Origin of the sequence: Pseudomonas sp. TWR2-1-1 (assembly GCF_049897045.1) — a bacterium.
Taxonomy (GTDB): Bacteria; Pseudomonadota; Gammaproteobacteria; order Pseudomonadales; family Pseudomonadaceae; genus Aquipseudomonas; species Aquipseudomonas versuta.
The window spans coordinates 968,948-1,026,618 of record NZ_JAFCVM010000001.1 but is presented as its reverse complement, the minus strand read 5'-3'; the positions used below and the strand labels follow the sequence as shown (position 1 = coordinate 1,026,618).

At 58.6% G+C, this 57,671-nt stretch carries 50 protein-coding genes and 1 tRNA gene; 18 read left to right on the top strand and 33 right to left on the bottom strand.

The annotated features are described in order from the left end of the window. Positions 1-23 precede the first annotated feature (23 nt). Entirely contained in the window at positions 24-1,292 is a 1,269-nt protein-coding gene (locus ACP7BO_RS04920) for an OprD family porin (RefSeq protein ID WP_426208878.1), read from the bottom strand. A gap of 357 nt (positions 1,293-1,649) precedes the next feature. Here ACP7BO_RS04920 and ACP7BO_RS04915 point away from each other — a divergent pair, with 357 nt between their 5' ends. Next, the gene (locus ACP7BO_RS04915) at positions 1,650-2,537 is read left to right on the top strand and encodes a helix-turn-helix domain-containing protein (protein WP_426208876.1); all 888 of its coding nucleotides are present in this window, start codon (positions 1,650-1,652) and stop codon (positions 2,535-2,537) included. Between the two features lie 49 nt (positions 2,538-2,586). Here ACP7BO_RS04915 and ACP7BO_RS04910 read toward each other — a convergent pair whose 3' ends face one another. The 10 genes from ACP7BO_RS04910 to dapA form a co-directional block, all read right to left on the bottom strand. Continuing rightward, positions 2,587-3,330, bottom strand: coding sequence for an SDR family NAD(P)-dependent oxidoreductase (locus ACP7BO_RS04910; RefSeq protein WP_426208874.1), 744 nt, complete (start codon positions 3,328-3,330; stop codon positions 2,587-2,589). After that, entirely contained in the window at positions 3,327-4,691 is a 1,365-nt protein-coding gene (locus ACP7BO_RS04905; RefSeq protein WP_426208872.1) for an MFS transporter, read from the bottom strand. Before ACP7BO_RS04905 ends, ACP7BO_RS04910 begins: the two co-directional genes overlap by 4 nt. Positions 4,692-4,741: 50 nt before the next feature. Then, the gene (locus ACP7BO_RS04900; protein WP_426208870.1) at positions 4,742-5,080 is read right to left on the bottom strand and encodes an NIPSNAP family protein; all 339 of its coding nucleotides are present in this window, start codon (positions 5,078-5,080) and stop codon (positions 4,742-4,744) included. Then, positions 5,077-6,801, bottom strand: a complete 1,725-nt coding sequence (locus ACP7BO_RS04895; RefSeq protein ID WP_426208868.1) for an FAD-dependent oxidoreductase — start codon at positions 6,799-6,801, stop codon at positions 5,077-5,079. Before ACP7BO_RS04895 ends, ACP7BO_RS04900 begins: the two co-directional genes overlap by 4 nt. After that, on the bottom strand, positions 6,798-7,622 hold the full coding sequence (locus tag ACP7BO_RS04890; protein ID WP_426208866.1) for an SDR family NAD(P)-dependent oxidoreductase: 825 nt from the start codon (positions 7,620-7,622) through the stop codon (positions 6,798-6,800). The genes ACP7BO_RS04895 and ACP7BO_RS04890 overlap by 4 nt, the downstream gene beginning before the upstream one ends. A 411-nt stretch (positions 7,623-8,033) precedes the next feature. Further along, positions 8,034-8,123 (bottom strand) — tRNA-Ser (locus tag ACP7BO_RS04885). A gap of 93 nt (positions 8,124-8,216) precedes the next feature. Continuing rightward, positions 8,217-8,930 carry a phosphoribosylaminoimidazolesuccinocarboxamide synthase gene (gene purC, locus ACP7BO_RS04880; RefSeq protein ID WP_003446678.1) on the bottom strand — a complete coding sequence of 238 codons (714 nt, stop codon included), beginning with the start codon at positions 8,928-8,930 and terminating at the stop codon, positions 8,217-8,219. A 28-nt stretch (positions 8,931-8,958) separates the two neighbouring features. Beyond that, positions 8,959-9,717: an MBL fold metallo-hydrolase gene (locus ACP7BO_RS04875; RefSeq protein WP_397456098.1), complete on the bottom strand. Its 759-nt coding sequence runs from the start codon at positions 9,715-9,717 to the stop codon at positions 8,959-8,961. Positions 9,718-9,721: 4 nt separating this feature from the next. Further along, positions 9,722-10,837 carry an outer membrane protein assembly factor BamC gene (bamC, locus tag ACP7BO_RS04870; protein WP_397456097.1) on the bottom strand — a complete coding sequence of 372 codons (1,116 nt, stop codon included), beginning with the start codon at positions 10,835-10,837 and terminating at the stop codon, positions 9,722-9,724. A gap of 17 nt (positions 10,838-10,854) precedes the next feature. Next, positions 10,855-11,733 (bottom strand): 4-hydroxy-tetrahydrodipicolinate synthase, encoded by an 879-nt coding sequence (gene dapA, locus ACP7BO_RS04865; protein WP_397456096.1) that lies wholly within the window; start codon positions 11,731-11,733, stop codon positions 10,855-10,857. Between the two features lie 326 nt (positions 11,734-12,059). Here dapA and ACP7BO_RS04860 point away from each other — a divergent pair, with 326 nt between their 5' ends. Further along, a complete protein-coding gene (locus ACP7BO_RS04860; RefSeq protein WP_073509078.1) occupies positions 12,060-12,620 on the top strand; it encodes a glycine cleavage system protein R in 561 nt (186 codons plus the stop codon). A gap of 13 nt (positions 12,621-12,633) precedes the next feature. Then, positions 12,634-13,107: a peroxiredoxin gene (locus tag ACP7BO_RS04855; RefSeq protein ID WP_397456095.1), complete on the top strand. Its 474-nt coding sequence runs from the start codon at positions 12,634-12,636 to the stop codon at positions 13,105-13,107. Between the two features lie 86 nt (positions 13,108-13,193). Here the strand turns inward: ACP7BO_RS04855 and queF are convergent, their stop codons facing one another. Both queF and ACP7BO_RS04845 read right to left on the bottom strand, forming a co-directional pair. Beyond that, entirely contained in the window at positions 13,194-14,024 is an 831-nt protein-coding gene (gene queF, locus ACP7BO_RS04850; RefSeq protein WP_060691232.1) for an NADPH-dependent 7-cyano-7-deazaguanine reductase QueF, read from the bottom strand. A gap of 81 nt (positions 14,025-14,105) precedes the next feature. Further along, complete coding sequence (locus tag ACP7BO_RS04845; RefSeq protein WP_397456093.1) at positions 14,106-14,618, bottom strand: cupredoxin domain-containing protein; 513 nt, start codon at positions 14,616-14,618, stop codon at positions 14,106-14,108. A gap of 149 nt (positions 14,619-14,767) precedes the next feature. Between ACP7BO_RS04845 and ACP7BO_RS04840 the strand changes: the two genes are divergently transcribed. Next, positions 14,768-15,448 carry a heavy metal response regulator transcription factor gene (locus tag ACP7BO_RS04840; protein ID WP_397456092.1) on the top strand — a complete coding sequence of 227 codons (681 nt, stop codon included), beginning with the start codon at positions 14,768-14,770 and terminating at the stop codon, positions 15,446-15,448. Next, positions 15,445-16,803 carry a heavy metal sensor histidine kinase gene (locus tag ACP7BO_RS04835; RefSeq protein WP_426208861.1) on the top strand — a complete coding sequence of 453 codons (1,359 nt, stop codon included), beginning with the start codon at positions 15,445-15,447 and terminating at the stop codon, positions 16,801-16,803. Before ACP7BO_RS04840 ends, ACP7BO_RS04835 begins: the two co-directional genes overlap by 4 nt. Positions 16,804-17,327: 524 nt before the next feature. Here the strand turns inward: ACP7BO_RS04835 and ACP7BO_RS04830 are convergent. The 3 genes from ACP7BO_RS04830 to ACP7BO_RS04820 form a co-directional block, all read right to left on the bottom strand. Next, positions 17,328-18,572, bottom strand: coding sequence for a lipoprotein-releasing ABC transporter permease subunit (locus ACP7BO_RS04830; RefSeq protein WP_060691228.1), 1,245 nt, complete (start codon positions 18,570-18,572; stop codon positions 17,328-17,330). Between the two features lie 61 nt (positions 18,573-18,633). Further along, on the bottom strand, positions 18,634-19,317 hold the full coding sequence (gene lolD / locus ACP7BO_RS04825) for a lipoprotein-releasing ABC transporter ATP-binding protein LolD (RefSeq protein WP_426208859.1): 684 nt from the start codon (positions 19,315-19,317) through the stop codon (positions 18,634-18,636). A 7-nt stretch (positions 19,318-19,324) separates the two neighbouring features. After that, positions 19,325-20,575 (bottom strand): lipoprotein-releasing ABC transporter permease subunit, encoded by a 1,251-nt coding sequence (locus ACP7BO_RS04820; RefSeq protein ID WP_426208857.1) that lies wholly within the window; start codon positions 20,573-20,575, stop codon positions 19,325-19,327. A 94-nt stretch (positions 20,576-20,669) separates the two neighbouring features. Here ACP7BO_RS04820 and ACP7BO_RS04815 point away from each other — a divergent pair, with 94 nt between their 5' ends. Then, a complete protein-coding gene (locus ACP7BO_RS04815; RefSeq protein WP_426208855.1) occupies positions 20,670-21,254 on the top strand; it encodes a PilZ domain-containing protein in 585 nt (194 codons plus the stop codon). 31 nt (positions 21,255-21,285) lie between these two features. Next, positions 21,286-22,008 (top strand): glycerophosphodiester phosphodiesterase, encoded by a 723-nt coding sequence (locus tag ACP7BO_RS04810; RefSeq protein ID WP_060691225.1) that lies wholly within the window; start codon positions 21,286-21,288, stop codon positions 22,006-22,008. Between the two features lie 42 nt (positions 22,009-22,050). Here ACP7BO_RS04810 and sthA read toward each other — a convergent pair whose 3' ends face one another. Beyond that, positions 22,051-23,445, bottom strand: a complete 1,395-nt coding sequence (gene sthA, locus ACP7BO_RS04805) for a Si-specific NAD(P)(+) transhydrogenase (protein ID WP_060691224.1) — start codon at positions 23,443-23,445, stop codon at positions 22,051-22,053. Positions 23,446-23,750: 305 nt separating this feature from the next. Here sthA and ACP7BO_RS04800 point away from each other — a divergent pair, with 305 nt between their 5' ends. Then, positions 23,751-24,314: a chalcone isomerase family protein gene (locus tag ACP7BO_RS04800; protein ID WP_397456087.1), complete on the top strand. Its 564-nt coding sequence runs from the start codon at positions 23,751-23,753 to the stop codon at positions 24,312-24,314. Positions 24,315-24,467: 153 nt separating this feature from the next. Further along, on the top strand, positions 24,468-25,766 hold the full coding sequence (locus ACP7BO_RS04795; RefSeq protein ID WP_073509072.1) for an MFS transporter: 1,299 nt from the start codon (positions 24,468-24,470) through the stop codon (positions 25,764-25,766). 96 nt (positions 25,767-25,862) lie between these two features. On the opposite strand, the gene ACP7BO_RS04790 is transcribed toward ACP7BO_RS04795, so the two are convergent. Further along, on the bottom strand, positions 25,863-27,326 hold the full coding sequence (locus ACP7BO_RS04790) for a glyceraldehyde-3-phosphate dehydrogenase (RefSeq protein ID WP_397456086.1): 1,464 nt from the start codon (positions 27,324-27,326) through the stop codon (positions 25,863-25,865). A gap of 288 nt (positions 27,327-27,614) precedes the next feature. Between ACP7BO_RS04790 and mfd the strand changes: the two genes are divergently transcribed. Together mfd and ACP7BO_RS04780 are read left to right on the top strand one after the other, a co-directional pair. Next, positions 27,615-31,064 (top strand): transcription-repair coupling factor, encoded by a 3,450-nt coding sequence (mfd, locus tag ACP7BO_RS04785; RefSeq protein ID WP_426208851.1) that lies wholly within the window; start codon positions 27,615-27,617, stop codon positions 31,062-31,064. 11 nt (positions 31,065-31,075) lie between these two features. Next, on the top strand, positions 31,076-33,778 hold the full coding sequence (locus tag ACP7BO_RS04780) for an SNF2-related protein (RefSeq protein WP_397456084.1): 2,703 nt from the start codon (positions 31,076-31,078) through the stop codon (positions 33,776-33,778). A gap of 97 nt (positions 33,779-33,875) precedes the next feature. On the opposite strand, the gene nagZ is transcribed toward ACP7BO_RS04780, so the two are convergent. Next, entirely contained in the window at positions 33,876-34,874 is a 999-nt protein-coding gene (gene nagZ, locus ACP7BO_RS04775) for a beta-N-acetylhexosaminidase (protein ID WP_426208926.1), read from the bottom strand. Between the two features lie 160 nt (positions 34,875-35,034). Further along, entirely contained in the window at positions 35,035-35,742 is a 708-nt protein-coding gene (locus ACP7BO_RS04770; protein ID WP_060691218.1) for a TetR/AcrR family transcriptional regulator, read from the bottom strand. Between the two features lie 254 nt (positions 35,743-35,996). Between ACP7BO_RS04770 and lexA the strand changes: the two genes are divergently transcribed. Both lexA and sulA read left to right on the top strand, forming a co-directional pair. Beyond that, a complete protein-coding gene (gene lexA, locus ACP7BO_RS04765) occupies positions 35,997-36,605 on the top strand; it encodes a transcriptional repressor LexA (RefSeq protein WP_003446624.1) in 609 nt (202 codons plus the stop codon). Positions 36,606-36,615: 10 nt separating this feature from the next. Continuing rightward, positions 36,616-37,089, top strand: a complete 474-nt coding sequence (gene sulA, locus ACP7BO_RS04760; RefSeq protein ID WP_397456083.1) for an SOS-induced cell division inhibitor SulA — start codon at positions 36,616-36,618, stop codon at positions 37,087-37,089. A gap of 75 nt (positions 37,090-37,164) precedes the next feature. Here the strand turns inward: sulA and ACP7BO_RS04755 are convergent, their stop codons facing one another. The 7 genes from ACP7BO_RS04755 to ACP7BO_RS04725 form a co-directional block, all read right to left on the bottom strand. Further along, positions 37,165-37,398, bottom strand: coding sequence for a hypothetical protein (locus tag ACP7BO_RS04755; RefSeq protein WP_426208848.1), 234 nt, complete (start codon positions 37,396-37,398; stop codon positions 37,165-37,167). Between the two features lie 118 nt (positions 37,399-37,516). Beyond that, on the bottom strand, positions 37,517-38,038 hold the full coding sequence (locus tag ACP7BO_RS04750; RefSeq protein WP_426208846.1) for a DUF6586 family protein: 522 nt from the start codon (positions 38,036-38,038) through the stop codon (positions 37,517-37,519). 295 nt (positions 38,039-38,333) lie between these two features. Beyond that, complete coding sequence (gene topA / locus ACP7BO_RS04745) at positions 38,334-40,961, bottom strand: type I DNA topoisomerase (protein ID WP_426208844.1); 2,628 nt, start codon at positions 40,959-40,961, stop codon at positions 38,334-38,336. A 114-nt stretch (positions 40,962-41,075) separates the two neighbouring features. Further along, on the bottom strand, positions 41,076-41,312 hold the full coding sequence (locus ACP7BO_RS04740; RefSeq protein ID WP_397456081.1) for a DUF1653 domain-containing protein: 237 nt from the start codon (positions 41,310-41,312) through the stop codon (positions 41,076-41,078). Between the two features lie 86 nt (positions 41,313-41,398). Next, a complete protein-coding gene (fadA, locus tag ACP7BO_RS04735) occupies positions 41,399-42,574 on the bottom strand; it encodes an acetyl-CoA C-acyltransferase FadA (RefSeq protein ID WP_060691213.1) in 1,176 nt (391 codons plus the stop codon). Positions 42,575-42,601: 27 nt separating this feature from the next. Next, a complete protein-coding gene (gene fadB, locus ACP7BO_RS04730) occupies positions 42,602-44,749 on the bottom strand; it encodes a fatty acid oxidation complex subunit alpha FadB (RefSeq protein WP_060691212.1) in 2,148 nt (715 codons plus the stop codon). Positions 44,750-45,091: 342 nt separating this feature from the next. Next, positions 45,092-45,529 carry a hypothetical protein gene (locus ACP7BO_RS04725; protein WP_060691211.1) on the bottom strand — a complete coding sequence of 146 codons (438 nt, stop codon included), beginning with the start codon at positions 45,527-45,529 and terminating at the stop codon, positions 45,092-45,094. Between the two features lie 105 nt (positions 45,530-45,634). Between ACP7BO_RS04725 and ACP7BO_RS04720 the strand changes: the two genes are divergently transcribed. After that, positions 45,635-46,087, top strand: a complete 453-nt coding sequence (locus tag ACP7BO_RS04720; protein ID WP_426208841.1) for a universal stress protein — start codon at positions 45,635-45,637, stop codon at positions 46,085-46,087. A gap of 68 nt (positions 46,088-46,155) precedes the next feature. Here the strand turns inward: ACP7BO_RS04720 and ACP7BO_RS04715 are convergent, their stop codons facing one another. Then, positions 46,156-48,072 carry an ATP-binding cassette domain-containing protein gene (locus ACP7BO_RS04715; RefSeq protein ID WP_060696864.1) on the bottom strand — a complete coding sequence of 639 codons (1,917 nt, stop codon included), beginning with the start codon at positions 48,070-48,072 and terminating at the stop codon, positions 46,156-46,158. 214 nt (positions 48,073-48,286) lie between these two features. On the opposite strand from ACP7BO_RS04715, the gene ACP7BO_RS04710 reads away from it, so the two are divergent. Beyond that, positions 48,287-50,215 (top strand): transglycosylase SLT domain-containing protein, encoded by a 1,929-nt coding sequence (locus ACP7BO_RS04710; RefSeq protein WP_426208838.1) that lies wholly within the window; start codon positions 48,287-48,289, stop codon positions 50,213-50,215. A gap of 70 nt (positions 50,216-50,285) precedes the next feature. Here ACP7BO_RS04710 and ACP7BO_RS04705 read toward each other — a convergent pair whose 3' ends face one another. The 3 genes from ACP7BO_RS04705 to yegS all read right to left on the bottom strand — a co-directional run bounded on the left by ACP7BO_RS04705 (position 50,286) and on the right by yegS (position 53,104). Further along, a complete protein-coding gene (locus ACP7BO_RS04705; protein ID WP_426208836.1) occupies positions 50,286-51,092 on the bottom strand; it encodes an MOSC domain-containing protein in 807 nt (268 codons plus the stop codon). 64 nt (positions 51,093-51,156) lie between these two features. Beyond that, on the bottom strand, positions 51,157-52,092 hold the full coding sequence (locus tag ACP7BO_RS04700; protein ID WP_397456076.1) for a chemotaxis protein CheV: 936 nt from the start codon (positions 52,090-52,092) through the stop codon (positions 51,157-51,159). Positions 52,093-52,174: 82 nt separating this feature from the next. Beyond that, a complete protein-coding gene (gene yegS, locus ACP7BO_RS04695) occupies positions 52,175-53,104 on the bottom strand; it encodes a lipid kinase YegS (protein ID WP_397456075.1) in 930 nt (309 codons plus the stop codon). Positions 53,105-53,286: 182 nt separating this feature from the next. On the opposite strand from yegS, the gene ACP7BO_RS04690 reads away from it, so the two are divergent. Beyond that, positions 53,287-54,735, top strand: coding sequence for a mannose-1-phosphate guanylyltransferase/mannose-6-phosphate isomerase (locus tag ACP7BO_RS04690; RefSeq protein WP_426208833.1), 1,449 nt, complete (start codon positions 53,287-53,289; stop codon positions 54,733-54,735). A gap of 152 nt (positions 54,736-54,887) precedes the next feature. Here ACP7BO_RS04690 and glp read toward each other — a convergent pair whose 3' ends face one another. Together glp and moaB are read right to left on the bottom strand one after the other, a co-directional pair. Continuing rightward, a complete protein-coding gene (gene glp, locus ACP7BO_RS04685) occupies positions 54,888-56,114 on the bottom strand; it encodes a gephyrin-like molybdotransferase Glp (protein ID WP_426208831.1) in 1,227 nt (408 codons plus the stop codon). Next, positions 56,098-56,637 (bottom strand): molybdenum cofactor biosynthesis protein B, encoded by a 540-nt coding sequence (gene moaB, locus ACP7BO_RS04680; protein WP_397456072.1) that lies wholly within the window; start codon positions 56,635-56,637, stop codon positions 56,098-56,100. The genes glp and moaB overlap by 17 nt, the downstream gene beginning before the upstream one ends. Before the next feature lie 79 nt (positions 56,638-56,716). On the opposite strand from moaB, the gene mobA reads away from it, so the two are divergent. Next, positions 56,717-57,286: a molybdenum cofactor guanylyltransferase MobA gene (gene mobA / locus ACP7BO_RS04675; RefSeq protein ID WP_426208830.1), complete on the top strand. Its 570-nt coding sequence runs from the start codon at positions 56,717-56,719 to the stop codon at positions 57,284-57,286. A gap of 106 nt (positions 57,287-57,392) precedes the next feature. Next, positions 57,393-57,614, top strand: a complete 222-nt coding sequence (locus ACP7BO_RS04670) for a YgdI/YgdR family lipoprotein (RefSeq protein WP_003446602.1) — start codon at positions 57,393-57,395, stop codon at positions 57,612-57,614. The last annotated feature ends 57 nt before the right edge of the window (positions 57,615-57,671 follow it).

The window sequence follows — 57,671 nt, the reverse complement described above, 5'->3', positions numbered from 1 at the left end:
AAGGCTCCTCAGATGGGGGGCAATCACAACAACGAGACAGGGTAACTGATGAACAAGCGATTATCGTCAAAGTCACTGGTGGTGCTATTACGCCAACTGTGACGGGCGCTGGCGTTTTTCCAGACAACGCTCAGGTCTTTTAAAGTGCCGGATTGCACAACGTAACTGATAATCAGCTCGCGTTCGGACTCCGTACCCTTGTCGATCCCGATATTTCTAACCCTGACATTGTCACCGCGAATATAACGGTTGGTGACTGTCAGGCCGGGCACCCCCATCCGGACAAAGTCCAGGTCGTAACGAAGTTGCCAGGAACGTTCGTCTTCACGGTCGAAACTGGAGTTGAGGTTGTCATTGGCCAGACTGCCCCCGCCACTGGTCCCATCGGTGGCACCGACGCGCATCCAGGAACTGTTGCCTTCAACTTTCTGCACGCCAAGGTAAAACGTGTGCACCCCGTACCTGGCAGAAAACAACCCCGTGAATGTTTTATTATTCAGATCACCCGCACGCGCACTACCGTCTTCTGTTCCGAAGAACACCCCCACATTGCTACCCAGCACCCAATCGCCAACCGGCTGGGTATGGATCAGGTTGATGTACTGCTGCTGGTAGATATCCTTGAGTTGCGCATCCCATAAGCCAATCATCGTGCGATTCTGATTGAAGTAGTATTCGCCGCCCGCATAGTTGAAGCGATCAGATACCGCGCCCCCATAAGAGAGGTGACGGTCCATATCGACGGAGTTGCGAAGACTGGTAGCACGAATCTGGCCGGCATATAGCGTCAGGTTGGCAATTTCCTGCGAAGTCAGCGTGGCGCCCTCGTAGGTTTGTAATTTGGCGCGACCGGGGTCAGAGCGCAAAATCGGCAAGTTCATTACTGTATCGCCGACCTTGAGAACAGTCTTCGAGTACTTGATTTTGGCTACAGGATCGATACGACTGACATCGTCGGGAGATCCTGGCGGTAATAGTTGTGTACCACTGGAGCCCGGACTTCCGTCCAGCTTGATACCCAACTGGCCTAGTACATCCAGACCAAAACCGACCGGCCCTGATGTATAACCGGAGCGAGCATCCAGGGTAAAAAACTGAACCCATTCCACCGCCTGTGCCTGGGCAACGTTATTACCCAGAAAGTTACGGTTCTGATAAAAATTCTTTAGCGTCAGGTCGACCTTGGCGTCATTGATAAACCCTTCAGCCCAGGCTGAAGGCGGAATAACCAATAAAGCACCTAGCATTAACGAACGGAAAACATATTTTTCCCTAGCCACACTCAAGGTCATCGAACTATTCCCAATCAACTTGAAGACTTATGGATTTTTATTTAATCCACTTATCTATTTTTATTATTTTAAAGGTGTTTTATTTCCAGAGGCCATCGGCAAGTTAGCGTTTGCACAAGCACGTATCGAGAGTGGCAGCAAGCTATTCATCACCGGGGCCGTCTTTATAAACCGCCCCCATTAAACTGATGCATCCACAGCAGTAGACAGTTCCTAGAATAGAAGCACGATCCCCCTCAAAAGAATGGACAAAAACGACAACCGTCTAGACTTTTACAACAAATCTAACAGGCATTGGCCAACGCCCGTGTTCTTGGTTAAGGTAGTTACCAGGTACTCTTCAAGACTATAAATATAATGAACAAGATTCCCTACTACGCGCTCTATGGCGAGTCGACACCCCCGGTCTGGCATGACTCCCTGCATGTCGAATCGATATCCGTACGCTCCGGCAACTACAACTGGGAGATCGCTGCCCATCGACACGACGGACTCCTGCAGATGCTGTACCTGCAAAGTGGCGAAGGCGAAGTGCTGCTGGACAACCAGTGGGTCCAGGTCAAGGCCCCGTGTTTGCTATACATCCCTGAGCAAATCGTCCATGGCTTCGCCTGGAACGGACGGGTTGACGGGCATGTGATCACCGCCGTCCAGCACCCGCTGGAAAACATCGTGCAGGTGCTCTCCCCCGGCCTGTTGCCGCTGATCCAGAAGCCCTGCATCGTCACCCTGCCGCACTGGGCGCCAGCCGATAACCCGCTGGAGCCACTGTATCGCGCGTTGTACGAGGAATATCACTACCGTGCCCGGGAGCACGTTGCGTGCAGCATGTCATTACTGTTCGCACTGGTGATCCAGATGCTGCGCCTGTGCGAACACACCGACGGCATGCCTACGCACCATCACGACCGGCGCAGCCAGCAGATCATTGCCTTTCGCGAACTGGTCAATCGCCACTTTCGCGAACACCTGTCGCTCAATGACTACGCCACTCGCCTGGGGATCACCGTCGTCACTCTGGGGCGACTGTGCCAAGAGCAGTTGGGAATGACGCCGATGACCCTGCTCAACGCCCGGCTGATCCTCGAGGCCAAGCGCGAACTGGCCCATTCATCCCAGAGCATCAAGCAGATAGCCCACGGCATGGGCTATCTCGATGTCGGGTATTTCAGCCGGTTCTTTCGCAAACACACCCAGCTCAGCCCCAGCGAGTTTCGCCTGCAAGACCAAACCTCGCGCCAATGATCAGCAGTGTGTCTGCGCAGTGCTGCCAGGGGCTGACTGATCAGCGTCGCTATAGCGCCGTATACCCGCCATCCGCATTAATGCAGGCCCCTGTGATCATGGATGCCGCGCTGCTGGCCAAAAACGACACCACCCGTGCAATTTCAATCGGCTGACCCAAGCGTCCGATGGGCTGCTTTTCCACAATAGCGGCCAACAGGGACTTGGGCAGCCTGCTCAACAGTGGTGTTTCCACATACCCCGGCGAAACGCAATTTGCACGAATGCCTTGTTGTGCATAGGTCAAGGCGACGCTGCGCGTGAGGTTCACAACGCCAGCCTTGGACGCCGAGTAAGCATGACTATTGGCTTGACCGACATGGGCGAGGATAGAAGCCATATTGATGATTGCTCCGCCATTGCCCTGCAACATCCTCAGGACCGCGTACTGATTGCACAGCGCCACGCCCGTTAGATTGATGTCGATCACCCGTTGCCAGGCAGCAAGGTCCAGCTCATGAATGGGGCTTTTGGCTTCAGCGATACCGGCATTGGCGACCAATACATCCAGGTGCCCAAAATGCTCCACTGCCGAGGTCATCAGATTCGCCACACTGCCCGGGTCTGTGACATCGGTGCGGACAAAAAAAGCATCGGGGCCCAGGCTCGCTGCCACCTCCCCTGCCGCCTCGTCAATGTCACCGAGCATGACCTTTGCCCCCTCTTCAACCAGCAAGCGCGCGGTAGCTTCACCAATTCCCGAAGCGGCCCCGGTGATCACCACAACGTTGCCCTTGTGCGTCTGGGCGCTCATGACAAAGCGACCTTTTCAGCCGGTTTCAAGGGCGCTGCCAATCGAGAGCCGTGCTGGCACTGGCAATATATCGCCAGCGCGGCAATACCGGCCGGAATCAGCATCGTCATACAGATTTCGGCCAGGGACCAACCGAGGCCGAGCATCTGCGCGCCGGCGAATGCGCTTAACACCGCACCGATCCGGCCGACCCCGCTCATCCAGCTGGCTCCCGTGGCGCGGGCCTGGGTGGGGTAATAACTGGCCGCCAATGCGTTCATGCCCACGGACACTCCGTTGAGTCCGAAGCCGACCAGGCAGGCCACTGCACACAGTAGAACAAAGTGCCCCGTGGACTGGCCGATGGCGAAGATCGCCAGGCCGCAGCCCAGAAACGTCAGAGTCAAAACGTTACGCTTGCCCCAGCGATCCATCGCCCAGCCCACGAAAATTGCACCTGCCGGACCACCGATCTGAAAGATCGCGGTGACCACCGCCGCGTCAGCCACGCTGTATTGGCCAACCTCTTTTATCAGCGTCGGTAACCAGCCACTGAAGAGGTAAACCATAAACAAGGCAATGATGTAGCCGACCCACAACATCAGCGTGCCAAACAGATAGCGCCGCGACAACACCAGGCCGATGGCTCCAGCAGCCGGTTTGTCCGCCCGGGGCAGCAAAAAAGTTGTATGCGCAGTGACCAGGTCTGGCGCCAGTCGCTTCATGATGGCGCGAATACGTTCAGGCGCTGCACGCTGCGACACCAGAAAGGTGACTGACTCCGGTAGTTTGAAATACAGGACGGGCAGCACCACCAACGGCAAGACACCGCCCATTACCAACACACTTTGCCACCCCAGATTCGGGATCATCCAGGCGCTGGCAAAACCTCCCACCGCCGCTCCTAACGAGAAGCCGCAGAAAGCAACGGTGATCAAGAATGAACGGCTGCGTGTGGGTGCGTACTCACTGACCAGGATACTGGCGTTGGGCATGGCGGCGCCCAGGCCAAGCCCGGTCAGAAAGCGCAAGACAACCAGGCTTTGCACATCCGGGGCGAAGGCTGTAGCGATGGTCAGCACCCCGAACAGGCAAACACTGCATAGCAGCACGATCCTGCGACCATAGCGGTCAGCCAGCGGCCCGGCCGTCAATGCACCGACCGCCAAACCGATCAATGCGGCGCTGAGTACCGGACCCAACGCGTGCGGCCCCAAACCCCATTCGGTTTTCAACTGCGGCGCTATAAAGCCCATGATGGCAACGTCAAAACCATCAAGGGCAATGATTAAAAAGCCAAAGAATACAACCCATCTCTGAAAGCGACCCACCGGGGTAGCATCAATCCACTCACGTACATCAATCGACTTTTGCTGGTCCATCGAGTGTCCCTCTTTTTTTATTATTGTGGTTGCTCAGCCGTGCAGGTCGCTCATGTGCAATGGTTCAGGCTGGCAAAATGCACCGGCCTGATGATGCGTGTTTCCTGAGCGACGACCAGGTGGCGGGTTGCCTGCAGATAGGCGTTGAAATCCGGATCGCTGTCACGGGCCAGGCTGCGCTTTTCCAGATCGTCGAGGCTGTCGTAGCCCCATAGATGAACGACCTGGTTCAGCGGGCCGATGCTGCTGGTGTAAAACGCCAGGGGCGCGCCCAGATGCTTGAGCAGCAGAGGCATCGCCAGCTGGTCGAACGCCTTGAGGAATTCGGCCATGCCGCGGGGGGCGATGGTGTAAATGCGATGGTCGACCACTGGTTTGGAGACGATCATGCCACTTGCTCCTTTTGGGTATGCACTGCGCCCGCAGAGAGGTTGGCCAAATGCCTGCCGGTAATGAAACCGAAGGTCATGATGGGTCCCAGGGTGATACCGGCGCCGGGGTAATTGCCGCCCATGACACTGGCGCGGTCATTGCCCACCGCATAGAGCCCTGCTATTGGAAGATTCTGTTTATCCAGTACTTCACCCACGATGCTGGTGCGCAGGCCATCGAATGTGCCCAGATCGCCCATCACCACTTTGACGGCGTAGTAAGGCCCGGTGCCGATCGGTGCCACACATGGATTGGGTTTGTGCTGCGGGTCAGCCAGGTAGCGGTTGAATGTCGTCGCGCCACGGCCGAACTCGTCATCGCGCCCCTCGCTTGCACCCTGGTTGTAGCGCGCGACGGTTCGCTCCAGCCCCGGCCCGTCAATACCCGCCTTTAGCGCCAATTCAGCAAGCGTATGCCCTTTTAACAAGTAACCATTGCGCAACAGTGCACCCAGTGGCATGGGTGATGGTTTGGCAAAACCAAGCCCGTACTTGCCCAGCGTCCGGGCGTCGCACACCAGCCACATGGCAGTCTGATCGCGCGTCGCGTCGTTTTCGATCATCGCTGCGCCAACGTCATGATAAGAATTGGACTCATTGGTGAAGCGCCGCCCGGTTACATCGACACCAATGATGCCGGGTTTGTAGCGATCCAGAAGGTGCGGGAAGGCTGTGAATTGCCCGTTGCCGGTTGGCACTTTGGATACCGGCATCCAGGCCGCCGCCGCTTGCAGACGAATATCCACCTGGCCACCCACCGCTTCGGCCATTCGAGCACTGTCGCCAGTATTGCTGTCGGGTACCGGCGAAAAATGCTCACCGCCGCGCTTTACATGGGGATAAGCCTCGCGCAATCGCTGTGCATCATGGGAGAACCCGCCACCGGCCAAGACCACGCCTCGACGCGCATCGATCCGCATTTCGCCTTGCGCGCACGAAGCCAGCACCCCCGTGATACGCCCCTTTTCCTTCAACAATTGCCGGGCGGCGACGCCGGTGAAAATAGGGATGCCAAGATCAAGCGCCGACTTGGCCAGACGCGCTGCCAGTGCGTTACCGCTGGTGACCTGGGTGCCGCGCCGATACATGACCATCTCGCGCATGTGCGTACCCAGCCGTTTGGCCACGTAAATGAACGATGTCAGCGAGCGTGTAGCGTTAAAGAAGTGTTTGAGGTCGGCATTGGACGAGTTGAACATCATGCCGATGAACGTGATGGTTTTAAGCGGTGGCCGTAAACGCTTCATGTCGGGGCCCAGTTCCCGAATATCGAACGGCGCGGCAAGGATCGAACGGCCAATGTCAACCCCACCGGGGGCATCAGGGTGATAGTCCGGATATAAGGTGGGCACAAACTTGACGCAGGTTTCGCGCTCGAAGAACTCGACCATTTTTGGGCCGTTTTCCAGAAAGGCATCGACCGCAGGTGCGTCGTAATACTTGCCTGCCTGATCACGCATGTAGGTTCTGGCCAGGTCCAGGCTGTCGCCGCTGTTTTGCGCCTTGCCCAGGTGATTGCCGGGAACCCAGAGCACACCGCCAGAAAACGCCGTGGTGCCGCCGAAGCAGTCGGCCTTCTCGATCACAATCACATCGAGACCGGCTTTTTTCGCGACAATCGCGGTGCTGAGTCCACCCGCGCCGGCACCGATGACAACCACATCACATACCCGATTCATGGCCGCCCCCCCTCAAACCCGGGCCGCGGCAACAACGCCATCGGCATACTTTCAAAACCGCCATCCACCACCAGCTCTGTGCCGTTGATATAGCTAGAGCGTGCACTGGCCAGAAACAGCACTGCATCCGCAATATCCTGGGGCTCGCCGATGCGGCGGCTAGCCGTCATGGCGCTGCGTTGGCGTTCGATCTCAGGGTCGGCATAAAAGGCTGCCGACAAGGGAGTACGGATCAGCCCCGGGCAAATGGCATTACTGCGCACGCCACGATCCCCCCACTCCACCGCGAACTGGCGTGAGAGCATCGCCACCCCGGCCTTGGCGGTACTGTATGCGCCACTCCACGGTTGCGGAGAATGGGCGGCGATGGATGCGATATTGACGATGCTGCCACTGCCTTGGGCAAGCATTTGCTGGCCGAATGCCTGAGCACACAGCAAGTAGCCGCTGAGGTTGACCGACAGCACCTGATTCCACTGTTCCAGCGTTATATTTTCGAGGCTCGCCGGGCGCAGGACACTGGCGTTATTGATCAGAATGTCGCAACGGCCATGGCGTTCCTGAACCTGCGCGGCAGCCTGTCGAACGCTGTGCGGGTCACTGATATCACAGGCCAGGGCGGTGATTTGCGCCCCGCTTTGCTCACTCAAATTTGCTGCCAGCTCGGTGCATTTGCTCAAATCCAGATCAAGCAATACAACCGAGGCGCCTTGATTGGCCAGTTCACGTGCGACAACTGCACCGATGCCGCCTGCGGCCCCCGTCACCACACACACTGCGGAGTTCAGGCCCAACCAGTCATGACTCTTATAATTATTCATGCGTTTCTCCGGCTTGCGCCGCTAACCAGCGACACTTCGACTGGCGTCAGGTTAAGCCGCAATCCGCGGTGCAAGAATGAACAAAACCCGCAATGCACAGCACTTTTCCGACAAATTATTTGAGCGCCGGGGACATTGCGTGCATGGCTGAGGCTTGCTGGAGTTACATGAAAAACTGGAAGAAGAAGGTACGCTTTGATTCAGGCAGCCCCTCTGCGCCATATGACTGCCTGGGCGAGATTTTCAGGCGTCAGTGGCTCGAGCTGGCTCCTACAGGGAGCTGGGGACCGAGCTCAGGCATCGCCAGCACGCTTGCCCCTACTGTGGGGCCGGCTTGCCGGCGATTCCCAGGCACAACGAAAAAGCCCCTGAAATGTTTGACCATTTCAGGGGCTTCGTCTTGTTCAATAATGGCGGAGAGATAGGGATTCGAACCCTAGGTACTGTCGCCAGTACAACGGATTTCGAATCCGTCCCATTCGGCCACTCTGGCATCTCTCCAACGGCGCGCATCATAACAGCGGTCTTTGATTCTGGCAAAGCCTTATTTCAAAAAAAATCGCGTGCTATCAGTTGCTTGCGCGCCTTTACAGTTTAAAGCGGGACGCCGAGACGCTGTGCAACTTCTTCGTAGGCTTCGATAACGTCGCCCAGGCCCTGACGGAAGCGGTCCTTGTCCATCTTCTTGCCAGTGGCCTTGTCCCACAGACGGCAGCCGTCCGGGCTGAATTCGTCGCCCAGAACGATGCTGCCATCGTGGAATACGCCGAACTCGAGTTTGAAGTCCACCAGCAGCAGGCCAGCGTCGTCGAACAGCTTGTTCAGCACTTCGTTGACCTTGAGCGACAGTTCTTTCATGCGAACCAGTTGCTCGGCAGTGCCCCAACCGAACGCCACGACGTGGGATTCGTTGATGAACGGGTCGCCCTTGGCGTCGTCCTTGAGGAACAGTTCAAAGGTGTAAGGGTTGAGCTTCATGCCCTCTTCCACACCCAGACGCTTGACCAGGCTGCCGGCAGCGTAGTTACGCACAACGCACTCGACCGGGATCATGTCGAGTTTTTTCACCAGGCATTCGTTATCGCCCAGCAGCTTGTCGAATTGGGTCGGCACGCCGGCTTCTTCGAGTTTCTGCATGATGAAGGCGTTGAACTTGTTGTTCACCATGCCTTTGCGGTCCAGCTGTTCGATGCGCTTGCCGTCGAACGCTGAGGTGTCGTTGCGAAACAACAGGATCAAGCGGTTTGCGTCGTCAGTTGTGTAAACCGATTTCGCTTTACCGCGATAGAGTTCTTCACGTTTTTCCATGATGGGCTCCGCATGCTAAGTAGGTGGGCTAGGCGATTGTGCGCCAGTCGAGCCCTGAATCTTGATCGGCCAGTTGCAGCCAGTCCGGGTCGCACCCAAGGGTGTCGACAAAACATTGCCGGGCCAGCTGCGGCAGGTTGTTCTTGCTGCTGAGGTGGGCCAGTACCAGGTGTTGCAGGTGTTGCCAGCCCAACTCGGCCACCAGGTTTGCAGCCTGATGGTTGTTCAAATGTCCTTCCTGGCCACCCACCCGCTGTTTGAGGAAAGCGGGGTAGTGACCACGGGCAAGCATGTCACGGCAATGGTTGGCCTCGATCATCAACGCGTCCAGGCCGCTATAGCTGTCCAGGACACCCGCACAATAGGACCCCAGATCGGTCAGCAGGCCAAAACGCCGCTTACCGTCACTGAATACGTATTGGGTGGGTTCCTGAGCATCATGGGCGACAAGGGTCACACTGATAGTCAACGCACCGATCTGCAACGTCTCGCCTCCTGCCACGAAACCGGCAGGTTCAAGCGGTTTGCGCATCCCGCGCTGTGTGCCACGACTCATGTATACCGGCACATTGTAGCGCCGGGACAACAAACCCACGCCATGCACGTGATCGGCATGTTCGTGGGTCACCAGGATCGCGCTCAGTTGGTGCGGGCTGATGCCCAAACGAACCAGACGACGCTCGGTTTCCCGCAACGAGAAACCGCAATCAACCAGTACACAGGTGCTGTCGCTGGCTATCAGCGTGCCATTCCCTTGGCTACCACTGCCGAGAACGGCAAAACGCATAGGGTCAGCCCAGGTTGTCTTGAATGACGCCCAACACTTTGCGCGCCACTTCTGGCGGTGCAACCTTGTTGATGTTTTCTTCGACAGTCACTTGCACGCTGTCCCCGACCTTGCTCAGGCGTACCTGATAGCGCTGGGCGCGGGCTTCCACTTCTTCCTTGGCCGGTTTGCCGCCGAAAAGGCTGGACAGGAAACCAGGTTTCTCGTCCTTCTTCTCGGCTTTTTCGGCCAGGTTGATGTAGTACAGACCCAAGGTGCGGTTGATGTCTTCAACCCTCCACTCGCCCTGCTCAAGTGCGCGACCTACGCCGGACCAGGCACGATCGAGGTCTTCGGTCAGGCTCAATACCGGGTTGCCGCTGCCGTCTTCGCTCAGGCTGACGCGAGCCGGGGTGTCGAAATCACGGGCTGCGAGCAACGAAACCGAACCGCCCTTCTCGGCGCTGCGGCTCATGCTGATCAGCATTTCGTCTACCAGAGCAGCATCCAGGCCGGTGTTGACCGAAGTCTGGCCAAAGTCGACGTTGGCGGTGCTACCGGCCGGACGGTTGGCGCTTACCACATAAATTTCGCTGGTGTTGCGCTGTACACCCGGCTCGATGCGAACCCGTAAACGGGTTTCGCTGTCAGCTGCCAGGCCACTGGTGCCGATGTGGCGGGCCATTGGTGCGGACAGTTCGTCAGCGCGCTGCCAGGTGGTGGTGAACTCGCCGGTTTGCGGGCGCTGCTCATCGATACGGAAGCCGTTGTCCTGGAAGAACTGCATCGCTACCGGCCAGACTTCTGACGGCACGTGCTGCGCCATCACCCAACGGCTGTCGCCGTTTCTTTGCAGGGTGTAGTCGCTGGCGCTGGCAACCGTTGCCAGTGGCAGCGGACGCGGAACCTGGAACTCGCCCTTGACAGTGTCATCGGGCACGTTGCTCGGGATCGGCAACAGCGGCACAAGGCGTTTGTCAGTCTGGACACCCGGCGGCAATTTCATTGGGGCGGTTTGTTGCGCCTCCAGATAATCGCTGCCACGGTCCCGGAAGTACCCGTCTGGACCCCACAGCCAACCGCAGCCGCTGGTGCTCGAAATAATCACGGCTAGTGCGGAAAGTCCGGCCAATCGCTTCATGCGTAATGCTTCCTCAATTAAACCAAAACACCGGACTGGCGCAGGGCCTGACGCAGCGGTTCGTGGCAGGGTTCGCTGAGCCAGGTGAGCGGCAGACGGATACCGTCCGGCATCATGCCCATCTCATGCAGCGCCCATTTCACGGGGATAGGGTTGGATTCGATAAACAGGGTTTTATTGAGCGGCATCAGTTTTTCGTGAATCGCGCGGGCAGTGGCGGCATCACCACGCATCGCGGCGGCGCACAGTTCGCTCATGGCACGCGGGGCAACGTTGGCGGTCACCGAGATATTGCCCTTGCCGCCGAGCAGGATCAGCTCGACTGCGGTGGCGTCATCACCGGAGTACACCAGGAAGTCGTCGCTGACACCGGCCAGGATCGCCGTGACTCGGGACAAGTCGCCGGTGGCTTCCTTGATGCCGATGATGTTCGGCACTGTCGACAGGCGTACAACCGTGGCAGGCAGCATGTCGCAGGCAGTACGACCCGGAACGTTGTAAAGGATCTGGGGGATGTCGACCGCTTCGGCGATAGCCTTGAAGTGCTGGTACAGCCCTTCCTGGGTCGGCTTGTTGTAATACGGCGTGACCAGCAGGCACGCATCAGCGCCGGCGGCCTTCGCGTTGGTGGTCAGTTCGATCGCTTCACGCGTCGAGTTGGCGCCCGTACCGGCAATTACCGGAATACGTCCTGCCACCTGTTTGACCACGTGACGGATCACTTCGATGTGTTCATTCACATCAAGAGTTGCCGATTCACCTGTGGTGCCAACGGCAACAATGGCGTTGGTGCCCTCTTGCAGGTGAAAGTCCACCAGTTTGCTCAGGGCGTCCCAGTCAAGACGACCTTGTGCATCCATAGGTGTGACCAGTGCCACCATACTGCCCGCAATCATGCAACCGCTCCTGCCGGAAAAAGAGAGCCGTAATGGTACTGGCGCCATGACCCTTGCACAAGCAACAGCGCGCCCGATGAGCATTCCCCTTCGCGCTGCTTTTCGCTACCCTTCAGCCTTTGATTGGTACTGATGAGTGCGCAAGGCTGTTTCACGGGTCTTTATCCAGCGCCAAAAGCCCATCCCAAACGCCGCCAGGGCCCGTTTGCAGCGTTTGCAAACGGGCGGCAGTGGCGTATTTGCGGGCCTTGGCATTTGTAGAAGACCTGACAAGCCGGGACGCACCCATCGACCGTACTGACCGCTCATCGTTTTAGGAAGGCTGCATGTCCACCCCCACAGTCCGCGAACAATTCCTTGTCATCAGTGCCCTTGGCGCCAACCCAATGGAGCTGACTAACGTCCTGTGCCGCGCCAGCCATGAAAATCGCTGCGCCGTCGTAACCTCCCGCCTCACTCGCCACGGCGAATGCAGCGCGCTGGTTCTGGAAATCACTGGCAGCTGGGACGCGCTGGCCCGTCTTGAAGCCGGCCTGCCTTCTCTGGCCAAAAAGCACGCCTTCAGCGTCAATGTGGTGCGCAGTGCGGCCCTGGAAACCCGTCCACAGGCGCTGCCATACGTGGCTTATGTCAGCTCGGCCTACCGCTCGGACATCATCAACGAGTTGTGCCAGTTCTTCATGGACCACAACGTCGAGCTTGAAAACCTGACCTGCGACACCTATCAGGCCCCGCAGACCGGCGGCACCATGCTCAACGCCACTTTCACCGTGACCCTGCCGGCCGGCATCCAGATCAGCTGGTTGCGTGACCAGTTCCTGGACTTCGCCGACGCACTGAACCTTGATGCGCTGATCGAACCGTGGCGCCCACAAAACCCAATGTAAGGAAGCTCCCCCCATGGCCGTTGCAATTGACCAACCCGTAGGCGACTTCCAGATCCCGGCTACCAGTGAGCAAACCGTCAGCTTGGCGGCACTCAAAGGCAAGCAGGTGGTGATTTACTTTTACCCCAAGGACAGCACGCCGGGCTGCACCACTGAAGGCCAGGGCTTTCGCGACCACTACGCCGAGTTTCAGGCGGCCAACACTGAAGTATTCGGTGTGTCGCGCGACAGCCTCAAGTCCCATGAGAACTTCAAGGCCAAGCAGGGTTTCCCGTTCGAGTTGCTGAGCGACAAGGACGAAGCCCTGTGCCAGCTGTTTGACGTGATCAAGCTGAAAAAGCTGTACGGCAAGGAATACATGGGCGTGGACCGCAGCACGTTCCTGATCGACAAGAACGGCGTGTTGCGTCACGAATGGCGTGGCGTAAAGGTGCCGGGCCATGTTGAAGCAGTACTGGAACAGGCCAGGGCGCTGAACCAGGCCTGATGCTTCAGTAGGAGCGAGCTTGCCTCGCGATCTTTTAAAAGATCAAAAGCTCGCGAGCAAGCTCGCTCCTACAGGGTCACTGGACTTTACTGACGCACCAGCCGCACATTCTGGAACTCGACCGTTTCGGTGCTGCGGTACGGGTTGATGTCCAGCCCGCCACGACGCACATAGCGCGCATACACAGTCAATTTTTCCGGCTTGAGCAAGCGCTGCAAGTCGAGAAAAATCCGCTCCACACATTGCTCGTGGAAGTCCGAGTGCTGGCGGAAGCTCACCAGATAGGCCAGCAAGCTGGCGTGATCCAGCGCCGCACCACGATACTCGACCACGACCGTGCCCCAGTCAGGCTGACTGGTCACCGGGCAGTTGGATTTAAGCAAGTGGCTATAGACGCTTTCCTCGATCACCCGCGATTCATCGCACTTGAGCAATTCAGGGCGCGGCTGCTGGTAATCGCTGACCGTGATATCCAGATCATCGATACACACACCGGGCAAGACACCAGTGCCATCAGCTTGAACCTCGTCCAGGCTGCGCACACGCACGCTGACAGGCTTGCCTGAGGCTGCAGACAAGTCGGCCTGCAACGTCTGCTCGAGGCTTTGTGTGTCGGCGAAAACGGTCTGATTGAGCGAGTTCAGGTACAGCTTGAAGGATTTGGACTCAACGATGTTCGGCGAATCGGCGGCGAAACAGAACTCGCCAATGGCCACCACCGGCTTGCCCGATGGCAATAACCACGAGAGTTCGAAGCAGTTCCAGAAGTCCACCCCGACATAAGGCAGCGTCTCGGCGCTCAAGCCCAGCTCGGCCCATTTCGCCGCACGCGGGATCGGGAACAGCAAGGACGGGGTATAGGTACTGATGTATTCACTGGACTTGCCCAGCGGCGAATGTTCGGCTGCGGGATGCATGACAAAAACCTGGCTAGAAAAACCCGGCAATTCTATCGGGTTTACGCCAGGCTTTCAGCGCCAGCAGACGATCAGGACGGTTTAAGGGCTGACTTTGACCTTTCCGACCATTCCTGCCTGGTAATGACCGGGCACATTGCAGGCAAATTCCAGGTTATCGGCCCGGGTGAAGGTCCAGGTCAACTCAGCGGTTTTACCCGGCTCGACCAACACGCTGTTGGGGTCGTCGTGCTGCATGCCCATGGAACCGTGATCCATGCCGGCATGACTCATCCCGGTTGGCGTGAGCATGCCGCTTTGTTGCATTTCGAGCATTTCTTTCTGATGCGCAGCGTGCATGGCCGCATTACCCAGATTGAATTCGTGCAACAACTGCCCCTTGTTGACCAGCACAAAGCGCACGGTCTCCCCGGCCTTCACGTCCAGTGACTTGGGAGTGAACGCAATATCGGTCATCTCGACCTCAACGGTACGCGTGGCACTGGCCGCAGGTGCCGGCTGACCAAAATCCAAATGGCCGGCAGGTGACGCCATGGCCGGAACGCTGAGCATCAATAAAAAACCCGCGAGGGCCAAACGGTTACGCGCAGTCATACTGACTCCAAAGAGTGTGCAAATTCTCACCGACTTTAAAACGCCGCCGCTGGCATTCAACTGACCGTAAGATTACAACTTTGTCAGCTTGCCCCTACCCGCCGAGGGCCAATGTATAAGGCTGAGGATATTTTTATGATGAGCCACCCATGAAATTGCTGATAGTCGAAGACCAGGCCAAAACCGGGCAATACCTGCGCCAGGGCCTTAGCGAAGCCGGATTTACCACCGAGCTGGCCGCCGACGGAATAACCGGCCAGCACCTGGCATTGACCGGCGACTACTCATTGCTGATTCTTGATGTGATGCTGCCGGGCCGCGATGGCTGGCAAATCCTGCAAGCCGTGCGCAACGCGGGGCTGGATATGCCGGTGCTGTTCCTGACCGCCCGCGACGCCGTCGAAGACCGTGTGCACGGCCTGGAGCTGGGGGCAGACGACTATCTGGTCAAACCCTTTGCCTTTTCCGAGCTGCTGGCCCGGGTACGCAGTTTGCTGCGTCGCGGCAGCAGCAGCGCCCAGGAGACCCACCTGCAACTGGCCGACCTGCGCCTGGACCTGATCCGGCGCCGGGTCGAGCGCAATGGCCAGCGCATCGACCTCACCGCCAAAGAGTTCGCCCTGCTGGAGTTGCTGCTGCGCCGCCAGGGTGAAGTGCTGCCAAAATCCCTGATCGCCTCACAGGTATGGGACATGAACTTCGACAGCGACACCAACGTGATTGAAGTGGCGATACGCCGTCTACGCCTGAAAATCGACGACAGCCATGAACACAAACTGATCCATACCGTACGCGGCATGGGTTACGTCCTGGAAGAGCGTGCATCTTGAGACCTCACCTGTCCCTGAGCAGCCGCCTGGCACTGTTGTTTGCCGGCTGCACTGCCGTGGTTTCACTGTTTGCCGGGGTGCTGTTCGGGCGCGCCAGCGAGGTGCATTTCGTCGAGCTCGACCAACAACTGATGGAAAGCCGCCTCAGCGTACTGCGCGATACGCTGCAAGGTGTCGACACCCTGGAGCGCTTCACTCAGCGACTGCCCGCACTGCGCCAGCACCTCAGCCAGCAGCCTGATCTGACAGTGCGGGTACGCGGCCCGGACGGACACCTGTGGTTTGACAGCTCGCCGGGCTTGCCGCCTCAGCTTCCTGTAAGCCCCGGTCTTGGCAGCCTGCAAATAAACGGGATTGATTACCGGGTACTGAACCCGAGTTCTGACACGCAAAACACCCCGCGCCTGACACTGTTACTGGACATCACCCACCACCAGCACTTTCTGCAGCGCATGCAGCGCCTGATCTGGATGACTGTCGGCCTCTCAGCACTGGCCACCGCCATTCTGGGAGCCTGGGCCGCCCGTAGCGGCTTGCGCCCGTTGCGGCGCATGAGCGCGATTGCAGCCAGCGTCTCGGCCGACTCCCTCAACGCGCGGCTGCCCCAGCAACAAATGCCCGCCGAACTGGCAGAACTGGCCAGCGCCTTCAACGCCATGCTGGAACGGCTGGATGACTCATTTCAGCGGTTGTCCGCGTTCTCCGCGGATATTGCGCATGAGTTACGGACTCCGCTGTCGAACCTGCTGACCCACACCCAGGTCACCCTGACCCGACCGCGGAGCATTGATGAATACCGCGAGACCCTGCACAGCAACCTCGAGGAACTGCAGTGGATGGCGCAACTGGTCAACGACATGCTGTATCTGGCCAAGGCCGATCATGGCCTGCTCACTCCCCGGCGCGAGCCGCTGGATCTGGGCCGCGAGGTAGACGCTTTACTGGAGTTTTATGCACTGCTGGCCGAGGACTCGCACATAGCCTTGACCCGCGAAGGTAGCGGACAGATTGCAGGCGATCGCAGCATGATGCGCCGCGCACTTTCCAACCTGCTGGATAACGCCTTGCGTTACACGCCGGGCGGCGGAGCCATCAAGGTACTTATCGAAGAAACGGCGAGCCACGTGCGTATCAGCATCGAAAACACCGGAGCGGGAATCGCTGCTCAATTGCTGCCGCGACTGTTTGATCGTTTTTACCGTGCCGATCCGGCGCGGCGTGAAGGCAGCAGCGAGCATGCAGGGCTGGGACTGGCCATCACCCAGTCGATCATTCGCGCCCATGGCGGGCAGATCAGGTGCGAATCGCAAGATGGCGTGACACGGTTTGTGATTGAACTACCGTCCCGCACATGACACGAAGAGCTCGCGAGGCAAGCTCGCTCCTACAGAGTCAGGGGCGGTCAGGGATAGCGCAGCGCATGGGCCGGCTGGATTTTCGCCGCGCGACACGGCTGGAAATTGCGCTGCCACACCTACTGTAGGAGCGAGCTTGTCTCGCGAGCTTTTCAGCACGCCACGAAGAGCTCGCGAGCAAGCTCGCTCCTACAGGGTCAGGGGCGGTCAGGAGTAGCGCAGCGCATGGGCCGGCTGGATTTTCGCCGCGCGACACGGCTGGAAATTGAGCTGCCACACGTACTGTAGGAGCGAGCTTGTCTCGCGAGCTTTTCAGCGCGCCAGGAAGAGCTCGCGAGCAAGCTCGCTCCTACAGGGTCAGGGCGGTCAGGAGTAGCGCAGCGCATGGGCCGGCTGGATTTTCGCCGCGCGATACGGCTGGAAGTTGAGCTGCCTCACCTACTGTAGGAGCGAGCTTGCTCGCGAGCTTTTCAGCACGCCAGGAAGAGCTCGCGAGCAAGCTCGCTCCTACAGGGTCAGGGCGGTCAGGAGTAGCGCAGCGCATGGGCAGGCTGGATTTTCGCCGCGCGGTACGCCGGGTATAGCGTCGCCAGAAAGCTCAGCAAAAAGCCTGCGCCGCAGATCAAGGCTACATCGCCTCCTTGCAGCTCGGACGGCAGGTTGCTGACGAAGTACACGTCGGAACTGAAAATATGCTGCCCGGAAATCCGCTCCATCCAGCCCACCAGTTCGCTGACGTTCAACGCTGCGACTATGCCCAGCACGCCACCGATCAGAGTGCCGACAATGCCGATAACCGTGCCCTGGACCATGAAGATCGCCATGATCTGACGCGGCGTGGCGCCGATGGTGCGCAAGATGGCGATGTCCGCCCCCTTGTCGTTCACCACCATGATCAAGGTAGCGATGATGTTGAATGCCGCCACGGCCACGATCATCAGCAGTAACAGGCCGATCATGGTTTTTTCCATTTTCATGGCACTGAACAGGCTGCCCTGGGTGTGGGTCCAGTCATCCGCCGTGTACCCGGCACCCAGGCTGGTCGCGACCTGTTTCGACACTTGTGGCGCCGCGTACAGGTCCTTGACCGCCAGACGCACGCTTTGCACCTGGTTCGGCTCCCAGTGCTGCATGGCCGCGGCATCGGCCACGTGGATCAGGCCCATGGAGCCGTCCAGTTCCGCCCCGACCTTGAAGATACCGACCACATTCAAGCGCTGCAGGCGCGGGGTAATCCCCCCCGGCGCGGTGCTGGCCTCCGGCACGATCAGGGTGATCTTGTCACCGACACCCAGGCGAAAACGGCGCGCGGTAATGTCACCCAGCACCACGCCAAACTCGCCGGGCTTCAGGTCTTCGAGTTTGCCCTGCACGATGTGCTGGGCAACGATCGAAACCTGGCCTTCCAGCGCCGGATCGACGCCACTGATCTGAATCGGCTGCATCGAGCCCTTGTAGGACAACATGCCATCCATCTCGGTAAACGGCACAGCAGCCGTGACCTCAGGATTCTTCATCGCCGCTTCGGCCACCGGGCGCCAGTCATCGATGGGCTTGACCCCGACGATGGTCGCGTGCGGCACCATACCGAGAATGCGGTTGCTCATTTCACGCTGAAAACCGTTCATCACTGACAACACCACGATCATTGCCAGCACGCCCAGGGCGAGGCCGATCATCGAAGTCATGGAGATAAACGAAACAAAACGATTGCGGCGCTTGGCGCGGGTATAGCGCGTGCCGATAAAAATCGATAACGGTCTGAACATTCGCGGGCACCGTAGAAAAATAAAAGACCCGGCACCGGAATGCGGCGCCGGGCTTGGCCGATTACATCGCGCTCAGACGACCTTCCTGAAGGTGTAACACGCGATCCATCTGGCGGGCCAGGTTCATGTCGTGGGTCACCACCAGGAACGCCGTGCGCATCGAGGTGCTGAGTTCCAGCATCAAGTCCTGAATGCCCTGGGCAGTGTGCGAATCGAGGTTGCCGGTGGGCTCATCGAGCATCACCAGCCCCGAATTGTTGACCAGTGCACGGGCAATCGCCACGCGCTGGCGCTCGCCACCCGACAGCTCTGCCGGCTTGTGCTCCAGGCGATGGCCCAGACCCACCCGGGTCAGCAGCGCGGTCGCACGTTCGCGCGCCTCAGGGATCGGGGTTTTACCGATCAGCAATGGCATGCAGACGTTTTCCAGCGCGGTGAATTCGGCCAGCAAATGGTGAAACTGGTAAACGAAGCCCAGCGAGCGGTTGCGCAGCAGGCCACGGGCCTTTTCGCCCAGCGCCGACAGCTCTTCGCCCGCCAGCCAGACGCTGCCCGAAGACGGGGTGTCGAGGCCGCCGAGCAAATTGAGCAAGGTACTTTTGCCCGAACCCGAGGTCCCGACAATCGCCACGCGCTCGCCCGGGTGCAGCTCCAGCTGCAGGCCGGACAACACCACGACCGACTCCGGGCCTTCCTCGTAGGACTTGCCCAGGTCGCGGCAACTCAACACTGCTTGTTCTTTCATGCCCAACTCACTCATAACGAAGCGCCTGCGCAGGCTGGGTGCGCGCAGCACGCCAGGCCGGGTACAAGGTCGCGAGGAAACTCAGAACCAATGCCGCGCCGCACACCATCAACACATCCTGCGCCTGCAATTGCGATGGCAGGTAGTCAATGAAGTACACGTCGGCGTTGAGAAACTTGTGCCCGATCAAGCCTTCGAGGGCCGAGATCGCGGCGCTCACATTGAGTGCCGCCAACATGCCGAGCACTGCGCCGATGGCGGTCCCGACCACACCGATAACGGTGCCCTGGACCATAAATATGGCCATGATGGTGCCGGGCGTAGCGCCCAGGGTGCGCAAAATCGCGATGTCGCCCTTCTTGTCATTAACCACCATCACCAGTGTGGAAATGATGTTGAAGGCCGCCACGGCAACGATCAGCAACAACAGCAAGCCGATCATGGCTTTTTCCATGCGGATCGCCTGATACAGATTGCCATGGGTGCGAGTCCAGTCACGGGCGTAGTACTGACTCTCGCCCAGCTGCTGGGCGATTTCCCATGCCGTGCGCGGCGCCTGGAACAGGTCGTCAAACTTGAGACGCAACCCCTGCACCTGATCAGGCTTCCAGCGCTGCAGACGCGCCAGATCCTGCAGGTTGGTCACGCCCAGGTAGCCGTCAATCTCACCCGCGCCGACATGGAAGATGCCCTGCACAGTGAAACGCTTCATGCGCGGGAACATCCCGGCCGGGGTCACAGTGACTTCCGGCGCGACAAAGGTCAGCTTGTCACCGATGGCAACCCCAAGCTTCTTGGCCGCCTTGTCACCAATGATGATGCCGAAGCTGCCGGGGGTCAGCGAGTCGAGTTGCCCCTCGAGCATGAACTTGTCAATGATCGAGACCTTGCGTTCCTGCACCGGATCGATGGCATTGAGCATTACTTTCTGCACATTGCCTTCATGGGTCAGCAGCCCCTGCATCTGGGTGAACGGCGCTACCGCCTCCACCTTGGGGTTCTGCCGGACTTTGGCGGCCAGGCTTTGCCAGTCGCTGATCGGTTGATCGCCGACGATAGTCGCGTGGGGCACCATGCCCAGCACGCGGGTGCGCATCTCATGATCGAAGCCGTTCATCACCGAGAGCACCACAATCATTACGACCACGCCAAGGGCAAGGCCGATCATGGAAGTCAGCGATATGAACGACACAAAATGATTGCGACGCTTTGCACGGGTATAACGCGTGCCGATAAATACGAAGAGAGGTCTGAACATGTCGGGGCTTGTTCGAGGGAAAAGAAGACGTCCTTGTGGCGGGGCCTGATAAGCAGCTTTACACTCAGACCACAGCCGCCATCATGGGTTCGCCATGTCGACATTAAATGACGCAGATCGCCGCGAATACTACCGTATCGAGGATCTGATCGCACTGGAAATAACCCCGCTGTCGGCCTCCGAGGCCGCGAGCAGCGAAGTGTTGCAGGATGCGTCCCCACTGTTCAATTTACTCAGTGAACTGCACCTGAGCGAATTCGAGTCTCAGCACCAGCTGCGCCAGATCAGCGAGCGTGACCGTAGCGTTTCCAGCTACCTGAAAACCCTGAACAAACGTGTCGACCTGCTCAGCCAGATCGTTGCACAGACAGTGCTGGGAAAGATCGGCGAGCTGCAGCCGGTGACGCTGTCCGAAGGTGGCATCGAGTTCCACCACCCCCATGCCTGCGCGGTCGACAGCCACCTTTCGGTGAAAATGGTACTGATGCCCCAGGCCCTTGGATTGCTGCTGCGTGCCCGGGTCGTAAGGTGCCAGGCGCAGGACGGCGGTTACACCATCGATACCGAATTTGAATCCCTTAACGACACCCAACGTCAGTTGCTGGCGCGCTACATTTTGCAAAAACAGGCGCAGGCACGCCGCCTGGCCCGCGAACAAAACGAATCCGTACCCGAGTGACTACTCGGGCACTACCTATTAAGGAGCAACTGTGACCCTGATTTATGGCCATCGCGGCGCCAAAGGCGAAGCACCGGAAAACACACTTGCCAGCTTTGAGCAATGTCTCAAGCATGGCGTTCGTCGTTGTGAACTTGACCTGCACCTGTCCAGAGACGGCGAGCTGATGGTGATCCATGACCCAACCCTCAAGCGCACCACCGACCGGCGCGGCAAAGTCATCGAGCACACCGCCGCCGATCTTGTGACCTATGACGCACGCAAAGGCGGCCCCGGCTGGATGCAGCCATGCCCTATCCCGCGTCTTGAAGAGCTGTTCGAGAAATGCAACTTCGAGCACTGGCAGCTGGAAGTCAAAAGCGCATCCCGCACCCGGGCTGCAAGCACCGTACTGGCCATTCGAGAAATGGCGGTGCGCCACGGCATCATGGACAAGGTCACCGTCACCTCAAGCTCGCGCGAAGTACTCAAGGCCGCGCTGGAGCTGACCCCAGACCTGTCCCGCGGACTGGTAGCCGAATACGCCTGGCTCGACCCGATCAAGGTCGCGCAAAGTTATGGCTGTGAAATGCTGGCGCTGAACTGGACACTCTGCACCCCCGAGCGCCTTGAAAAAGCCCAGCGCCAGGGTTTGCATGTGTCGGTGTGGACAGTCAACGAACCCGCGCTGATGCGCAGGCTCGCCGACTTCGGCGTAGATAGCCTGATTACAGACTTTCCCGGTTTGGCCATTGCCACCCTCGGGAAAAGCTGAAATCGGTCTCCCCGGCCGGCTCAGGCCACCGGCCGGAGCCGCTCAAAAAAGCCGGTTAAGACCATCGTAAGCGGCTACCCGATAGGCTTCGGCCATGGTCGGGTAGTTGAACGTGGTGTTCACGAAGTACTTCAGGGTATTGAGATCACCCGGCTGGTTCATGATCGCCTGACCGATGTGCACGATCTCTGATGCCTGGTAGCCGAAGCAGTGAACACCCAGCACTTGCAGGGTTTCACGGTGGAACAGGATTTTCAGCATGCCCTGGGGCTCACCGGCAATCTGTGCCCGCGCCATGCTCTTGAAGAACGCCTTGCCCACTTCATACGGCACTTTGGCCAGGGTCAGTTCCTGCTCGTTCTTGCCGATCGAGCTGATCTCCGGAATCGTGTAAATGCCGGTTGGCACATCGTTCACGAAACGCCAGCTGCCGTTATCCACAATGCTGCCTGCGGCCGAACGGCCCTGGTCATGCGCAGCACTGGCCAGGCTTGGCCAGCCGATCACATCGCCCGCGCCATAGATATTCGGCACGCTGGTGCGATAGTTTTCATCAACGCTGATCTGGCCGCGGCCATTGACCTTGATCCCGATATTTTCCAGACCCAGCAGATCGGTGTTGCCGGTACGGCCGTTACACCAGAGCAAGGCGTCAGCCTTGATCTTCTTGCCGGACTTGAGGTGCAGAATCACGCCGTTTTCGACGCCTTCTACCCGCTCATATTCTTCGTTGTGGCGAACCGTGATGTTGTTGTTGCTGAAGTGATAGCTCAGCGCCTGCGAGATCTCGGAATCGAGGAAGCTCAGCAATTGCTCGCGGTTGTCCACCAGCTCGATCAACACCCCAAGACCGCTGAAGATCGAGGCGTATTCGCAGCCGATCACCCCGGCGCCATACACAATCAGCTTACGCGGGGTATGACCCAGGCTCAGGATGGTGTCGCTATCGTAGATACGCGAATGAGTGAAATCGATATCGGCCGGGCGATAAGGACGCGAGCCGGTGGCGATAATGATTTGCTTGGCCATCAGGGTTTCAACCACACCGTTGCTGCAGACCACTTCAATGGTTTGCTCATCGGTGAAGCTGCCGGTGCCGAAGAACAGGTCGACGCGGTTGCGCGCATAGAAACCGGTGCGCGAAGCCACTTGCTTGGAGATGACTCTTTCGGCGCTTTTGAGCACGTCCGGAAACGAGAACCAGCGCGGCTCACCAATGGCCCGGAACATCGGGTTGGTGTTGAACTGCATGATCTGGCGAACCGAGTGACGCAAGGCTTTGGATGGGATAGTGCCCAAGTGCGTGCAGTTGCCGCCCACCTGGCGCCGGCTATCGACCATTGCCACTTTGCGCCCTGCTTTTGCGGCGTTCATTGCCGCACCTTCTCCTGCCGGGCCGGAACCCAGTACCACTACGTCGTAGTTGTAGACAGCCATGCGTACTCCTCAGAACAGGCCGCAGCACCCATTTGGGCACCTGCGGCTAAATCATGTCGCGGCCAGCGCCATGAAGGATCAAAACGTGGGCACAGTCTATAGAAGCCTGAACGCCGCGAACATTAACCCTTGGTCTGGTCGAAAACTATTTTTGTCAGCCTGTCATCGTTCAGACGCGCGCGCCCTGCACGAGCGAGCTCTTCAAGGTCAAATGCTCGCGAGCAAGCGCGCTCCTGCAGAGATGTTCGTCATGCTTTCGCAAAACTGGCATAACCTTTAACAACACATCGATCAGGATCGCCTGCATGCGCCAGTTGTTGATCGTTCTTCTGCTGTCTTATAGCGCTGGCGCCTTGGCTGATGAGCCCGCGCGGCTCAAAGAAGCCAACTTTCCCGCGCAGTGGCAAGACGGCTCACACGTCATGGAGCGCAGAGGCCAGATCGTGCTGACGTATCTGTGGGCCGACATTTATGCTGCAGCACTGTTCACCCGGCCCGGCCTCAGCCCGCAACAGGCGTTCAATGAACAGCGCGACCTGCGCCTGGAACTGTTCTATCTGCGCGATCTCGATCACAAGGATGTAACCCGAGCCTCTGCCACCATCCTCAAACGCCAGCAGCCTGCAGCCACCCTCGCCCGCCTGGAAAAACCGCTGAAACAGCTGCAAGCCAGCTTTGGCGATATCAAACGCGGTGATCGTTACGCCCTGGACTATGACCCGCAACGGGGCCTGAACCTTGAATGCAATGGCAAAGTCATCTTCAACAGCCAGGATCCCGAACTGGCAAAGGCCTATCTTGGCATCTGGCTCAGCCCTGACGGACTGCCTGAAAAGCTGCGCCAGAGCCTGCTGGCACAAACTCCCTGAGCCTCCTGTAGTTGCAACAGCAGTTGCCTACACAAGCCGATACACATATCGTTACAAAACTGTTTTGCACAACGGCGCACGCCTTGATCTTGCAGTGTGGACGAGTAAAAAACATGGATTACGCATAAAACAGATAACAGCGGGTGATTTCTGATGGCCTCCAGTACGGGCAAAGGCAAGGCGATTTTTCGCGTTGTCAGCGGTAACTTTCTTGAGATGTTCGACTTCATGGTCTTTGGCTTCTACGCCACGGCCATTGCCAAAACCTTCTTTCCGTCCGACAGCGCATTCGCGTCATTAATGCTCGCCCTGGCCACTTTCGGCGCAGGCTTCCTGATGCGTCCATTGGGCGCAATCTTTCTCGGCGCCTATATCGACCGTCATGGCCGCCGTAAAGGCCTGATCATTACCCTCGCCCTGATGGCCATGGGCACCGTGCTGATTGCCTGTGTACCGGGCTACGCCACACTGGGTGTCGCAGCTCCGCTACTGGTGTTGCTCGGTCGCTTGCTGCAAGGCTTTTCGGCGGGCGTGGAACTGGGCGGTGTGTCGGTATACCTGGCGGAAATCGCCACCCCCGGTCGCAAAGGCTTCTTCGTCAGCTGGCAATCGGCTAGCCAGCAAGCAGCCGTGGTCTTCGCCGGCCTGCTGGGTGTTGGCCTCAATCACTGGTTGAGTCCGCAAGACATGGGTGACTGGGGCTGGCGCATCCCGTTCCTGATTGGTTGCATGATCGTGCCGGTGATCTTTGTCATCCGTAAATCGATGGAAGAAACCCCTGAGTTTGAAGCGCGGACGCATCACCCTACCCTGCGTGAAATCGTACGTTCCATCGGTCAGAACTTTGGGCTGGTACTGGGCGGCATGGCGCTGGTGGTAATGACCACCGTGTCGTTCTACCTGATCACCGCGTACACCCCGACCTTCGGCAAGTCAGAACTGCACCTGTCGGACTTCGATGCGCTACTGGTGACGGTGTGCATTGGCCTGTCGAACTTCTTCTGGCTGCCAGTCATGGGCGCGCTGTCCGATAAAGTGGGGCGTAAACCGCTGCTGCTGGGCGCAACCATACTGGCGATCCTGACCGCTTATCCGGCGCTGTCCTGGCTGGTAGCCAACCCGAGCTTCAGCCATCTGCTGATCGTCGAGTTGTGGTTGTCGTTCCTGTATGGCTCGTATAACGGTGCCATGGTCGTGGCGCTTACCGAAATCATGCCGGTTGAAGTGCGTACCACTGGATTCTCGCTGGCCTATAGCCTGGCGACTGCGACCTTCGGTGGTTTTACCCCGGCGGCCTGTACCTACCTGATCCACGTGCTGGACAACAAGGCTGCACCGGGCCTGTGGCTGACAGGTGCCGCCGTACTGGGCCTGATTGCAACCGTGGTGCTGTTTCGCGGCAACAAACATGAACTGCGCACGGCTCAGGCCGCAATCCCGGGCAACAGCTAAGGCTATGCAGGGGCGAGGCAAGCTCGCTCCTACAGTTTTGCCGCACACACAAAAACGCCCCGAACCAGTCGGGGCGTTTTCAGTTGCGGCGGTTGCTTAGCGCGGGAACGCTGGCGGGTTGACCCCGGCCATGTCTTCCATCACGCGAACTACCTGGCAGCTGTAACCGAATTCGTTGTCGTACCACACGTACAGCACAACGCGGTTGTCATTGCAGATAGTGGCTTCAGCATCGACCACACCGGCGTGACGCGAACCTACGAAGTCAGTGGAAACCACTTCCTGGGAGTTCACGTAGTCGATTTGCTTGTGCAGATCGGAGTGCAACGCCATGTAGCGTAGGTACTCGTTCATTTCTTCACGGGTCGCCGGCTTCTCAAGGTTCAGGTTGAGGATGGCCATCGAAACGTTTGGCGTCGGAACGCGGATCGCGTTACCGGTCAGCTTGCCGGCCAGCTCGGGCAGAGCCTTGGCAGCAGCGGTGGCAGCACCGGTTTCGGTGATAACCATGTTCAGCGCGGCGCTACGGCCACGGCGATCGCCCTTGTGGAAGTTGTCGATCAGGTTCTGGTCGTTGGTGTACGAGTGAACCGTTTCAACGTGACCGTTGACGATGCCGAACTTGTCGTTGACAGCCTTGAGCACCGGCACGATGGCGTTGGTGGTGCAGGACGCCGCCGAAATGATCTTGTCGTCTGCGGTGATTTCGCCGTGGTTGATACCGTGAACGATATTTTTCAGCTTGCCTTTGCCCGGAGCGGTCAATACAACGCGGTCAATGCCAGGGCATGCCAAGTGCTGGCCAAGGCCTTCGGCGTCACGCCATACACCGGTGTTGTCCACCAGCAATGCGTTTTGAATACCGTACTGGGTGTAGTCCACTTCAGTCGGGTTCTTCGCGTAGATCACCTGGATCAGGTTGCCGTTGGCGGTGATGGTGTTGTTGACCTCATCGATCACGATGGTGCCATCGAACGGGCCATGTACCGAGTCACGACGCAGCAGGCTGGCACGTTTGACCAGATCGTTGTCGGCGCCTTTACGCACCACGATGGCGCGCAGACGCAGACCGTCGCCGCCACCGGTTTTTTCGATCAGGATGCGCGCCAGCAGACGGCCGATACGACCGAAGCCGTACAGCACAACGTCAGTGCCTTTGCGTGCAGAAGCATTCTGCTGACCCACTACATCGGCCAGTTCTTCGCGCACGAACTGCTCGGCAGTACGGCCATTGCCTTCGGCCTTGAATTTAACGGCCAGCTTGCCCAGGTCTACCGAAGCAGCGCCGAGCTTGAGCTCGCTCATTGCTTTGAGCAGAGGGAAAGTTTCGTGTACGGACAATTCGCTGTCATCGGACTGGCGATGACGCGCAAAGCGGTGAGCTTTGAGAATCGCGATGACTGAACGGTTGATCAGGCTGCGGCCATAGATCGAACTCACCACATTGTTATTGCGGTAGAGCTGACCGATTAGCGGGATCATCGCTTCTGCGAGTGCTTCACGGTCGATCCATTCACCAAGACACTGGTCGGGCTTCTGAGTCACGGGAACCTTCCACATGTAGGGGCTGAAAAAAGGGGCTACATTATGCCGCTGCCTCCCTGCATGGGCAATGCACGCCTGTCATACGTCATAACTGAAACGTTTAAGCACCCGTAAATAAAGGCGAATAAATTTATAACACCCATCATTTCATGGGCTTGTAGCCCTTGAGCAACCCTGCTGGCGCCCCCATGTCAGGTATCACACACAGATTTCAACACCCTCTTTAAAGACTGCAACTGACAGCCAGCCCCTTGGCCCGTTACAATTGCCGACTTTGTCGCAACGCTTGGAGCTCAACCTTCCGTGCCCGTCCTGCGTCTACCGAAACTCCCTGCCACTGCAGGTAAACAGCACTGGGGCAACCTGCCCGGTGCCGCCCTGAGCCTCGCAATCGCCGAAGCTGCCAGCGCCGCCCAGCGCTTCACCCTGCTCCTGACCGCCGACAGCCAAAGCGCCGAACGCCTTGAGCAGGAGTTGAGGTTTTTCGCGCCCGAGTTGCCGGTGCTGCATTTTCCCGACTGGGAAACCCTGCCCTACGATCTGTTCTCGCCGCACCAGGACATCATTTCCCAGCGTATCGCCAGCCTGTACCGGCTGCCGGAGCTGAGTCACGGGGTTTTGGTAGTGCCGATCACGACGGCCCTACATCGCCTGGCTCCAACCCGTTTTCTGCTGGGCAGCAGCCTGGTGCTGGATATCGGGCAGAAGCTGGACGTCGAGCAGATGCGGACCCGGCTTGAGGCCAGCGGTTATCGCTGCGTCGATACGGTGTATGAGCACGGTGAGTTCGCGGTACGCGGTGCGCTGATCGACCTGTTCCCGATGGGCAGCAAACTGCCCTACCGGATCGACTTGTTCGACGACGAAATCGAAACCCTGCGCACTTTCGACCCGGAAACCCAGCGCTCGATCGACAAGGTTGAGTCAGTACGCTTGCTGCCGGCACGCGAATTTCCGCTGCAAAAAGACGCCGTAACCCGTTTCAAGGCGCGCTTTCGCGAACGCTTTGATGTGGACTTCCGCCGTTGCCCGATCTTTCAGGACCTGAGCAGCGGGATCACCCCTGCCGGTATTGAGTACTACCTGCCGCTGTTTTTCGATGAAACCTCGACCCTGTTCGACTACTTGCCGGGAGACACACAAGTGTTCTCGCTGCCGGGTATCGAGCAAGCGGCGGAGAATTTCTGGTCTGACGTGCGCAACCGTTACGAAGAACGCCGCGTCGACCCGTCCCGCCCGTTGTTGCCGCCTGCCGAACTGTTCCTGCCGGTAGATGACTGCTTTGCCCGGCTGAAAAACTGGCCACGGGTAGTGGTCAGCCAGGACGACGTTGACACCGCCAGCAGCCGCGAACGCTTCCCGGCACGGCCGCTGCCGAATCTGGCGATCGAAGCCAAGGCCAATCAGCCACTGGCGGCGTTGTCCGGGTTTTTAGAGCAGTTTGATGGCCGCGTGCTGTTTACTGCCGAATCCGCCGGTCGCCGCGAAGTACTGCTCGAACTGCTGGAGCGTCTGAAACTTCGCCCGAAAACCGTCGAAAACTGGCCGGATTTCGTGGCCAGTAAACATCGACTGGCCATCACCATTGCACCCCTCGATGAGGGCCTGCTGCTGGACGATCCGGCGCTGGCACTGATCGCCGAAAGCCCGCTGTTCGGGCAGCGGGTGATGCAGCGTCGACGTCGCGAGAAACGCGCCGACGCCAACAACGATGCAGTGATCAAAAACCTTACCGAGCTGCGCGAAGGCGCACCGGTGGTGCATATCGACCACGGTGTCGGCCGCTATCAAGGGCTGGCGACGCTGGAAGTCGACAATCAGGTGGCCGAGTTCCTGACCCTGGAATACGCCGAGGGCGCCAAGCTCTACGTGCCCGTGGCCAACCTGCACCTGATCGCCCGCTACACCGGCAGCGACGACGAGCTGGCGCCACTGCATCGCCTGGGCTCCGAAACCTGGCAAAAAGCCAAGCGCAAAGCCGCCGAGCAAGTACGAGATGTGGCGGCCGAGCTGCTGGACATCTATGCGCGCCGGGCTGCCCGTGAAGGCCATGCGTTTGCCGACCCGAAGGCTGATTACGCGACCTTCAGCGCTGGCTTCCCGTTCGAGGAAACGCCGGACCAGCAAACCACCATCGAAGCCGTGCGCGCCGACATGTTGTCGCCCAAGCCGATGGACCGCCTGGTGTGTGGCGATGTGGGCTTCGGCAAAACTGAAGTGGCCATGCGTGCCGCCTTTATTGCCGTGCATGGCGGCCGTCAGGTGGCGATTCTTGTGCCCACCACCCTCCTCGCGCAGCAGCACTACAACAGCTTTCGCGACCGTTTTGCCGACTGGCCCGTAACGGTCGAGGTGATGAGCCGCTTCAAGTCCGCCAAAGAAATCAACGTTGCCGTGGCCCAACTGGCCGAGGGCAAGATCGACATCGTGATCGGCACCCACAAACTGCTGCAGGACGACGTCAAAATCAAAAACCTCGGCCTGGTGATCATCGACGAAGAGCACCGGTTCGGGGTGCGCCAGAAAGAACAGCTCAAGGCCCTGCGCAGCGAGGTCGACATTCTGACCCTCACCGCAACGCCAATCCCTCGCACCTTGAACATGGCCGTGTCGGGCATGCGTGATCTGTCGATCATTGCCACGCCGCCCGCCCGCCGCCTGTCGGTGCGCACCTTTGTCATGGAGCAGAACAACAGCACCGTCAAAGAGGCGTTGCTGCGTGAATTGTTGCGTGGCGGCCAGGTTTATTACCTGCACAACGATGTCAAAACCATCGAGAAATGCGCCGCCGAACTGGCAGAGCTGGTACCCGAAGCGCGGATCGGCATTGGCCACGGGCAGATGCGCGAACGCGAACTCGAACAGGTGATGAGCGACTTCTATCACAAGCGTTTCAACGTGCTGATCGCCTCGACCATCATCGAGACCGGGATCGACGTGCCGAGCGCCAACACCATCATCATCGAGCGCGCCGACAAGTTCGGCCTGGCACAGCTGCACCAGTTGCGCGGCCGGGTGGGACGCAGTCACCACCAGGCTTACGCCTACCTGCTGACACCACCGCGCCAGCAAATTACCGGCGACGCGCAAAAGCGTCTGGAAGCCATCGCCAATACCCAGGACCTGGGGGCCGGCTTTGTGCTGGCCACCAACGACCTGGAAATCCGTGGCGCGGGCGAGTTGCTCGGTGACGGCCAAAGCGGCCAGATCCAGGCCGTCGGTTTTACCCTGTACATGGAAATGCTCGAGCGCGCGGTGAAGTCGATCCGCAAGGGCGAACAACCCAACCTCGACCAGCCGCTGGGCGGCGGACCGGAAATCAACCTGCGGGTACCGGCCCTGATTCCTGAAGCCTATCTACCGGATGTGCACACCCGGCTGATTCTCTACAAACGCATTGCCAACGCCAGCGACGAAGAAGGTCTCAAGGATTTGCAGGTCGAGATGATCGACCGCTTTGGCTTGCTGCCTGAACCGACCAAAAATCTGGTGCGCATTACCCTGCTCAAATTGCAGGCCGAGCAACTGGGGATCAAAAAGGTCGACGCCGGGCCGCAAGGTGGACGCATCGAATTTGCCGCGGACACCCCGGTTGATCCGCTGGTGCTGATCAAGCTGATTCAGGGCCAGCCCAACCGTTACAAATTCGAAGGCGCCACCCTGTTCAAGTTCATGGTGCCGATGGAACGTGCCGAAGAACGCTTCAACACTATTGAGACGCTGTTTGAGCGTCTGACGCCGAAGTCGTCCTGAATGAAGCCCCCATGTCCCTGAGCCTGACACCGCAACTGACCAAACCGCTCGCACCGACCTGGGTCAGTCGCTTCAAGGAGCAATGCCTGGAGCGTGGTCGCAGCTACGCCAGGCAAAACCGCGTCAGGATTGTCCAGATCGGTGACAGCCTGATTACTGCAAGCTGTCAGGGTTCAGGCGAAAACACCTACCGCCAGACCATTCAACTGCGCGACTCGGCCAAAGGCACATTGCTGCTGGTGAGCGCCAATTGCACCTGCCCGGTGCGCGCCAACTGCAAGCACACTGCTGCCGTATTACTGAAGATTGAAGAAACCTTGAACTACCCTGCCGCTGCCCAGGACGCCGAGCTTCTGGAAAAACTCCAGGCCGTACTTGACTCACGTCGCCCTGCCAACCTGCCCGAAGTGCTGATTGACGATGTGCAGCCCGTGCCGCGCCTATGGCTGGCCAGTGCCGAATTCAGCGCCTTCGAACCGCGCAACGGCAAAATGCAGCGCTATATCCAGCACCGTGCCGCGCTGTCGTTCAATTACCTTGAGCAATACGCCAGCGGGCAAAAAAACGCCGACATCCTGATCCGCCAGGAACACCAGACCCTGCGGATCAAACGCCAGCCCGAGGCGGAAAACGCCTTTCGCGAGCAGTTGCGCACACTGGGCTTCAAAATTGCCACCCGCCAGAGCAAGGCGTTGCCTGAAAGCGCCGGCGAACTGTTTGAAATGGTCAATGACAGTGCCTGGCTCAACTTCACCCTCAATCAGATGCCCGGCCTGCGTGAACAAGGCTGGGAGTTGCAGATTGATGAAGACTTCGGTTTTGACCTGAGCCCGGTGCAAGACTGGTACGCCAGTGTCGATGAGGCCCCGGAGCACGACTGGTTCGACCTGGAGCTGGGGATCATCGTCAACGGCCAGCGCCTGAGTTTGCTGCCAATCCTGCTAAACCTGATGCGCTCCCACACAGACCTGCTGAGCCCCGAAAAACTGGCCAAGCGTCGGGACGACGATCTGATCCTGGTGAACATCCCCACTCCGCCCAACAGTGGCCAGGGCCCGCTGCAAGTAGCCCTGCCTTACGGGCGACTGAAACCGGTACTGGCGACCCTGGACGAGTTTTATCTGGGAGAGCCGGGTGCGACCAGCCTGCGCATCAAAAGTGCCGATGCGCCGCGCCTTAATGCTCTGGATGCACTGCCTTTACGCTGGGAAGGCGGCGAACACATTCGTGGTTTTGCCCAGCGCCTGCGCGATATCAAGGACTTCAGCGTCCAGGCCCCGGAGGGCCTCAACGCCAACCTGCGGCCGTATCAACTGGAAGGCCTGAGCTGGATGCAGTCACTGCGCCAGCTTGAGGTTGGCGGGATCCTGGCGGACGACATGGGGCTGGGTAAAACCCTGCAAACCCTGGCCCATATCCTGTGTGAGAAAAACGCCGGCCGACTGGATCGCCCGGCCATGGTGGTCATGCCTACCAGCCTGATTCCCAACTGGCTCGACGAGGCGGCGCATTTCACCCCGCAACTCAAGGTATTGGCGCTGTATGGGGCGACCCGCAAAAAGCATTTTGAGCACCTCAACGACTATGACGTGATCCTGACCACCTATGCCTTGTTGCCCAAAGACATTGAGCGACTGGCAGCACTGCCCCTGCATGTTCTGGTGCTGGATGAAGCGCAATACATCAAGAATCCCGGCAGCAAGGCTTCTCAGGCCGCCTGTGAACTGAATGCACGTCAGCGCTTGTGCCTGAGCGGCACGCCCCTGGAAAACCACCTCGGCGAGTTGTGGTCGCTGTTCCACTTTTTGCTGCCCGGCTGGCTCGGTGATGTCAAAACCTTCAACCGCGATTACCGGGTGCCGATCGAGCGCCAGGGCAGCGATGAGCGTTTGCAGCACCTGAATGCGCGGATCAAACCATTTCTGTTGCGCCGCACCAAGGAGCAGGTCGCGACCGAATTGCCGCCCAAGACCGAGATCATCCACTGGGTGGATCTCAATGAAGCCCAGCGCGATGTGTACGAAACCATGCGCCTGGCAATGGACAAAAAGGTGCGCGACGAAATCACCCGCAAAGGGGTCGGCCGCAGCCAGATCATCATCCTTGAAGCGCTGCTCAAACTGCGCCAGGTGTGTTGCGACCTGCGACTGGTCAGCGACACCCCGCCGAAAAAAGGCAGCACCTCCGGCAAGCTCGACAGCTTGATGCTGATGCTTGATGAGCTGTTTGCCGAAGGCCGGCGCATCCTGCTGTTTTCACAGTTCACTTCAATGCTCGGGCTGATCGAAGCCGAACTGAAGAAACGCAAAGTGCGCTACGCCATCCTGACCGGACAAACCCGCGACCGTCGCGCGCCGGTAAAGGACTTCCAGAGCGGCTCGTTGCAGATCTTTTTGATCAGCCTCAAGGCTGGCGGCGTGGGCTTGAACCTGACCGAGGCCGACACCGTGATCCACTACGATCCGTGGTGGAATCCTGCAGCGGAAAACCAGGCAACCGACCGCGCCTACCGCATCGGCCAGGAAAAACCGGTGTTTGTGTACAAGATGATTGCCCGCGGCACCGTGGAAGAGAAAATCCAGCACTTGCAGCAGGAAAAGTCGGATTTGGCGGCAGGTGTTCTGGATGGCCGGATCGCCGGAGACTGGAAACTGCAGGACGACGACATCGATGCACTGTTTGCGCCGCTGCCGCCGAAAATCGAAAAGCGCTGAAACAATGCCCTGCTGTAGGAGCGAGCTTGCTCGCGAGCTCTTCAAAAGCTCGCGAGCAATCGAGCGTCGACCGGCCGCTCCTACAGGTTCAAGCCCTTCAATCAATCAACTGAGCATCTCTGAGCGCACCCGTCGCCACCAGCCAGCGCGGGCTCTGGCGGTAGTCGGTGCTGGCCCATGCCTGGGCGCGCATGCGGGCAATCCGCGGCGAAGGGGCAACCTTCATGCGCTGCACCGCGCTAAGTGCCAGCTCTGCCGCCGCCCGGTCGTTGCACACCAGCCCCATGTCGCAACCGGCCGAAAGAGCCGCTTCTATACGGCTGGCCGCATCGCCCACGACATGGGCGCCAGCCATCGACAGATCGTCACTGAAGATCACGCCGTCAAACTCAAGCTCACCCCGCAAAATGTCCTGCAACCAACGACGGGAAAAACCGGCTGGCTGACTGTCGACTTGCGGATAGATCACATGGGCCGGCATGACAGCAGCCAGGTGCTTGCTCAACAGGGCAAAGGGAACCAGGTCGTGACTGCGGATCTGTTCAAGACTGCGTTCATCTACGGGAATCGCTACATGGGAATCAGCTTCTGCCCACCCGTGGCCGGGAAAATGCTTGCCGGTTGCAGCCATACCCGCGTCATTCATACCGCGAATAAACGCCCCGGCCAATAACGCCGCACGCTGCGGGTCGCCTTCGAATGAACGACTGCCAACCACTGCACTGCGCTGGTAATCCAGATCCAGCACCGGCGCGAAGCTCAGGTCCAACCCCACAGCCAGTACTTCGGTCGCCATGATCCAGCCACATTGTTCAGCCAGATACTCGGCATTGGGGTTATCGGCTATGGCGCGCATGGCAGGCAGACGCACGAAACCCTGGCGCAGACGCTGGACCCGTCCGCCCTCCTGATCGACCGCCAGCAGCAGGTCAGGACGAATGGCCCGAATCGAAGCACTCAGCTCGCGCACCTGGCGGGGATGCTCAATGTTACGGGCAAACATAATCAACCCACCCACTTCAGGCTGGCGCAGCAATTGCCGATCTTCAGCCGTCAGCCAGGTACCGGCGACGTCCACCATCAAGGAGCCTTGCAGGGCAGAACTCATGGGTAATCCTTTAAATAAAAAGCCGCGGACACAGCGCTACGGGCCTCAAGCAAATGAGGCAGCAACGAGTTGGGAACGGGGAATAAGTCAGGGGCAAACATGGCAGCTAGCTTAGCGGAACTCAGCTGCCACGCCCACCAGCAGCAGGTCAAACCTTGGCGCTGACCTGCGGGGTTTTAGTACGGGGACGCAGCTGGGCGCTGGCCATTGCCGGATCTACTACGCCGCTTTCAGCGCGCATGCCCGCCGCCAGGAAGGGCACCATCAGACGCATCACCTGCTCGATCGAGGTGTTTACCCCGAAGTCGGTTTCGGCAATGGCGCGCAGGGCCTTGATCCCGGACATGCTGAACGCCGCGGCGCCGAGCATGAAATGCACGCGCCAGAACAACTCCAGAGGCGGAATTTGCGGGGCTGCTTCATTGACCAGCAACATGTAACGGCGGAAAACCTTGCCGTACATGTCTTCAAGGTAACGACGCAGGTGGCCCTGGCTCTGGCTGAATGCCAGACCCAGCAAGCGCATGAAGATCGACAGATCATTGCCGCTGCGCGGTTGAATCACCAGCGCCTGCTCGACCAGCATCTCCAGCAACTCTTCAAGGGCGGGACGATTTTCCGGTTTGGCCTGACGGCGCTCAAGCTCGCGATCCAGGTTGGCGCAAAAAGGCCCCAGAAAACGCGAAAAAACCGCCTGGATCAGCGCTTTCTTTGAACCGAAATGGTAATTGACCGCCGCGAGATTGACCCCGGCCTTGCTGGTAATCAGCCGCAATGAGGTTTCGGCAAACCCTTTTTCCGCGAACAGCTGCTCGGCAGCATCAAGGATACGTTCAACGGTTTCCGACTGGGCCATGGCTACTCCGCCTGACAAACATTTAAACAGTTGTTTGAAACATACGTTTCAGCTTGTAAAAAGTCAAGGTGGCGTATTCACATTGCGACCGTGCAGTTTTGCATTTAATCACAGCCTCGGCCCGCAAGGTCGCAGCTGATAAAGTGCGCAACGCCCCAGGCGACCGTCCGGCGGACTCCTGGAAATGGGTGATTGCCAATCAGCTATCACTGTATATAATCCCAGTCACTGTATAAAAAGACAGAGCGATCAACATGCTAAAACTGACGCCACGCCAAGCTGAGATCCTGGCTTTCATCAAGCGATGCCTGGATGACAACGGATACCCGCCCACCCGTGCCGAGATCGCACAGGAGCTGGGCTTCAAATCACCGAACGCCGCCGAAGAGCACCTCAAGGCCCTTGCCCGCAAGGGTGCCATCGAGATGACTCCAGGAGCATCACGCGGCATTCGCATCCCCGGCTTCGAAGCCAAGTCCGACGAATCCACCCTGCCCATCATCGGCCGGGTTGCTGCCGGCGCCCCGATTCTGGCGCAGGAGCATGTCGAAGAGTCATGCAACATCAACCCGACCTTCTTCCATCCGCGCGCCGACTACCTGCTTCGGGTACAAGGCATGAGCATGAAAGACGTCGGCATCTTCGATGGTGACCTGCTTGCCGTTCATACCTGTCGCGAAGCCCGTAACGGCCAGATAGTCGTGGCCCGTATTGACGACGAAGTGACTGTAAAACGCTTCAAGCGTGAAGGTAACAAGGTTTGGCTAATCGCCGAGAACCCTGACTTCGCACCGATTGAAGTCAACCTCAAGGACCAGGAACTGGTCATTGAAGGCTTGAGTGTCGGCGTCATTCGCCGCTAAAGGAGGCTTCATGCAGTTCCCCCAAACACCGCTGCCAGCACAACTCACTCTGTTCGAGGCGTTCATGGCAAAACCAATGACCCCTGCGATCAAAGACGTGCTCGATTCACCCTGGAGCGCCGAACCTGAAGTATTCAGTGAATTGTCGCTGCGCGGTGCCGCCGGAAACTGCCTGAACCTGCTTGCTCCCATGCTGCGCGAACTGAGCGAACAACCGGACGACCGCTGGCTAACACTGATTGCACCACCCGCCAGCCTGACTCAAAGCTGGTTACGCGATGCGGGTCTGAACCGCGAACGTATTTTGCTGCTGCAGCCAAACGGCAATAAAAGCACGCTGCAACTCACCTGCGAAGCCCTGCGCCTGGGCCGAAGCCACACGGTAGTCAGCTGGATCAACCCGCTGAATACCGCTGCCCGCCAACAGTTGATTGGTGCGGCACGCACCGGTCATGGGCAAAGCTTGAATATCCGCCTGGGTTAAACCAATGACGCTGTCACAGGGCTTCTGCTGAACACAGAAGCCGGCCTGTGGCACGCGAGAGGCACGAGTCGCTTCTTAATGAAGAATATGCGGCCCGTCATCTTTTTCGAGCTCACCTTCGGCCAGCCGGCCGGCCATCTGCACACCTACGCTAAGCATGGCCTTGGCCACCTCTACGTGCTGCCCCTGAAGAAATGCCTTGGCATCTTCAGAGAAGCTCAGCGTCACCAAAGACCCTTCGTCTTCAGCCCGACGCAACTCGATACGGCCGTCTGGCAACTCGACAATTTCTAGAAAGGACGTTGGCATAAAAGTTTGTTCTCCACGAAAGCGCGGGATTATATCAGTCATCCCTTGGAAATTTCCCGGGATCTGTGCCGGTTTCATTACAGCCTGATGAATGACTGTACAGTTTTAACTTCGATCATCAGCACTCATTGAGGCCATCGCGAAAGCGGATCGCCAAAGACTTCAAATTCTGGCGCCACTCTTCCAGCGTTTCCCGGCTTAGCTCATGGGGCGTTTCGTCATCAAGATTGACCGCCACAATCAAGGGCTGGAAAACATCGGCCTTAACCTTTTTCGGCGCCTGCAACGGCTGATATAACGCTCCATGGGTGGCTATCAATTGGGCCAACCATGTCTGCGGCGCACGCGCCAGCTCAACCATTTCTGCCAATTCGGGGATGGCGATCGCCTCCAGCACCTCTTGAGTGAGTATCAGCTCAACCCTGGGCGCGCTAGCCTGAGGCAGACGGTAGAACCCCGCGATCTCATGACACAACCCCAGCAGCGCACCATACAAATGGAACACCGCCGACTCTCGCTCAGCCTGCACCAGCGCCTGAGCATTCATCGCCCGACCTTCGCCGGCCTTGTTCATGGCCTCCAGGGCCAGACCGGCGAAATAGATTTTCTGATTGGTACGGGTATAGAGTTCATGGGCCATGCGGGCGCGCTCCACAGCGAATTAGACAAGTGCAGCTGAGCAGTCTCAGGGATCAGGGGCGGCAGGTGCAAGCGCCAAAAGCTGGGCCCTCCTATTTGTAGCAGTTGCCGCAGGCTACGTCCTGCGACGCAGTCGTCGTAAAACAGGAGCCCCCCCGCTCGCAGGATTTACGATTGCTTCGCAACCGGACCTAGCCTGCGGCAACTGCTACATAGGCCAGTACAGGACAATCACAAAAAAACCGCGCAAGGCATGCAGCCCTTGCGCGGTTTTTTTGTTAAGCCGTCACGCTAAATCAAGCATCTTTCTCTTTACGCTTGTCTTCAACTTTCCAGCTCTTGCCGTCGTAGAAAGCACGCCAGCCGGTTGGTTTGCCCTCAACTTCAGTCTGCACGTACTGCTCTTTGGTCTTGCGACTGTAGCGAATTACCGCAGGACGACCATCCGGGTCTTTTTTCGGCGCCTCACACAGGAAGTGATACTTGGGATCGATCTCGTCTTTGTGCGGAACAATTTCGATCACCAGCGGCGCACGGGTCTCGCGGTTTTTCGGGAACTGACTGGCCGCCAGGAACAACCCCGAAGCACCGTCACGCAAGATATACGTGTCGTTGACCTTATCGCATTTGAGCTCCGGCATTTTCACCGGATCCATTTTCGGCGGCGCAGCCTCACCACTTTTCAGCAATTTACGGGTGTTCTTGCATTCAGCGTTGGTGCAACCGAAGAACTTGCCGAAGCGACCGGTCTTGAGCTGCATCTCGCTACCGCACTTGTCACACTCCAGGCTCGGCCCTTCGTAGCCCTTGATGCGGTAGCTGCCCTCTTCAATTTCGTAGCCCGTGCAATCCGGGTTGTTACCGCAGATATGCAGCTTGTGCTTCTCATCCAGCAGGTAAGCATCCATCGCGGTGCTGCAAATCGGGCAACGGTGCTTGCCCAGCAGGACCAGCGATTCGGACTCACCCTCGTCGTCGGCAGCAATTTCGTCGCCGGGTACGAGATTAACCGTAGCCTTGCAGCGCTCTTTAGGAGGCAGGCTATAGCCCGAGCAACCCAGGAACACACCGGTCGACGCAGTACGTATCTGCATCGGACGCCCGCATTCCTTGCACGGAATGTCGGTCATTACCGGCTGGTTGGCACGCATCCCGCCTTCCGGTGCAGCCGCTACTTCAAGTTTCTTTTTGAAGTCGCCGTAGAACTCGTCCAGCACGTTTTTCCAGTCGCGCTCACCGTGCGCCACATCATCGAGATTCTCTTCCATACCGGCGGTAAAGCCGTAGTCCATCAGGTCAGAGAAGCTCTCGGACAAACGCTCAGTAACGATGTCGCCCATTTTTTCGGAGTAGAAGCGGCGGTTATGCAGCGCCACGTAACCACGGTCCTGAATGGTGCCGATGATCGCAGCGTAGGTTGAGGGACGACCGATACCGCGTTTTTCCATCTCTTTAACCAGACTGGCTTCGGAGTAACGCGCAGGTGGCTTGGTGAAGTGCTGGCTAGGATCGAGTTCGATCAATTTCAGCACGTCGCCCTGCGCCATGTCCGGCAGCACGTCGTCGTCGCCCGGCTTGGCAATTTGCGGCATGACCCGGGTATAGCCGTCGAACTTCAGGATGCGGCCCTTGGCGCGCAGCTCAAAGTCACCGGCAGCGACGCTGACGGTGGTTGACAGGTATTTGGCCGGCAGCATCTGGCAAGCAACAAACTGGCGCCAGATCAGCTCGTAGAGCCGCTCAGCGTCACGTTCCATGCCCGACAGCTTGCTTGGATCGGTATTAACGTCAGAAGGACGAATTGCTTCGTGAGCCTCCTGAGCGCCTTCCTTGCTGCTGTACACGTTAGGTGCAGGCGGCAGGTAGGACGCACCGAACTCACCCTCGATGTAGTTGCGCGCCATTTCAACCGCGTCAGCCGAGAGGTTGGTGGAGTCGGTACGCATATACGTGATGTAGCCGGCTTCGTACAAACGCTGGGCCATCATCATGGTTTTCTTCACCCCGAAGCCCAGGCGATTGCTCGCGGCCTGTTGCAGGGTGGAGGTAATGAAGGGTGCAGAAGGCTTGCTGCTGGTCGGCTTGTCTTCACGCTTGGAGATGGTGTAGTTGGAGGCTTTTAGCTTCTCCAGCGCCGCCATGGCCTGAGTTTCGTTCAGCGGCTTGAAGGCTTCGCCCTTTTCACGGGCAACGTCGAAGCGCACTTTCGCACCCTTGGCAGTGCCAAGGTCTGCGTGGATTTCCCAGTACTCTTCGGGGTTGAACGCACGAATTTCACGCTCACGCTCGACCACCAGCTTAACGGCTACCGATTGCACACGACCGGCCGACAGGCCACGGGCGATTTTCGCCCACAGCAGTGGCGAAACCATGTAGCCCACCACGCGGTCGAGGAAACGACGCGCCTGCTGAGCGTTGACACGGTTGATGTCCAGCTCGCCCGGCTTGGAGAAGGCTTCCTGAATCGCCTTCTTGGTGATTTCGTTGAACACCACGCGCTTGTAGCGGCTGTCATCACCACCGATGGCTTCGCGCAGGTGCCAGGCAATAGCTTCCCCCTCGCGATCCAAGTCGGTTGCGAGATAGATGGTGTCAGCATCCTTGGCGAGCCGGCGCAGCTCTTCGATGACCTTTTCCTTGCCCGGGAGGATCTCGTACTTGGCTTTCCAGCCATGTTCCGGATCGACACCCATGCGCGAGATCAGCTGCTTTTGAGCTTTCTCTTTGGGCGACAGGGCCGGCACCTCACCAGCAGCAGCCTTGCCGCGCTTGGCAGCAGGTTCTTTGGTGGCGCTAGCCGAACCGCTGGTGGGCAGGTCTCGGATATGGCCGATACTCGACTTCACCACGTACTCGTTACCCAAGTACTTGTTGATGGTCTTGGCCTTAGCCGGGGATTCCACAATGACCAGCGATTTGCCCATGGATCAGAAAATTCCTGAATTCTAGAAGTGAAAGGCGGTTCGCGCCTGACGCGGCACCGCTATATATAGTGGCTACAAGGTGAGGTCAAGCACAGGGTTCTGCGCGACCTTGCCTTATGGCTTGGGGAAAATGCTTGGCTCAGCCTTTACCAGTGCGAAACGAGGGACTGTTTTGCCCTCATATTCGACCGTTTCAATGAACATCTGCAGCGGACGGACCCAATAGCCGAATTCACCATGCAAGGCCTGGTAAAACACGACTTCCTCTTCGGTCTCAGAGTGACGCGCCACATTGAACACCCGATATTGCGGGCCTTTATAGTGCTGATAGAGCCCAAGTTGTACCGACATGTTGCGCTCCCTAAAAGAAAAAAATTCAAAACACCCAAAAAACAAAAACCGGGGCACATGGCCCCGGCTTCCATCAACGCAACGCTTTAAACGCGTTCGAAGACAGTGGCAATGCCCTGGCCAAGACCAATGCACATGGTGGACAACCCGAAAGTGCCGCCATTTTGCTTCATCACATTGAGCAAAGTGCCGGAGATACGAGCACCCGAGCATCCAAATGGATGGCCCAAGGCGATGGCACCGCCGTGCAGGTTAACCTTCTCATTCATCTTGTCGAGCACTTTCAGATCTTTCAGCACTGGCAGGGCCTGTGCGGCGAAAGCTTCGTTGAGCTCAATGAAGTCGATATCGGCCATATTCAAGCCCGCGCGCTTCAGTGCTTTTTGCGTCGCCGGTACTGGACCATAGCCCATGATCGCAGGATCCACACCGGCAACTGCCATCGAACGAATCACCGCCAGCGGTTCAAGACCCAGGTCTTTTGCACGCTGTGCCGACATCACGATCATGCACGATGCACCGTCGGTGATCTGCGATGACGTGCCCGCCGTCACGGTCCCGCCTTTAGGGTTGAAGGCAGGCTTCAACGCCGCGAGGCTTTCCAGGGTGGTTTCCGGACGAATGGTCTCGTCATAGTCGAACATTTTCAGGAAGCCATTTTCGTCATAACCCTGCATAGGGATTATTTCGTCCTTGAACTTGCCTTCAATGGTCGCCTTGTGGGCCAACTGATGAGAACGCACGGCGAAAGCATCCTGCTGCTCGCGGGTGATGCCGTGCATCTTGCCCAGCATTTCAGCGGTCAGACCCATCATGCCCGAGGCTTTGGCCGCGTACAGCGACATGTGCGGGTTAGGATCAACGCCGTGCATCATGCTTACGTGACCCATATGCTCGACGCCACCCACCACGAAAACGTCACCGTTACCGGTCATGATTGCTTGCGCAGCAGTGTGCAGGGCGCTCATGGACGAACCGCACAGGCGGCTCACGGTTTGCGCGGCCGAGGTATGAGGGATCTGGGTCATCAGCGACGCCATGCGCGCGATGTTCCAGCCCTGCTCCAGGGTCTGGTTTACACAGCCCCAGATCACGTCTTCCACTTCGTTCGGGTCAACCTTGTTGTTGCGCTCCAGCACTTTGCTGATCAGGTGCGCAGACATGTCTTCAGCACGGGTGTTGCGGTGCATGCCACCCTTGGAGCGGCCCATCGGGGTGCGACCGAAGTCAACAATCACCACGTCTCTAGGATTCAAGCTCATAATTTCACTCTCACTCTAATGGGGCGCTTAACCGAAGAAGCTCTGACCGTTTTTGGCCATCTCGCGCAGCTTCGCAGTCGGGTGGTACAGCGCGCCCAGTTCAGCGTACTGATCAGCCAGGGCCACGAACTGTGCAACACCGATCGAGTCGATGTAGCGCAATGCGCCGCCACGGAACAGCGGGAAGCCAATGCCGTATACCAGGCCCATATCGGCCTCGGCTGCGGTTTCAACGATGCCGTCTTCCAGGCAGCGCACGGTTTCCAGACACAGCGGGATCATCATCCAGTTGATGATGTCTTCGTCGGTCACTTCGCGTTGCTCGTAGACAATCGGCTTGAGCACTTCAAGCACGCTGGAATCAACGACTTTCTTCTGCTTGCCGCGCTTGTCTTCTTCGTAGGCGTAGAAGCCCTTGCCGTTCTTCTGACCCAGACGCTTGGCTTCGTACAGAGCGTCAATCGCCGAACGGCGATCGTCTTTCATACGATCCGGGAAGCCTTCAGCCATCACGTCACGGCCGTGGTGACCGGTATCGATACCGACCACGTCCATCAGGTAGGCAGGGCCCATCGGCCAGCCGAATTTTTCCATCACTTTGTCGATGCGCACAAAGTCGACACCGGCGCTGACCAGCTTGGCAAAACCGCCGAAGTACGGGAACAGTACGCGGTTGACCAAAAAGCCCGGGCAGTCGTTGACCACGATCGGGTTTTTGCCCATTTTCTTGGCGTAGGCAACGGTGGTTGCTACTGCCAGGTCGCTGGACTTCTCGCCACGGATCACTTCAACCAGCGGCATCATGTGCACCGGGTTGAAGAAGTGCATGCCGACAAAGTTCTCCGGACGCTTGAGGGCCTTGGCCAACAAACTGATGGAGATAGTCGAAGTGTTGGACGCCAGAATGGCATCTTCGCGCACGTGGTTTTCCACCTCGGCCAGAACTGCCTGCTTGACCTTAGGGTTCTCGACAACGGCTTCGACCACCAGGTCGACGTTGCCAAAATCACCGTAAGACAGAGTCGGGCGAATACCGTTGAGCACCTCAGCCATTTTCGCCGGGGTCATGCGACCTTTATCAACGCGACCGACCAGCAGCTTGGCGGCTTCTGCCAGACCTTGCTCGATGCCGTGTTCGTTGATGTCTTTCATCAGGATAGGCGTGCCTTTGGACGCCGACTGATAGGCAATACCGCCACCCATGATGCCCGCGCCGAGTACGGCAGCCTGCTTCACGTCTTTGGCGATCTTGTCGTAGGCCTTGGCTTTTTTCTTCAGTTCCTGATCGTTCAGGAACAGCCCGATCAGGCATTGCGAAGCCGATGTTTTTGCAAGCTTGGCAAAACCTGCCGCTTCAACTTCCAGCGCCTTGTCACGACCGAAGTTCGCGGCTTTCTGGATAGTTTTAATCGCTTCAACCGGGGCCGGATAGTTCGGACCCGCCTGGCCGGCCACGAAACCTTTGGCGGTTTCGAAAGCCATCATTTGTTCAATTGCGTTCAGCTTGAGTTTTTCAAGCTTTGGCTGGCGCTTGGCCTTGTAATCCAGCTCGCCACTGATGGCGCGCTTGATCAGGTCCAGTGCAGCCGTGCCCAGCTTGTCAGCGGTTACAACAGCATCAACGGCGCCGACTTTCAGGGCGTCTTCGGCGCGGTTTTCTTTACCGGAGGCAATCCATTCAACAGCGTTATCAACACCGATCAGACGTGGCAAACGGACGGTGCCGCCGAAACCGGGATAGATGCCCAGTTTGACTTCCGGCAGGCCGATTTTGGCGCTGTCGGCCATGACGCGGAAATCCGCTGCCAGGCACATTTCCAGACCGCCGCCCAACGCGATGCCATTGATGGCCGCAACGGTAGGCACGTCGAGGTCTTCGAAAGCACTGAAGATTTTGTTGGCTTCGAGGTTACCCGCGATCAGCTCGGCATCCGGCAACTTGAAATTTTCGACGAATTCGGTGATGTCTGCGCCGACGATAAACACGTCTTTGCCGCTGGAAACAATGACACCCTTGACCGAAGCATCTGCCTTGATCGCATCCACTGCCTGACGCAATTCGTTCAGGGTTAGACGGTTGAACTTGTTGACGGACTCACCCTTGAGATCGAACTTGAGTTCGACGATGCCACTTTCAAGAGCCGTAACCGTGATGGCTTTACCTTCGTAAATCATCAACTGATCTCCACGATATGGAAGCTGAACAGTACACGTCGGACGCTAGCGTCTGGCTGTCATTGACCTTTGCGTCAATGCTGATGCCAATCCGCCAGGCACACCCGCCAACGCGATAGTCGGGGTTCTGTGAGCGTCGTCCAAGAAGACAAACGCTCAATTCATACGCCCGTTTGATTTGGGTGTCGACACCTTCACGGAAAAGCCAACAATTGTCAATTGTCCAAAACAATGATGACAAAACGGCCCTGCAGGAGCGGGCTTTCCCCGCGATTGCATCACCGCGATGTTTCAAGCAAAACGCGGTGCCTGCATCGCGAGGCAAGCTCGCTCCTACAAGAGCTAGGCCAGCGCCTTGAGCACTTCATCAATGCTCTTCAGCACCTCAGCCTCGCCCCTTTCGCCCCACACCAGCACGATCATTTGCGCATCGGCCTCAACCTTGTAGACGTTGGCCGGCAGTTTTTTAAACTGCGTCAGCAAACGCTCATCCACGCATTCTTCCTGCCACCGATTGAGCCATTTTCCCGGCGCGGATTGCCAATAGCACCACACATCAGGCTTAGTACTGCGTCGCGGGCGGTGGTATTGCGCACACGAGGTGGGCGGTTCCGGCTCAAGCCAATGCGGCCACTCCTGGGGGGCCAGTTGCATGGCCAGGCCCATGCGCCGAGCCTCCATGCGCAAGCCCATCCGGCCACTCTGGCTACGCGAAGGCCGCAACCATGCCAGGGGGCTCAGAACCAGCGCCAGGATTGACACCACTATCCATACCGTCATATCTGTACTCTCATTACCTGAATAAACGAGTTGACCCGTACTTGAACCAAGGCTCTACAAAAGGGCCATACTCATAACAGTTCACCATTTACAGGAGCGCCACACATGTCCACGCCAAAGCCCTACTCACACATCCTGGTTGCCGTCGATCTGACCGAAGAGTGCGACCCTGTGATCTATCGCGCCAGCGCGAGCGCCGAGGCCAACGGAGCCAAACTGTCACTGATCCACATCGTTGAGCCGATGGCCATGGCATTTGGCGGCGATGTTCCAATGGACCTGTCGCAACTGCAACAACAGCAGTTTGATCAAGCCAAGGAACGACTTGATCGCCTGATCGACATTTACCCGCAACTGTCCAAAGACAACTGCAAGCTCGCCTACGGCCAGCCGCGCCAGGAAATCCACGGCTTCGCCAAAGAGCATGACTGTGATTTGATCGTGGTCGGCAGCCATGGCCGTCACGGCCTGGCCCTGTTGTTGGGCTCCACTGCCAACGACGTGCTGCATGGCGCTCCGTGCGACGTACTGGCAGTCAGCCTGAAAAAACCCGAGTAAGCCAACAGCAAAAAAGCCCGGCCCCTTTGTAAAAAGGGCCGGGCTTTTTCAGTTCAGCAGGTGCTCAATCAGGCATCCAGCTCAGCCCAGCGCTCAACCAGTTGCTCCAGTTCGGCCTGCAACTTCTCAAGCCTGGCGATCACTTCAGCCGTTTTAGCGGCTGGCAGCTGATAGAAGCCCGCATCAGCCATTTCGGCTTCAACGGCGGCAATGGCCTGCTCTTTCGCATCAATATCGCCTGGCAACGCTTCCAGCTCGCGCTGCAGCTTGTAGCTCAGCTTCTTTTTCGCTGCCGGTGCAGGCGCCGCGGCGGCCGCAGCCGGCTCAGCGGTGACCACTGCCGAGGCCAAGTCAGCCTTGCCCGATTTGCTCTCGGTAACGCCCAGCAGGCGCGGCGAACCGCCCTGACGCAGCCAGTCCTGATAGCCACCGACGTATTCACGTACCTTGCCTTCACCCTGGAAAACCAGAGTGCTGGTGACTACGTTGTCGAGGAATGCCCGGTCGTGACTGACCATTAGCACGGTGCCTTTGAAGGTCAGCAATACCTCTTCAAGCAGCTCCAGGGTTTCAACGTCCAGGTCGTTGGTCGGCTCATCGAGCACCAGCAAGTTAGCCGGCTTGCTGAACAGCTTGGCCAGCAACAGACGTGCACGCTCACCACCTGACAGCGCCTTGACCGGCGTGCGGGCACGCTGAGGGCTGAACAGGAAGTCTCCCAGATAGCTGAGAACGTGGCGGCTCTGACCGTCGATGTCGATAAAGTCGCGGCCTTCGGCCACGTTATCGATCACGGTTTTTTCCAGGTCCAGTTGGTGACGCAGTTGGTCGAAGTACGCCACGTCAATGCGCGTGCCCTCTTCAACCGTACCCTCGGTAGGCACCAGACCGCCCAGCATCAGCTTCAGCAGCGTGGTTTTACCGGTACCGTTGGCACCCAGCAGACCGATACGGTCGCCGCGTTGCAGCACCATCGAGAAGTCCTTGAGCAGGAACGGACCGCCCGGGTGAGCAAAGCTGACGTTTTCCAGCACCATCACTTGCTTGCCGGACTTGTCTGCCGTATCCAGCTGGATGTTGGCTTTGCCGGTACGCTCGCGACGCTCGCTGCGCTCTACGCGCAACTCTTTGAGGGCACGAACACGGCCTTCGTTACGGGTGCGGCGTGCCTTGATGCCCTGGCGAATCCACACTTCTTCCTGGGCCAGACGCTTGTCGAACAGGGCGTTAGCCGTTTCTTCCGCGGCCAGGGTGGCTTCTTTGTGCACCAGGAAGCTGGCGTAGTCACCGTTCCAGTCGATCAGGCCGCCACGGTCCAGTTCCAGAATCCGGGTGGCCAGATTTTGCAGGAAAGAACGGTCGTGCGTGATAAACAGAACAGCGCCCTGGAAGCCCATCAAGGCCTCTTCGAGCCAGGCAATGGCGCCGATGTCCAGGTGGTTGGTCGGTTCGTCGAGCAGCAGCAGGTCCGGTTCGGAAACCAGAGCCTGTGCCAGCAGGACGCGACGACGCCAGCCGCCGGACAACTCGGCCAGGGTTTTGTCAGCCGGCAGCTGCAGACGGCTCAGGGTGCTGTCTACCAATTGCTGCAAGCGCCAGCCATCACGGGCTTCGAGGTCTTGCTGGACGTGCATCAGCTTGTCCAGGTCAGCATCGGTAACGATGTTCTGGCTCAGGTGGTGATACTGCGCGAGCAGCTCACCTACACCGTCCAGACCTTCGGCAACCACGTCGAACACGGTCCGTTCGTCGGCCGCAGGCAACTCTTGCGGCAATTCGCCAATCTTGAGGCCGGGCGCGCGCCAAACAGAGCCGTCATCGGGTTTTTGATCACCTTTTACCAGCTTCATCATGCTGGACTTTCCGGTGCCGTTGCGGCCGATGATGCACACCCGCTCTCCACGGGCGATCTGCCAGGACACCTTGTCCAACAACGGCATAGAGCCGAAAGCAAGGGACACATCGCTGAATTTGAGCAGGGTCATGAGCTTCTCCAAAAACTGGGCGCGCATTCTACCTGATTTGCGCCCTTGGGCGGCCGGGTATTTCATCTACGCCCCCGTCTTCCCTTCATTTAGTGCCAAGTAGCACCGGTTGGCTGGCAAGGCTTTCACGGGGCGCTGGCAAAAGGCTAAGCTACGGCACAATCAGCGCGGGTTGCCCTGCGCTTGTCGAGTTATTCATTTGTACGGAAGCCTCATGCGCAGTCGTCTTTTCAACTTTTTATCCTGCCTGCTTCTCACTACCTGTGCCGTGCAAGCCGCCCACGCTGCAGACCTTACTCAACAACGCCAGCTGTACGACGATGCCAAGCGCGCGCTGGCCAAGGGCGATTCCGGCCCTTACTTCCAAAATGCCGCTGCGCTGCGTACTTATCCGCTGACCCCTTACCTGGCCTATGACGAGCTGACCGCACGTCTGAAGTCCGCCAGCAACCCTGAAATCGAGCAGTTTCTGGCCGAGCACGGCGACCTGCCCCAGGCCAACTGGATGAAACTACGCTGGTTGCGCTGGCTGGCCGAGCGTGGCGACTGGGCGACTTTTGCAAAGTATTACGACCCCAAGCTCAACTTCACCGAACTCGACTGCCTCAATGGCCAGTATCAGCTCAACCACAACCTCAAGGCCGAAGGCTATGCCAGCGCTGAAAAACTGTGGATGGTCGGCAAGGCTCAGCCCGCAGCCTGTGACGCGCTGTTCAGCCAGTGGGCCGCCGAAGGACAGTTGACCGAGCAAAAACGCTGGCAGCGGGTCAAGCTGGCAGCAGAAGCCCGCAACTATGGTCTGGCCACCAGCCTGACCAACGGCCTCAACACCTTGGGCCCACAAGCCAAGCTGATGATTGATGTGGCCCAGAAGCCCGACATGCTCAGCCAGCCATCACGCTTCTCCCCGGCCAGCGAGGCCATGTCTGACGCCGTGGGCCTTGGCCTGCGCCGCCTGGCACGCCAGGACCCGGAAAAAGCCGCCTCCCTGCTCGACACCTATGCCACCAACATGCATTTTTCGCGTGACGAAAAAGTCGCCATTGCCCGGGAAATCGGCCTGACGTTTGCCCGTCGCTACGACAGTCGCGGCCTGGACATCATGACCAAATACGACCCGGAACTACGGGACAACACGGTCACGGAGTGGCGCTTGCGCCTGCTGTTGCGCCTGGCACGCTGGGAAGACGCCTACCAGCTGACCACAAAACTGCCCCAAGACCTGGCAACCACCAGCCGCTGGCGTTACTGGCAAGCCCGCAGCCTGGAGCTGGCCGAGCCGAAAAACCCGCAATCGCTGGTGCTGTTCAAGAAAGTCGCCAACGAACGGGACTTCTATGGCTTTCTGGCCGCCGACCGGGCTCAGACCCCATATCAACTCAATAACAAGCCGCTGATGCTCAGCCCGCAACTGATCAGCAAGGTGCGCAACACCCCTGGGGTGCAGCGCGCCCTGGAGTTCCATGATCGCGGACAGATCGTCGACGGACGACGGGAGTGGTACTACGTCAGCCGCTTGTTCAGCCGCGACGAAATGGTCGCTCAAGCCAAACTGGCCTACGACCTGAAATGGTATTTCCCGGCCATCCGCACCATGGCGCAAGCGCAGTATTGGGACGACCTGGATGTCCGCTTCCCGATGGCACACCGCGACACGCTGGTGCGCGAGGCCAAGGTTCGCGGATTGCATTCGAGCTGGGTATTCGCCATTACCCGCCAGGAAAGCGCGTTTATGGATGACGCCCGCTCAGGCGTTGGCGCCAGCGGCCTGATGCAGTTGATGCCGGCCACCGCCAAAGAAACCGCACGCAAATTCAGCATCCCGCTGGCCTCACCGCAGCAAGTGCTGAACCCGGATACGAATATCCAGCTGGGTGCTGCCTACCTGAGTCAGGTACACGGCCAGTTCAACGGTAACCGGGTACTGGCTTCTGCAGCCTACAACGCAGGCCCCGGTCGTGTTCGCCAATGGCTCAAAGGTGCAAACCACCTGGGCTTTGACGTGTGGATCGAAAGCATCCCGTTCGACGAAACACGCCAGTACGTGCAGAACGTTCTGTCATATTCGGTGATCTACGGCCAAAAACTGAACGTACCGCAGCCGCTGGTGGACTGGCACGAACGTTATTTTGACGACCAGTAAACACACCCATTTCCTGTAGGAGCGAGCTTGCTCGCGAGCTGTTAAAAGCTCGCTCCTACAGGTTCAGGGTTTACTCCAGAATCGTCACCGGCATGCCCACTTCCAGCACACCCTCACCCTCGTTCACCAGGTTCTGGCCGAACATCGTCCCTTCTGCTTGCTTGCGATAGGTCATCAGGGTGGCCAGTGGCTCGCGCTGTTCATCACGCACACCGGTGTGCGGATCCACTGTGGTCAGGATGCAACGCGAGCAGGACTTGACCACTCGCAACTCGGTATCACCAATACGGATGCGCTTCCAGCCATCTTCGGCAAAGGCTTCGCTGCCCTCAACCACCAGGTTTGGCCGAAAGCGCAGCATGTCCAGTTCACGCCCGACTTTGCCAGACAGATCGTCCAGCGACGCCTGACCAATCAGCAATAACGGGTAGCCATCGGCAAACGCCACTTTGTCGTCATCACGGCCATAGCCCGCTTCAGTGGTACGCGCACGCTCCAGCGGAACATGCACCAGCCGTACCGGCTTGTCGACAAAACGGCTCAACCAATGAGCGGCGGCATCGCCCGCATCCGGTACGCGCAGTGTGTCGCGCCAGATGGTGACACCCCGCAGATTGGACTCGGCATCCGGCACCTTCACGTCCAGCGGGTCAAAGCCCTGGGCGCTCAGGGTCAAACCGCCGGTGGCGTTCCACAGTGCTGAAAGCTGGCTCATTTGAGGGTCCGCACGCTGCGTCAGGAACCTGCCGCTCGCTTCATCCACCAGCATCCAGCGTCGATCACCCACCAGGCCCAGCTTGTCCAGACCGGCCCGGGACAAGCTTTCACCTTTGGCGGATTTCAGCGGAAAACGATAAAGCGCACTTAGACGCAACATGGGCCTGCCTCGAAGGAGTGAAAAGGCCACAGTATACGAATAAAAAAACCTTGCTTGCCCGCAGTTAAGCCGGCACTTGATCCAGCATCAAACGCTGGCGAACGACGTCCACCAGCTTGTCCGGCTGAAATTTGGAAAGGAAATTGTCGCAGCCGACCTTCTTCACCATCGACTCGTTGAAGCTGCCCGACAACGAGGTATGCAACACCACGTAAAGGCTGCGCAAGCGCGGGTCGTTACGAATCTCGGTGGTCAGGCGATAACCGTCCATTTCCGGCATTTCGGCATCGGTAAAAATCATCAGTAACTTGTCAGTCATGACCTGGCCTGTGTCCGCCCACGCCTTGAGCATATTCAGGGCCTTGAGACCGTCACTGGCCACATGCATTTTGACCCCCAGCTGCGACAGCGTTTCACGCAACTGGGACACCGCCACGCTCGAGTCGTCCACCAGCAGGACTTCACGACCACGGGCCTGTTCGAGCAGCGGATCCTCAAGCTTTTCGCGCGAGACTTTGGCGCTGTACGGCACGATTTCGGCCAGGACTTTTTCCACGTCGATGATCTCGACCAGCTGTTCATCGACTTTACTGATCGCGGTCAGGTAATGCTGGCGCCCGGCACTGCCCGGCGGCGGCAAAATAGCCTCCCAGTTCATGTTGACGATGCGATCCACGCTGCCCACCAGAAACGCCTGGATCGAACGGTTGTACTCGGTGACGATAATCGTACTGTCGGGCCCCGGCACCACAGGCCGCATGCCAATCGCCTGTGACAGATCGATCACCGGCAGGGTTTTGCCGCGCAGGTTAACCACTCCGCATACGTGACGGTGACGGTGCGGCATCAGGGTCAACTTGGGCAGTTGCAGGACTTCTTGCACCTTGAACACGTTGATCGCGAACAGTTGCCGACCCGCCAGACGAAACATGAGAAGTTCCAGCCGGTTTTCACCCACTAGCTGGGTTCGCTGATCTACCGTGTCGAGAATGCCGGCCATAAATAACTCCTGGGCGTAAGGGCTTAATGCCTGGAGTTATCGGCCGGCCGGGGTGATTCTTTATTGCTCGAAGCTGCTGCTGTCATCCTTCCAGGAGTCGGGGCGAGTGGCTTTGCGTCGAAGAGCTGAGCAGTGGAGAGTTTTCTGGCAAATGGACCCGCAACGCGCCCTTGCGAACTTCGAAGCGCATGGCATCACCCTCCAGTGGCTCGCCATCAAGATTCATTGAAAGACCCTCGGCCGCCTTGATCTCAATCCACGGCAAACGGGCCCGGACAAACAGGTTATCCAGGCTCCAGCCACCGGCCATCAACTCTTTGAGGGTGCCAACCACTTCCTGGGGCGCAGGCAAAATGCTGATGTCCAGCAAACCGTCATCGACCAGAGCCTGCGGGCACAGCTCTTGCCCGCCACCGGCCTGACGACCGTTACCAATCCCCAGCGCCAGCAAATTACCCTTCCAGTGAAAGTCCGGCCCTTGCAGCTCTGCATAAGCGGCGTGCAACTCACTGAAACGCGTAAGCCCGGTAAACAGATAGGCCGCACCGCCCAGCACCTTTTTCAAGTCTTCCGATGTATTGGCCGTGACCTGGCTGCCAAAACCACCCGTGGCCATGTTCAAGAACATCTGCCCGCCCACTTCCCCCAGATCAATGGCGCGTGCTGGCACGTCCAGCAAGGCCATGGCTTGATCGGGCTCCAGCGGGACACCGGCGGCCCGGGCAAAGTCATTGGCCGTGCCCAGCGGCAACAGCACCAGGCCGGCTTCGGTATCGGCCAACGCCAGAGCCTCGCAAATATCGCGCAAGGTGCCATCGCCACCGCCCGCAATGATCTGGCTATAGCCCGCCTCCAGCGCCTCGCGCACAAGCCGCTGGGCATCCCCGGCCTCCCATGTGAGGCGTACTGTCAGTTCCCAGCCCATGGCACGCCGTTGCTCCACCGCAGCCCGTACGTCTTCGTTGAGCGCTTGCTTACCGTGCAAAATCAAAAATGCCTTACCTGCACTCATCTCTATATCCCTCGACAAAAGCGGTCTGGTTTTTTGGACAGCAGCCAAACCAAAAAAGCCCATACGTCCACGACTTATTTGCCTGATAGCGCCCCTGTTGTCGTCAATCGGTCGATCAATCGCGCAGAACCGGTCAAACTCCACCGCCCCAAAGCAGCCCATTGACGCCAGAGGCTTTCTGAATGAGCACACTCATTCCCTGCATCATCGCCGGAGGCGCTGGCACCCGGCTTTGGCCAGTGTCACGTGAGTCCATGCCCAAGCCTTTCATGTGCCTGCCCGACGGCGATAGCCTGCTGCAAAAAACCTTCCAGCGTGCAGTCGGCCTGGCAAACGTAAACCGCTTGCTGACGGTGACCAGTCGCGAGGTATTTTTCCGCACCCTTGATGACTATCGCCCGCTCAACGATGGCGGCGTAGCGCTGGACTTCATCCTTGAACCGGCAGGACGCAACACCGCACCCGCCATTGCCGCCGCCGCTTTGCACGTGGCCCGACGCTACGGTGAGGATGCGCAACTGCTGGTGCTGCCGGCCGATCACCTGATCACCGACATGACGGCCTTTGCCGCTGCCGTCGACAGCGCACGGCGATTGGCCGACCAGGGCTGGCTGGTGACGTTCGGCATCCGGCCGACCAGGGCTGAAACCGGTTTTGGCTACATAGAGAAAGGCCCGGCGCTGAACAGCGACGGATTCCAGGTAGCGCAATTTGTTGAGAAGCCCGATGCCATAACGGCCCAACACTATCTGGACGCTGGCCGGCACCTGTGGAACAGCGGCATGTTTTGCATGCGGGTCGACAGCATCCTGCGTGAACTCAAAGAGCACGCACCACGGGTACTGGAGGCCGTTTCTGACTGCCTTGAACACAGCCAGGTGTTTCAGGGTAAACAGGAACTTCACCTTGAGCTGGACAGCCGGACCTTCGCTCTGGCGCCCGATATTTCCATCGACTACGGGCTGATGGAGCATTGCAAGAAAGTGGCCGTGGTTCCCTGTCAATTGGGCTGGAGCGATATTGGCTCATGGCAGGCGGTGCGCGAACTGAGCCCGGCAGATGCCAACGGCAACCAGTGCAATGGTGAAAACGTGCTGCACGATGTGCATAACTGCTACATCAACGCCCCCAAACGTCTGGTCGGCGGGGTCGGGCTCAATGACCTGATCATCATTGACACCCCCGATGCGCTGCTGGTCGCCGATGCCAAGCGTAGCCAGGATGTTAAATACATCGCCCAGGCGCTCAAGCTGAAGGGCCACGATGCCTATCGCCTGCACCGTACAGTCACAAGGCCGTGGGGCACTTATACGGTGCTCGAAGAGGGGCCGGGGCTCAAAATCAAACGTATCGTGGTCAAGCCCCAAGGCGCGCTGTCCTTGCAAATGCACCGCCAGCGCAGCGAGCACTGGATTGTGGTGAGCGGCATCGCGCAGGTGACCAATGGCGACCGCCAGTTTGAGCTCAACACCAACGAATCGACCTTTATCAAACCTGGCAGGGCTCACCGCCTGGTCAATCCCGGGTCGGTTGATCTGGTAATGATCGAGGTGCAAAGCGGCGAGTATGTGGGGGAAGACGACATCGTGCGCTTGAGCGATATTTATGGCCGAGTACCTGTGGGGCGGTAGCTGCTCTTACTGACAAGCCACACGGGCTCTGCAACATCCAACACATAACCCTGTAGGAGCGAGCTTGCTCGCGAGCCTGTCAAGAATGCCGAGCTCACTCACTAATCAATATGGGCTCGGCAAAAAGCTCGCTCCTGCAGGTCTTCGGGGATTTAACCCAGCACTTCGCTTAAGGGGATAAAGCCTGCCAGGTCACCTTCAACCAAGGTCCGCCCTTCGAGCACTTCCACCAGCCCTTCGGCCCATGCAGCACTGCGCAACACCCCCGAACTCTGGTTTTTGTAGATCACCGCCCGCCCCTGCTCCAACCGGCCACGCAGGTACTCGCGGCGATTACCCGGCTTGGGCCAGACGAACCCGGCCGGCACCTGAAACTTTAACGGCTCGACGGCTTGCACGCCCTGGCGGCGCAATATGTAAGGCCGGGCCAGCAGTGCAAAGGTCACCAGGGTCGACGCCGGATTGCCCGGCAGGCCAATCACCGGTACACCCCGAAAATGCCCGCAGGTCAGAGGCTTCCCCGGCTTGATTGCCAGCTTCCACAAGGCCAGTTCACCCTCTTCGCGCAACGCAATACCCAGGAAGTCAGCCTCGCCAACGGAGACGCCACCGGTGGACAGAATCAGGTCCACCGCGCCCAGCTCTGCCAGGCGCTGACGGGTTGCCGGCAAGTCATCGGGCAAGATCCCCGCATCGACCACCTCACACCCCAGGCGTGTCAGCCAGCTGCACAGCAATACGCGGTTGCTGTTGTAGATTTGCCCCGGCCCCAATGCCTGGCCCGGCTCGATCAGTTCATCGCCGGTGGATAACACCGCAACCCTGACCCGCCTGATCACGGGCAACGCGGCGCAGCCTAAAGACGCCGCCAGCCCCTGTTCGATCGGGCCCAAACGGGTGCCCGCGGCAAGCACGGTCTCACCAACGGTGGTTTCCTGCCCTTGAGGGCGAATATTCTGACCCGCATGCAGAGCTTCAGTGAAAACTACCCGGCCATCAGCCTGCACCTGAGCGTTTTCCTGCATTTCGACGCAATCGGCGCCTGCGGGTACGGGGGCGCCGGTGAAGATTCGCGCACAGGTACCCGCCGCCAAAGGTTCGGGGGCCTGACCGGCAAAAATGCGCTGGCTGACTGGCAGCGGCATGCCTGACCAGTCGGCCAGGTTCAGCGCGTAACCGTCCATGGCGCTGTTGGGCCATGGCGGCAGATCGAGCGTCGATATCAGGTCCTGAGCCAGCACCCGGCCTTCGCAGGCCGCCAACGGCAGCGATTCAGTGTCGCGAATCGGAGCTGCTTCAGCCAACGCCAGCAATCGCGCCAGGGCGATCTCGACGGGCATCAACTCGCCGGTGCGACCCGGCTTATCCACGGGTTTCACAGGCCGGTGCCTGCTTTAAATGAGCAACGAAGTTACAAGGGCGGTGACGTGAGTCCAGCTGCTCGGCCAGAATTCCGTCCCAACCGGTGCGCACTGCGTTGGTCGAGCCCGGCAGGCAACACACCAGCGTGCCGTTGGCCAGCCCGGCCAGGGCCCGCGACTGCACGGTCGAGGTGCCGATATCGGCTACCGAGATCTGACGGAACAACTCACCAAATCCATCGACCTGTTTGTCCAGCAGACAGCTCACCGCTTCTGGTGTGCTGTCACGGGCAGTAAAACCGGTGCCCCCGGTAATCAGCACCACTTGCACGCTGTCGTCGGCAATCCAGGTCGCGACCTGGGCACGGATTTTATACAGGTCATCCTTGAGCAGCACCCGTGCTGCCAGTTGATGCCCGGCTTCGCTCAGGCGGTCGACAAAGACCTGCCCCGAAGTATCGGTTTCGAGAGTACGGGTATCACTGACAGTCAGAACAGCGATGTTCAGAGGTACGAAAGGTGCATCAACCTTGGCTTTCATAGACGAGGTCCAGTTGTAGGAGAAACAGCCCGGTGTTATATCACAGCCCTTCTTTTGCCTGGTTGCGTGGAGTCCATACATGAGCGAGTTCCAATGCTCCATCCTGTTGCTGGCAGGCGGGCGCGGCCAGCGCATGGGCGGGCAAGACAAAGGGTTGATCATGTGGCGGGGCCAGCCGCTGATCGCTCATGTCCAGCGCGTGGCGCGACCTCTGAGCGATGACTTGATCATTTCGTGCAATCGCAACCGCGAGCTATATGCCGGCTATGCAGACCAACTGGTCAGTGATGGCAACGATGATTTCGCCGGGCCTTTGGCAGGTATCCTGGCCGGTCTGGCTGTTGCCCGGCACTCGCACCTGCTGGTGTTGCCGTGCGATGCACCCAAGGTCGACCGCGACCTGCTCTGCGACCTGCTCAACGCCGCCGGCCAACACCCGCAGCAGCCGTTAATGGTGCGCCACGGCGAACACTGGGAGCCTTTGTTCTGCGTGATCCCGACGGCACTGACTGAGGCTTTCGAGCAGGCATGGCTCGCGGGTGAGCGCAGCCCGCGTAAAATCATGCTCCAGCTCAATGCCCGTGCCTGGCAATGCGCAGAGAATGACCCCCGGCTGAGCAATTTCAACACCCCTGACCTACTGGATTGACCGGGCATGCTGCACTTGTGCCCCTAGCCAGGGAACTTGCGGACGTTGTATACGTCTCAGGGACAGATAGATCTATAACAGCACTTTAATTTGTTGGAGAACCACAATGACTCATCGGACTCTCGCCGCTCTTATGCTCGCTGCTGGCATGGCCGCCCTTGCTGGCTGCGCTTCGCCAACAGTGATCACACTCAACGACGGTCGTGAAATCCAGGCAATCGACACGCCAAAGTACGATGAAGATTCAGGCTTCTACCAGTTCAAACAATTGGACGGTAAAGAAACCCGCATCAACAAAGACCAGATTCGTACCGTTAAAGAGTTGTAAGCCTCGCATCAAAACAAAACCCGCCTGGTGCGGGTTTTGTTGTTTGTGGAGCAGACC

What these genes read in the sequence shown, in the direction of transcription:
- sulA (WP_397456083.1), top strand. Translation starts at nt 36,616, where the DNA reads ATGCAGTTCCCCCAAACACCGCTGCCAGCACAACTCACTCTGTTCGAG.
- yegS (WP_397456075.1), bottom strand. Translation starts at nt 53,104, where the DNA reads ATGAGTGCAGGTAAGGCATTTTTGATTTTGCACGGTAAGCAAGCGCTC.
- mobA (WP_426208830.1), top strand. Translation starts at nt 56,717, where the DNA reads ATGAGCGAGTTCCAATGCTCCATCCTGTTGCTGGCAGGCGGGCGCGGC.
- ACP7BO_RS04755 (WP_426208848.1), bottom strand. Translation starts at nt 37,398, where the DNA reads ATGCCAACGTCCTTTCTAGAAATTGTCGAGTTGCCAGACGGCCGTATC.
- ACP7BO_RS04915 (WP_426208876.1), top strand. Translation starts at nt 1,650, where the DNA reads ATGAACAAGATTCCCTACTACGCGCTCTATGGCGAGTCGACACCCCCG.
- sthA (WP_060691224.1), bottom strand. Translation starts at nt 23,445, where the DNA reads ATGGCTGTCTACAACTACGACGTAGTGGTACTGGGTTCCGGCCCGGCA.
- ACP7BO_RS04770 (WP_060691218.1), bottom strand. Translation starts at nt 35,742, where the DNA reads ATGGCCCAGTCGGAAACCGTTGAACGTATCCTTGATGCTGCCGAGCAG.
- ACP7BO_RS04690 (WP_426208833.1), top strand. Translation starts at nt 53,287, where the DNA reads ATGAGCACACTCATTCCCTGCATCATCGCCGGAGGCGCTGGCACCCGG.
- lexA (WP_003446624.1), top strand. Translation starts at nt 35,997, where the DNA reads ATGCTAAAACTGACGCCACGCCAAGCTGAGATCCTGGCTTTCATCAAG.
- ACP7BO_RS04790 (WP_397456086.1), bottom strand. Translation starts at nt 27,326, where the DNA reads ATGTGGAAGGTTCCCGTGACTCAGAAGCCCGACCAGTGTCTTGGTGAA.
- ACP7BO_RS04900 (WP_426208870.1), bottom strand. Translation starts at nt 5,080, where the DNA reads ATGATCGTCTCCAAACCAGTGGTCGACCATCGCATTTACACCATCGCC.
- ACP7BO_RS04705 (WP_426208836.1), bottom strand. Translation starts at nt 51,092, where the DNA reads ATGTTGCGTCTAAGTGCGCTTTATCGTTTTCCGCTGAAATCCGCCAAA.
- queF (WP_060691232.1), bottom strand. Translation starts at nt 14,024, where the DNA reads ATGCATCCCGCAGCCGAACATTCGCCGCTGGGCAAGTCCAGTGAATAC.
- ACP7BO_RS04780 (WP_397456084.1), top strand. Translation starts at nt 31,076, where the DNA reads ATGTCCCTGAGCCTGACACCGCAACTGACCAAACCGCTCGCACCGACC.
- ACP7BO_RS04710 (WP_426208838.1), top strand. Translation starts at nt 48,287, where the DNA reads ATGCGCAGTCGTCTTTTCAACTTTTTATCCTGCCTGCTTCTCACTACC.
- ACP7BO_RS04670 (WP_003446602.1), top strand. Translation starts at nt 57,393, where the DNA reads ATGACTCATCGGACTCTCGCCGCTCTTATGCTCGCTGCTGGCATGGCC.
- ACP7BO_RS04750 (WP_426208846.1), bottom strand. Translation starts at nt 38,038, where the DNA reads ATGGCCCATGAACTCTATACCCGTACCAATCAGAAAATCTATTTCGCC.
- ACP7BO_RS04910 (WP_426208874.1), bottom strand. Translation starts at nt 3,330, where the DNA reads ATGAGCGCCCAGACGCACAAGGGCAACGTTGTGGTGATCACCGGGGCC.
- ACP7BO_RS04700 (WP_397456076.1), bottom strand. Translation starts at nt 52,092, where the DNA reads ATGGCCGGCATTCTCGACACGGTAGATCAGCGAACCCAGCTAGTGGGT.
- moaB (WP_397456072.1), bottom strand. Translation starts at nt 56,637, where the DNA reads ATGAAAGCCAAGGTTGATGCACCTTTCGTACCTCTGAACATCGCTGTT.
- ACP7BO_RS04855 (WP_397456095.1), top strand. Translation starts at nt 12,634, where the DNA reads ATGGCCGTTGCAATTGACCAACCCGTAGGCGACTTCCAGATCCCGGCT.
- ACP7BO_RS04895 (WP_426208868.1), bottom strand. Translation starts at nt 6,801, where the DNA reads ATGAATCGGGTATGTGATGTGGTTGTCATCGGTGCCGGCGCGGGTGGA.
- ACP7BO_RS04740 (WP_397456081.1), bottom strand. Translation starts at nt 41,312, where the DNA reads ATGTCGGTACAACTTGGGCTCTATCAGCACTATAAAGGCCCGCAATAT.
- ACP7BO_RS04815 (WP_426208855.1), top strand. Translation starts at nt 20,670, where the DNA reads ATGTCGACATTAAATGACGCAGATCGCCGCGAATACTACCGTATCGAG.
- ACP7BO_RS04725 (WP_060691211.1), bottom strand. Translation starts at nt 45,529, where the DNA reads ATGACGGTATGGATAGTGGTGTCAATCCTGGCGCTGGTTCTGAGCCCC.
- ACP7BO_RS04795 (WP_073509072.1), top strand. Translation starts at nt 24,468, where the DNA reads ATGGCCTCCAGTACGGGCAAAGGCAAGGCGATTTTTCGCGTTGTCAGC.
- ACP7BO_RS04875 (WP_397456098.1), bottom strand. Translation starts at nt 9,717, where the DNA reads ATGCGTTTTGCCGTTCTCGGCAGTGGTAGCCAAGGGAATGGCACGCTG.
- ACP7BO_RS04845 (WP_397456093.1), bottom strand. Translation starts at nt 14,618, where the DNA reads ATGACTGCGCGTAACCGTTTGGCCCTCGCGGGTTTTTTATTGATGCTC.
- ACP7BO_RS04820 (WP_426208857.1), bottom strand. Translation starts at nt 20,575, where the DNA reads ATGTTCAGACCTCTCTTCGTATTTATCGGCACGCGTTATACCCGTGCA.
- fadB (WP_060691212.1), bottom strand. Translation starts at nt 44,749, where the DNA reads ATGATTTACGAAGGTAAAGCCATCACGGTTACGGCTCTTGAAAGTGGC.
- lolD (WP_426208859.1), bottom strand. Translation starts at nt 19,317, where the DNA reads ATGAAAGAACAAGCAGTGTTGAGTTGCCGCGACCTGGGCAAGTCCTAC.
- ACP7BO_RS04800 (WP_397456087.1), top strand. Translation starts at nt 23,751, where the DNA reads ATGCGCCAGTTGTTGATCGTTCTTCTGCTGTCTTATAGCGCTGGCGCC.
- ACP7BO_RS04905 (WP_426208872.1), bottom strand. Translation starts at nt 4,691, where the DNA reads ATGGACCAGCAAAAGTCGATTGATGTACGTGAGTGGATTGATGCTACC.
- ACP7BO_RS04890 (WP_426208866.1), bottom strand. Translation starts at nt 7,622, where the DNA reads ATGAATAATTATAAGAGTCATGACTGGTTGGGCCTGAACTCCGCAGTG.
- ACP7BO_RS04715 (WP_060696864.1), bottom strand. Translation starts at nt 48,072, where the DNA reads ATGACCCTGCTCAAATTCAGCGATGTGTCCCTTGCTTTCGGCTCTATG.
- dapA (WP_397456096.1), bottom strand. Translation starts at nt 11,733, where the DNA reads ATGATTGCGGGCAGTATGGTGGCACTGGTCACACCTATGGATGCACAA.
- purC (WP_003446678.1), bottom strand. Translation starts at nt 8,930, where the DNA reads ATGGAAAAACGTGAAGAACTCTATCGCGGTAAAGCGAAATCGGTTTAC.
- ACP7BO_RS04920 (WP_426208878.1), bottom strand. Translation starts at nt 1,292, where the DNA reads ATGACCTTGAGTGTGGCTAGGGAAAAATATGTTTTCCGTTCGTTAATG.
- fadA (WP_060691213.1), bottom strand. Translation starts at nt 42,574, where the DNA reads ATGAGCTTGAATCCTAGAGACGTGGTGATTGTTGACTTCGGTCGCACC.
- ACP7BO_RS04840 (WP_397456092.1), top strand. Translation starts at nt 14,768, where the DNA reads ATGAAATTGCTGATAGTCGAAGACCAGGCCAAAACCGGGCAATACCTG.
- bamC (WP_397456097.1), bottom strand. Translation starts at nt 10,837, where the DNA reads ATGAAGCGATTGGCCGGACTTTCCGCACTAGCCGTGATTATTTCGAGC.
- ACP7BO_RS04860 (WP_073509078.1), top strand. Translation starts at nt 12,060, where the DNA reads ATGTCCACCCCCACAGTCCGCGAACAATTCCTTGTCATCAGTGCCCTT.
- ACP7BO_RS04720 (WP_426208841.1), top strand. Translation starts at nt 45,635, where the DNA reads ATGTCCACGCCAAAGCCCTACTCACACATCCTGGTTGCCGTCGATCTG.
- topA (WP_426208844.1), bottom strand. Translation starts at nt 40,961, where the DNA reads ATGGGCAAATCGCTGGTCATTGTGGAATCCCCGGCTAAGGCCAAGACC.
- ACP7BO_RS04830 (WP_060691228.1), bottom strand. Translation starts at nt 18,572, where the DNA reads ATGTTCAGACCGTTATCGATTTTTATCGGCACGCGCTATACCCGCGCC.